Here is a 41,233-nt window from a genome sequence, read left to right on the forward strand (position 1 = left end):
CTCATCCATGCCCCAACGTAGTTTTTCCGTCGACAGGATGGTCCGGGAGAAAGACGAATGCTGGTAGGCACGTACAACCCGTGGCTGATAGCCGTTTCGCTGCTGGTCGCCGTAATGGCGTCGTACACCGCGCTGGCCATGGCCGGCCGCACGGTCACCGCGCCCGGCAAAGGCGCTACCTGGTGGTGGCGGCTGGGCGGCGGTTTTGCCATGGGCCTGGGCATCTGGTCCATGCACTTCATCGGCATGCTCGCCTTCAACCTGCCCATTCCGCTGGGCTACGACCTGCCGATCACCCTGCTCTCGCTCGGCATGGCCATCGCCGCCTCGGTGTTCGCGCTGTGGCTGGTTTCGCTGCGCACCCTGCCGCACCCGCGCCTGGCCGGTGGCGCGGTGCTGATGGGCACGGGCATCGCCGGCATGCACTACGTCGGCATGGCCGCGATGCGCATGAACCCGGGCATCGATTACGACCCGGTCTGGCTGGCGCTGTCGCTGCTGGTCGCCGTGGCCGCTTCATGGGTGGCGCTGTACGTCGCCTTCCGGCTGCGCGCGCAGCACACCCGCAGCGTTGATCGACTGGCCGCTGCCGGCCTGCTCGGCCTGGCCATCGTCGGCATGCACTACACCGGCATGGCCGCCGCGCGTTTCCCGGAAGGCAGCGTCTGCGGTGCGGCGGTGGGCAATGGCCTGCAGAGCACCTGGCTGGCGATGCTGGTGGTGGTGCTCACCGTGGCGATCCTGGCGGTGGTGCTGGTGGTGTCCTGGATGGACCAGCGGGTGGAAGCGCAGCTGTTGCGGCTGCGCAACTCGATGCTGAGCACATCGCTGACCGATGCCCAGCAGGAACTCACCCAGGCGGCGCTGCACGATCCGCTCACCCGCCTGCCGAACCGGTTGCTGTTGCAGCGGGGCATCGTGCAGGCACTGGCCGAGGCCGAACAGGGCGGCAGCCGCTTCGCGGTGATGTTCATGGACCTGGATGGCTTCAAGCAGGTCAATGATGCCTATGGCCATCAGGCCGGTGATGCATTGCTGGTGGCGGTGGCCGAACGCACCCGCCAGCTGCTGCGGCCCAACGACCTGCTGGCCCGGCTGGGCGGCGATGAGTTCGTGCTGGTGGTGCGCATCGAGCACGACGAGGATCTGCCGACCCTGGCCCGGCGCATCCTGCAGGCGGTGGGCAGCGCCCCGCTGCTGCCCGACAGCGAACTGCAGGTGACCGCCAGCATCGGCGTGGCGATCTGCCCGGACCATGCTGCCAGCGAACGGCAGCTGATGGCCTTTGCCGATGCGGCGATGTACCAGGCCAAGGAATCCGGCCGCAATGCCTTCGTGATGTTCGCCGACTGGATGAACGACAGCGCCGAGCAGCAGTTCCGACTGCTGGCCGACCTGCGCAAAGCGATCAGCAGCGACCAGCTGTTCCTGCACTTCCAGCCGAAGATCCAGGTGGCCACGCAGAAGGTGGCCGGGGCCGAGGCGCTGATCCGCTGGCGTCATCCCGAGCAAGGCCTGATCCCGCCGGATCGCTTCATCCGCCTGGCCGAGCGCAGTGGCGCCATCAACGAGATCGGTCGCTGGGCGCTGGACCAGGCCTGCGCGCAGCTGCGCCGCTGGCACGACGCCGGCCACGAGGGCTGGTCCATGGCGGTCAACCTGTCGCCGGTGCAGTTCGGCTCGCCGCACCTGCTGCAGGATGTGACCGAGGTGATCGAGCGCCATCGCATCAGCCCGCGCCAGCTGGTGCTGGAGATCACCGAAAGCACGGTGATGCGCGATACCGACACCAGCCTGCGCCTGCTGCAGGCGCTGTCGGCGCTGGGCGTGGGTATTTCCATCGATGATTTCGGCACCGGCTATTCAAGCCTGCTGTACCTGAAGCGTCTGCCGGCCACCGAGATCAAGATCGACCATGCCTTCGTGCGCGACCTGGAACACAGTGCCGAGGACGTGGTGATCGTCTCGGCCATCGTGGCGCTCGGCCACGCGCTGGACATGGACATCGTGGCCGAGGGCGTGGAGACCGCTGCCCAGCGGGCATACCTGGAACGCCTGGGCTGTGACTACCTGCAGGGCTTCCTGCTCGGCCGGCCGGTGGATGCCGCCCGCTTCATGCAGCTGCACGACCTGCCGCGGCCACGGGTGGAACTGGCGCAAAGCCCGCCGCCACCGGACTCGACCTGACGCCGGGGCCAGCCCGGCGCTACGGCCCATCACTTGTCCGTATGATGGGCCGCGCGCCCGTCACCCAAGGAAGAGTCCGTGGCCCGACGCATCTCCCTCGCCGGCCTGCTGCTGGCGCTGGTCTGGTGTACCCACGCCGGCGCCAACGAGCTTCGGTGGACCCTGCAGGTAGACGCGCCCCAGGGACAGGTTGACGCCGCACTGCAGCGGCTGGGCAGCGAACTTCTGCAATCTTCCACGCTGACCGATGCACAGCGCAGCCACGCGCTGCTGGCCAGTGGCCGCTTTGCCAAGGCGCAGGCATCCATCCAGCAGGTGCGCGCAGGGCTGATCACTGCTGGCGACCCCGCGGCGGCGCAGCGCTGGACCTCGATGCTACTGATGGCCACGGCCGCGGGTACCGACGACCCGGCTTACGCGGGCGCGTTCCATGCACTGTTCAGCGGACTGGATGATGCTGAAGATGCTGCTTGCCGCCGCCCATGGCTACGCTGGGATCAGCGTGGACGCACGCGGCAAGGGCTAGGGCACCGGCACCATCGCTCCCTACGAACATGACGGTGAGGACGCCAACGCCGCCATCGACTGGATCAGCCGCCAGCCCTGGAACGATGGCCGGGTGGCGATGTACGGCGGCAGCTACGAGGGCTTCACCGCCTGGGCGGCGGCGCGCCACCACGACCCTGCCCTGAAGACCATCGTGCCCTACGTCGCCGCCATCCCCGGCCAGGGTCTGCCGATGGACAACAACGTCTTCCTCAGTGCCAACTACGGCTGGGCGTTCTACGCAGCAAACGGGCCGATGCTGGACGACGCCACCTATGACCAGAACGCACGCTGGCAGCAGCTGGGCCCGCGCTGGTATGCCTCGGGCCGCCCATACCGGCAGATCGACCAGGTGGACGGCACACCCAACCCGAGGCTGCAGCGCTGGCTCGACCGTCCCGGGTATGACGCGTATTGGCAGGCGATGGTCCCCTATGGCGACCAGTTCGATGACATCCGCATCCCGGTACTGACCATCACCGGCTATTACGACGATGGCCAGATCTCGGCGCTGCAGTACGTCAAGGAGCATCTGCGGCACCGCCCCGATGCCGACCACGCCCTGTTGATCGGGCCCTACGACCATGGCGGCGCGCAGTCGGCACTCAAGCCCACGCAGCTGCGCGGCTATGCGCTGGACCCGGACGCGCAGTTCGATACGCCGGCCGTGACCTTCGAGTGGCTGGACCATGTCCTGCGCGGTGCACCGCGCCCGGCGCTAGTGCCCGACCGGGTCGACTACCAGCTGATGGGCGCCAACCGTTGGGGCCATGCGCCCACCCTGCAGGCCGCGGCGGGCGGCCAGCGCCGCTATCACCTGTCCACCGCGCCCGCCTCGGCCGAGGGGTACCACCGCCTGCAGGAACAGACGCCGACACCCAGCCAGCTGCGGCAGACCGTCGACATGGCCGACCGCAACGAAATGCGCCACGGCTACTACCCGTTCCCGATCATCGAAGCGCAGGACACGGCAGACACCGCGTCGTCCTTCGTCTCCGCGCCGTTCAGTGAACCGATGGACCTGGTGGGCAGCTTCTCCGGCGACCTGAAGGTGCGTATCAACAAGCGCGACCTGGATTTCACGGTCACCCTCTACGAGCTGCTTGCCGATGGGTGCCGCATGCAGTTGTCCTACTACATGGGCCGGGCCAGCCATGTGCGGGATGCGACCACGCGCCATCTGCTGCAGCCTGGGCAATGGACCCACCAGCCCTTCGACCGCACCCGCATGGTTGCGCGCCGCCTGGCCCCCGGCAGCCGCCTGCTGGTGAAGGTGGACGTATTGAAGGACGCGATGCACCAGGTAAACCGCGGCACCGGCGGCGATGTCAGCGATGAGTCGGCCGCAGATGCGGGCGCCCCGCTGCAGGTGGACTGGCACAGCGACAGCGTGCTGACGATACCGCTGCAGGCGGCATACAGAACCCTGTAGCGCCGAGCCTGCGCTCGACTGAGGGTGGGCGCCTGCACCAGCCCTGGCAACTCCAGACATCACGCCAGGCCGGCATTGCCCTACCGGGCAATTTCCGGGCTGCCCCGGCTGGCAATTGCCTGACGTGCGCAATACGCTTCACGGGGTACAAAGGCGAGCCGGGAAACGAGATGTCAGGGAAGAATCAGTTCGAGAAACCTCGATGGGAGCGTGACGTGGTCCGCTTCCTGCCGCTCAAGAGCCAGTTCGTGCTCTCCGGCAACGTGCGCGACCTGCAGGCAGGCGAGCTGCAGCCGGGCCTGGTAACGGCACAGAGCTTCAACCAGCACCTGTGCACGACCCTGCTTGACGAGGGCTTCAGCCAGGTCCTCAGCTGGGATCCGCTGGCCGGCTTTCGCGTGCTGGGCCGCCCCGGCAGCGAGCCGGGCGAGGACGATGCGCTGCTGCGGGAGCTGGGCCTGACCCCTGCCAACGGCGCCGCCGCGGCGGGCGTCGACCTGCTCTCGGCGACCCTGCAGCGCCTGGTCAACCGCGGCGGCGAACCAATCGCGCTGATCGTGGACTTTGCGTCGCGCCTGAGCGTTCGCAGCGACAGTCTGAGTGCAGCCGAGCATCAGTTGTTTACCCACGCCCTCGTACTCGCCCACCAGGCGCGCAGCCGCCCCGCCACTGCGGCACGCAGGCCGTTCTTCAACAGCGTGCTGTGGGTGGTCGAAAAGGAAGGCGACCTCCCCGACTGGCTGGTGGTGGGCAACCCGCGGCTGCACCCGGTCGCGGTCGGCAAGCCCGATCAGCAGATTCGCCGCGCATTGGCACCTGCCCTGTTGAAAGGCCTGCCCGGCGCCGCAACGGCGCTGGCAGATGTCCTGGAGAAATCCGTCGATTCATTCGTCACCGAAACCGAAGGCCTGCTGCTGCTGGACCTGACCGCGATCGCGCAGCTGGCACGTGTGGAAGGCGTGGGCATGGAGCAGATCAGCGATGCAGTGCGCCGTTACAAGATCGGCGTCACCGAGGACCCCTGGCTTCGCATCGACCGACCGCGCATCCGCGCGGCACAGGGCTATGTGCAGCAGCGGGTGAAGGGCCAGGACCACGCGGTGACCCATATGCTGGACATCGTCAAGCGCGCGATGACCGGCGTTGGCGTCCGCCGCAAGGGCAACCGACCGCGCGGCGTGGCCTTCCTCGCAGGCCCGACCGGTGTCGGCAAGACCGAACTGGCCAAAACCGTGACCAGCCTGCTGTTCGGCGATGAAGGGGCGTACATCCGCTTCGACATGTCCGAATTCAGTGCCGAACATGCCGACCAGCGTCTGACCGGTGCCCCGCCCGGCTACGTCGGCTATGACGTCGGCGGCGAGCTGACCAATGCGATCCGAGAGAAGCCCTTCAGCGTCGTGCTGTTTGACGAGATCGAAAAGGCGCATCCACGCATCCTCGACAAGTTCCTGCAGATCCTCGACGACGGCGTGCTGACCTCCGGCCGCGGCGACAGGGTCTACTTCTCCGAGGCGCTGATCGTGTTCACCTCCAACCTGGGCATCTATCGCCAAGGTGAACACGGCGAGCGCGTCGCCAACGTGCTCCCCGGCGAAGCATTTGAACAGGTGCAGGAAAAGGTCCACTGCGAAATCGACCGCCACTTCAAGCTGGTACTGAACCGGCCGGAGATCCTCAACCGCATCGGTGAAAACATCATTGTTTTCGATTTCATCCGTGATGACGTGGCCATGCAGATCTTCGAGCAGATGGTCGACGCCACCCTGCAGGATCTGCATGCACAACAGTTGACCGTGACCCTGGCCGCTGACGCCCGCGATACGCTGCAGGCACAGTGCCTGCAGGACCTTTCAAACGGCGGCCGTGGCATCCGCAACCAGATCGAGGCGCGCCTGCTCAACCCGCTCGCACGTGTCCTGTTCGACCAGGACGCGCAACCCGGCGAGCACTTCGTCATCACCGCCGTGCAACCGGGCGGACTGGCCGTAGAACGGGCCTGAGCATGCAGGTCAGTCTTTCGCGTGTGCACTTTCCCGTCACCACGCTGGGGCCGGGCCAGCGGCTCGGCATCTGGTTCCAGGGCTGCAGCATCCGCTGCCCCGGCTGCATCTCGGCCGATACATGGGGACCGGGCCATCGCCGCATCGAGGTGGACGTGCTGCTTGAGCAGCTCGCGCCGTGGTGGCAGCAGGCCGACGGGGTGACGATCTCCGGCGGCGAGCCGTTCGACCAGTTCGAAGCACTGTGCGCCCTGCTGCGCGGCCTGCGCTCGCGTGGACCCGGCGACATCCTGGTCTACAGCGGCCATCCGCTGGAGGCGCTGCAGGCGCGCTTGCACCACGCGGAGGGTCTGATTGACGGCCTGATGAGCGACCCCTACCTCGCCGCTGCCGGGCAGACCCGGGCGCTGCGCGGCAGCGACAACCAGCGGCTGAGCCTGCTGACCGACCTTGGCCGCGAACGGCTGGCAGGACTTGATCGCCTGCATGCGACCGCAGACAAGGTGCTGGACATCATGTTTGACGACGATGGCAGCGTGTGGATGGCCGGCATCCCCCGACACAATGATCTGCTGCGCCTGCGCGGAATGCTGCGCGCGCAAGGTCATTACCTACAGACCAGCGCGCACGCCCCGAGCGGCGGCGACGTGGAGTAACCGCATGATCCGATTCTGCCCGAACTGCCATACCGAACGCGGTCTGCATGAACTGTTCTGCGAAGGCGAGGTCGGCACGCATCCCTGCGGGTGGGACCTGGCTGGCGAGCCCATCCATGCTGATGGCTGGCGGCCGCGCATCTTGCGCACCCAGGAAGAGGTTTCCGAGGTGCCGCACGATGCGCGCGTCGAAGCCCTCTGCAGCAACGGCCACGCACTGGACGCCGGCGACCTCATGTGCCTGGAGTGCGGCGCAGAACCCGCAACCGGGGATGCACCGGCAATGCCGCGTGCTGCCGATGCCGCCCCCGACGCAGCGTCCGATGCCGATGCAGCGACTGCAGAAACGGTCATCGACCAGTGGCGGCTGCTGCGCCAGATCAGCAGCACCGATGGCATCCGCGAGCGCTACCAGGCCGAGCATGCGCAGACTGGGCAGGTGGCGGTGCTCACCCTGTACCGCGCCGGCGCCGAGCCGGACCCCGCGGTCTACGATGTCATCCGGCGGCTGCCGCGTGAGCACGTGCCGGACATCATCGCGACCGGGCGCTGGGATGACCGTGCCTATGAGGTGGTGGAGATGCTTGCCGGCGGCAGCCTGGCCGATCTCGGCAGCGTCATTGCCGATGGTGAGGCCGTGCGCCATGTGGTGCGTGAGCTGGGCCAGGCCCTGCACGCCTTCAACGAAGCCGGACTGCGCCACCGTGACCTGCGCCCAGCCAGCCTGCTGATCCGTTCGCGCGACCCTCTGGACATGGTCATCAGCGGCTTCGGCTCAGCGCGCCTGTCCGAGTTCGACCTGGACATCGTCTCGCCGCTGGAAACCAGCCGCTACATGGCGCCCGAAGCCATTGCCGGCGGCGTCGCCGCTGCCTCGGACTGGTGGAGCCTGGGCATGATCCTGCTGGAACAGTTGACCCAGGGTCGCTGCTTCGAGGGGACCCACGCCAACGCCTACCTGATCCACGTGCTGGCCAATGGCGTACCGATTCCGCCGGACATCGATCCGGACCTGAACCTGCTGCTGCGCGGCCTGCTGGTGCGTGACCGCCACCAGCGCTGGCAGTGGCCGCAGGTGTCGGACTGGCTGGCCGGTATCGCGGTGGCCGCGCCGCCCTCGCCCGCGCAGGAACGCGATGAAGGTGACGGCGCAAGCCTGCGCCTCGGCGAACGACGCTTCCAGCGCCCTGCGATCTTTGCCCTGGAGGCGGCACAGGCCGAGCACTGGGACGAAGCACGTGACAGCCTGTTGCGCGGGGTCATCGTCACCTGGGCAGACCAGGCCGGGCTTGCGCCTTCCATCGTGTCCGCGCTCCGCCAGGTGGTCCAGCATGAGGGCGTGGAAGAGGATTTCAGGCTGATGCTGGCGTTGAAGATCCTCAACCCGGAAATGCCGCTCATCCACCGTGGCAGCATCGTCACCCCTGGCTGGCTGCTTGAGAACCCACTGGAAGGCTACCGCCTGATCAGCGGCTCGGTACCGGACCTGCTTGAACAACTGCAGACCGATGCGTGGCTGTCGCGGCTGAAGCTGCGTGCGCAGAACGTGCGACAGCGCGCGCTTCACCAGCAGATCGACCTCATCGAAGAAGTGCTCCGGGTCTACCTGTTGTCCACCTCGCGGGCACGCCTGGCCAGCCAGTGGCAGGAACGGCAGCGGCTGCTGCCGGATACGGACCACCCCGGCCTGGCAACCCTGGCCGAACGCATGATGGTCACCGAGGAGGACCTGATCGTCCTGCTCAGTGCCGCCATCGGGCAGTTCCGCTCGGTCGATGCCATCGTCGCCGAGGCGACCGAACTGGCGGCCAAGGCCGGGCTTGCCGAGTGGGATGCCGCAGCGGCCACCCTGCTGCTGCAGCACCCACGCACCGAGCTGTACCGGGCGATGGACGAACGTATCCTGGGCTTCGCGCGCTGCGGCATGCCCGTCATCGACAGCTGGGCCGAACAGTTCCGCCTGGAACGGCGCATGCCGCTGGCGCGCGCGCTGGTGGTGCTGGCCGTCCCCGGCAGCCGCTGGCAGCAGCCGCAGCGCCAGCAGTACGTGGCCCAGATCCTGGACTTCTTCGAAAAGAAGGTTGTGACCGCCGTCATGCGTGGCCCCCTGGTGCGGATGAGCATCGGCAAGACCACCGGGCGGGTGGATATCCGCGAACTGGACTGCCCGCGGCGCCCTGCCCCCGCCCTGCTCGACCACCTGCTGCAGCGCAACGCACGCGCCGTGGCGGTCGATCCGGAAGCGCTCCAGCGCACCCCTGCGGCTGAACAGCGGCTGCGCTCGCTGCTGCGGCAGAGCACCCTTTACAAGCGCGATACCGGTATCGATGGCCTGTACCTCGGCTTCCCGTTCCTGCTCAGCCGCGATCCGCGCAGCAACGCGCGCACCCGCATCATTCCGCTGCTGTTGTGGCCGGTAAAGCTGGACATGGCGCTGGCCCAACGCTACCAGGCCAACCTTGCCTTCGATGGCGAGCGCGAAGAAGTGCGGATCAATCCGGCACTGGAAAGCATCGTGGGTTCGGAGATGTTCCGCCGCTGGCAGACATCGGCCGATGAACTGCTGGGCCGATCGTCGCTGCGCGCTTCCGAGGTGATGGATGCCTTCGGCATGCTGGCCCGTGTCCGCTCACGCACCCTGACGGCCCTGCCCTGCCCCGATGTGGCGGTCGATCCACTCGGCGACGAACTGGAATGTGCCGCTGTCTTCTTCCATGTCACCTTCATGGGCCAGGCAATTGGCGAGGACCTCCGGCAGCTGAAGGTGCTCCCGCCCAACGGCACCGGCCTGGAGACGGCGCTGCGCCTGGCACCGCCTGCGGCCGGCGAGGCCGATGCGGCCGCGGCGGCTACCGCTGCGCCGCCCGAGCTGGAACGCTACTTCACCGTCGCCAGCGATCCTTCTCAGGAGGCCGCGGTGCTGCGGGCCCGCCAGGGTCCAGGCCTGTTGATCGAAGGGCCGCCCGGCACCGGCAAGAGCCAGACCATCGTCAACATGGTGGCCGATGCGATCGGCCGCGGGCGCAGCCTGCTGATCGTCTGCCAGAAGCACGCCGCGCTTGAGGTCGTGCACAAACGCCTGGTTGCCGAAGGCCTGGGCCAGCGCATCGTCATGCTCAACGACGTCAACCAGGATCGCGAGCCGGTCATCCGCTCGATCCGCGAACAGTTGGAACGCCTGTTCGCCGAGGGCAGCGGTGATCCGGACCGGCGCGCCGCGCGCGAGCGTACCGCCGCCCGAATCGAGGCCCTTGAAGGCGATCTGGACCGCTTCCAGCACAGCCTGCATCGCATCGATCCGCTCAGCCACCTCAGCTATCGGCAGCTGCTGGGCGAGCTGATCGAGCTGGAGACCGGCGCACCGCCCCTGGAATTTCCCGCGCTGCGGCAGCGCCTGGGCACACTGGACATGGCCCAGCTCACCGCGCTTGAAGAGCAGTGTGCCCCGCTGGTGCGCTGGTGGCTGCCGGCCCGCTACGAAGGCAGTGCGTTGGCGGGCCTTCAGCCGTTTGCCGCAGATGCCGCCACGGTGGAAGCCTTCGCCGAAAGCCTGCAGGCCTTCATGCAGGCCGAACAGCAACGCCAGCAGACCTTGGCCGACCATCCGGCCAGCTTCGAGATCGAGGATGCGGCGCCCTACCGGGCCTGGATCAGTGCGCATGTGACCACGCTGCTGGCCCTGCGTGACGAACAGCGCCAGCGTCTTGCCCGCTGGCTGCCGATCTTTCGCAGCGCAAGCGGCGGTGATCCGGTCAAGGGCGACGGCCTGGTCGTCCAGCTGCGGCGGGTCGAGCAGCAGCTTGGCCAGGCCAATCATGGCAGCGCGGTGCCGGGCCTGTCCGCCGCACTGGCCCGGCTGGATGAAGCAACACTGCGCCGGCATGCGCAGGACTGCACGGACGTGATCGCGCGTACGACCTGGTGGGCCCGCCTGAATCCACGCCACCTCGTACAGCACGGCCGCCTCAAGCGGCTGCTGCGCGACCACGGTGGCGTCGCATCTCCTGCAGCCTTGCCAGCGCTGCTGGGCGCAGTGCGCCTGGAGCTGCAGCTGGCCCCGTTGCGCAGCCAGTACAACAGCGCGCGGGCGGTGCTGGGGCTTCCGGCCGTCGCCGCCGATGGCGGTGCCGATCTGCTGCCACAGCTGCATCAGGATCTCGCCGGGCTGCTGGAGGTGCAGGCCCTGGCGCGCGCGCTTGCGCAATCCCCGCGTGCGCAGCAGACCGACACCGCCATGCTGACCGCCGACAAGGCCCAGCTGCAGATCCTGCTGGATGACTTTGAGGCCTCGCTGCTGAGGCATACCGCGCGCCAGGCCAGCCTGCACCAGCTTGCCCCCCTCCAGGAATGGCTCGATGACCCGCTGGCCGAACAGCTGCGCCACAACGTCCTGCACGACCTGGACAACCAGCTTGCGCTGGAACGGCTGCACGCCGCGCTGCCCACCCTGGCGGCCTATCAACGGTTCCGTGGCCGCGCCGGTCAGCTCGATGATGCCGCCCGCCAGCTGCTGGGACAGCTGCGCCAGCGTGAGGCACAGCTGGATGCGGTGCCCGCCGACCAGCTGGAGGGCGCCGTACGCCGGCTGCTGAACCGCGAGGCCCGGCTGGGCTGGAAGCACCGTATCGAGCACGAACTGCCCGAACTTCAGTTCAGCCAGGACGAAGCGCAGGCGAAGATCACCGCCCTGGCCGAGGCCGACCGGCAGATGCGCCGCCTGAACCGTGATCTGCTTGGCGGCCAGCTGGACATGGCCGCTCTGGGCAACCGCAAACAATGGGAAGACGTCACCCGGCTGACCGGGCGCCGGTCGCGGCGCCTGCGCGAGTTCATCGAGCTGGGCAGCGAACTGGGCCTCATGCACCTTCGCCCGGTCTGGCTGATGAACCCGGATGTGGCCAGCCGCGTACTGCCGCTGCAGGCCGGCCTGTTCGATACCGTGATCTACGACGAGGCCTCGCAGATGCCGGTGGAGTACGCCCTGCCCACCCTGTTCCGTGGCAAGGTCACGATCATCAGTGGTGACGAAAAGCAGATGCCGCCCACCGCCTTCTTCTCCAGCCGCGTGGAAAGCGATGAAGCCGAGATGTTCGATGGCGATGAGCCGGACGCCGAGGCCGACGAGGCGCAGCGCGAGGCATTTGAGGACGACTGGAACCGGCGCGAGATCAAGGATTGCCCGGACCTGCTGCAGCTGGCGCGCACCGTGCTGCCTACGACCACCCTGCAGATCCATTACCGCTCGGCGTACCGCGAACTCATCGGCTTCTCCAATGCGTCCTTCTACGGCAACCGTCTGAACGTGCCGGTGCGCCACCCGCAGGCACGCATCCAGCAGATCAAGCCGCTGCAGCTGATCCAGGTCGATGGCCTGTACCAGAACCAGACCAACGCGCGGGAGGCAGAACGCGTGGTGGCCTACCTTGAGGCCCTGTGGCAGGCGCCCCGTGCGCAGCGCCCTTCGGTGGGCGTGGTGACCTTCAACCGCAAGCAGGCCGAGCTGATCGAGGACCAGCTGGAACTGCGCGCCAGCGAGGACGAACCGTTCCGGCTGGCCCTGCAGCAGGAACGCGAGCGGGTCGTGGAAGGTGAAGACATGTCGGTGTTCATCAAGAACGTGGAGAACGTGCAGGGCGACGAGCGCGACGTGATTGTGTTCTCCACCACCTTCGGCCGCAATGGCCAGGGTACGTTCCGGCGCAACTTCGGTGTGCTCGGCCAGACCGGCGGCGAGCGGCGGCTGAACGTGGCCGTCACCCGTGCGCGGCAGAAAGTGGTGATGATCACCTCGATGCCGATCAACGATGTGTCGGATATGTTCAATACCCAGCGCGCCCCCGCTACCCCGCGCGACTATCTGCAGGGCTACCTGGAATACGCGCGTGCCCTGTGTGCAGGTGAGTTCGAGGCCAGCACGAACCTGCTCAACCGCCTGCAGACCGACCGCAGCGCGGCTCCAAGCACGGCACGAGGTACCCAGGACGGTTTCGTCGCCATCGTCGGGGAGTACCTGCGCTTGCTGGGCTGGGCTGCCAACCCGGCCAACGAAGGTGATGCCTTTGGCCTGGATTTCGCCATCGAAGACCCGCGCACGGGTCTGTACGCCATTGGCATCGAGTGCGATGCGCCCAGCCATGGCTTGCTGCAGCGGGCCCGCGCCCGCGAGATCTGGCGCCCGACGGTGCTGGGGCGCGCCATTCCCCGGCTACATCGTGTGTCGTCGCAGGGCTGGTACCACGACGGAGATGGCGAGCGCGCACGATTGCGCCAGGCAGTGGAGCAGGCGTTGGAACCTTCCGCCCCATTCCAAGGCCTTGAGCATATTCCCGCCCCGGAGGCCTCCGCATGAGTGGTCCGAAAGTAGTCCGTATCCAATCCGAAGCGGAACTGCGCTCTCTGCGCGAGGACATGTTGCGCCTGCTGGAGCGCGAGGTGCAGCGCTGGCAACAACGCGCCCTGCAGCTGCAGACCCTGGAACAGGCGCAGCTCGCCGCCGTGCTGGCACGCCGTGACACGCTGCGCGCGGCAATCGCCAACACTGGCAATGCGCAATACGCCCTCCTGATCAACGCAGAGAGGGCCTGGCTGCGCGCCGACATCGCCGAGCGTGAGGAACGCGCAATAGAACAACGCATCGCGCAGCGCCAACGCGGCCGGCGCCAGCAACAGAATGCCGGCACCCTCCTCAAGGCACTGCATGCCGGCGGCGTGACGGTGGATGCCGACCTGTCCGCGGCACTGACCCGGTTGGCGAATGGCGGCACCGAACCGCATGCCGAGGGCCTGCTGGCACGGGCGACGCTGGCGCTTGCCCAGCTCGAACAGGGCGAGACACTCAGTCAGGCACAGCGCGGGATTGCCGCAGCGCTGCGCGAGGAGGATGCCACTGAACCTGCCACCGCCGGGCGCGCGGCAGCCACCGAACGTGACCCACGGCTGCTGCGCATTGATCGGCACATCGCCGAGCTGCAGCTGCTGCAGGGAGAAAGCGCCGCGTTGCCATTCCAGCAAGCGCTGGGTGCAGCCGAGGCGGAGGCCGACGCGCAGCGGCGCAACCTGCTGCTGGACAGTCTGGTCTTGGATCTTGCCTGCGCTGCCAATACCTACCGTCAGCAGCGTGAGCACCTGACGCATCTGCAGGACCTGGCCCACATCCTCGGTACGCTGGATGCGGACAACCACGTCGAGCTGCTGCGCGAGGCCGCCGCCGCCGATACCCAGGTGCCGGCTGCCCGCCTGCTCGCGTTGGCCGACGCCTGCCAGCAGGCCATCGATCACCACCACCAGGTGCAGGCGGCCGCCTCGCGCCGCGCCGCCCTGCTGGCCGGGCTCGCCGAGCTGGGCTACGAAGTGCGCGAAGGCATGGAAACGGCCTGGACCGACCAGGGGCGCGTCGTTCTGCGTCGACCCGCGAGCCCCGGCTATGGCGTGGAACTCGGCGGAAATGCCGGAAATGGTCGGCTGCAGGTGCGCGCGGTGGCGATGGACGCCCAGCGTGACCGCAGCCGCGACCGCGACGTGGAGACACTCTGGTGCGGTGACTTCTCACGCCTGCAGGCGCAACTGAGCGCGCAAGGCAGCGACCTGCAGATCGAGCGCGCCTTGGGCGTGGGGGAAGTGCCGCTGAAGGAAGTGGAGGCCGCCACCGAGGCAGCCCGGTCAATCTCTGCCGCCGTCGAGCGCTCCCAGGGCACCTGAATCTGCTTTGGTAGGTGCCAACCTTGGTTGGCACGGGCCTTCCACGCCAACGGCCCGCCGGGCAAGGCCCGGCGCTACCAATCCCCTGCATGTGCAACGGCCCGGCGCTGCCCGGCACCGGCAATGGCCCGCCGTCCCGCCGTCACGGAACGGATCTTGCACGCACCCCGGCAACCCCAGCCGCAGTGCCCGTGATGTCCGAGAACGAAGACGCAGGCGAAAAAACCGAACAACCAACCGAAAAACGCCTGCGTGAAGCCCGTGAGCAGGGCAACATCCCGCGTTCGAAGGAACTGGCGACCGTGGCCGTGTTCGGTGCCGGCATCATCGCCATCATGGCCAGCGCCGCCTCGCTGGGGGCCGGCGGCCGTGCCTGGATGCGTGCCGCGCTCAGCCCCGAACCCGCCCTATGGCAGAACCCGCAGCTGCTGTTCGGCCACTTCGGCATGCTGTTCCTGCGCCTGATGATGGCCTGCTGGCCGCTGCTGCTGGTCTGCCTGCTGGCCAGCTTCCTGGCGCCGGTGGCGATGGGCGGCCTGCGCTGGTCGAACAAGTCGCTGGTCCCCGACGCGAACCGGCTCAACCCGCTGTCCGGGCTGAAGCGCATGTGGGGTACCGAAGCCCTGGCCGAACTCACCAAGTCACTGCTGCGCATGGGTTTCGTCGGCGCCTCGGCCATGCTGGTCTTCGCCGCCAGCTTCGACAGCCTGCGCGGCCTGCTGAACCAGCCGCTGGAATCGGCCATCGGCCACGGCCTGGGCTTCACCCTGAAGCTGCTGCTGGCCGCGGCCGGGGCCATGCTGGTGCTGGCCGCCATCGATGCCCCGTACCAGCGCTGGAACTGGATGCGCAAGCTGAAGATGACCCGTGAAGAGCTGCGCCGGGAAATGAAGGAAAGCGAGGGCAGCCCCGAGGTGAAGGGCCGCATCCGCCACATGCAGCAGCAGCTGGCCAACCGCCGGATGATGGAAGCGGTGCCCACCGCCGACGTGGTGGTGGTCAACCCCACCCACTACGCGGTGGCCCTGAAATACGAAGGCGGCAGCATGGGCGCCCCCACCGTGGTCGCCCTGGGCGTGGATGAAACCGCCCTGCGCATCCGTGAAGTGGCCGACGGCAACAAGGTCGCCATTGTCTCTGCCCCGCCTTTGGCACGCGCCTTGTATCGGGAGGGGCAACTCGGAAAGGAAATTCCCGTGAGACTGTACTCCGCCGTCGCCCAGGTGCTGTCCTACGTCTACCAGCTGCGCAGCTGGCGGACCGGCCCGATGCCGTCCGTCCCGCATGTGGACGTGGATGAATTCGGCAAGGGAGGCCGCCCGTGAACGCCCAGGCTTCCGGCTTCAATACCCGCCGCGCCCTGGAGATGATCCGCCAGGGCCTCGGCGCACCGCTGATCGTGCTGGCCCTGCTGGCCATGGTCGTGGTGCCGCTGGCCGCGCCGGTGCTCGATGCACTGTTCACCTTCAACATCGCCATCTCGCTGATGGTGCTGTTGGCCGTCGTCTACGTGAAGCGCCCGCTGGATTTCACGATCTTCCCGATCGTGCTGCTGGTCACCACCATGCTGCGGCTGGCGCTGAATGTGGCCTCGACCCGCGTCATCCTGCTCAACGGCCAGAACGGCCACGATGCGGCCGGCAAGGTCATCGCCGCTTTCGGTGAATTCGTCATCGGCGGCAACTACGCCGTGGGCATCGTGGTCTTCGCGATCCTGACCATCATCAACTTCGTGGTCATCACCAAGGGCGCCGGGCGCGTCTCGGAAGTGACCGCGCGCTTCATCCTCGACGCCATGCCTGGCAAGCAGATGGCCATCGACGCCGATCTGAACGCCGGTTTGCTGACGCGTGAAGAAGCCAAGGCCCGCCGTGAAGAGGTCCGCGAGGAAGCCGACTTCTACGGTGCGATGGACGGCGCCAGCAAATTCATCCGCGGCGACGCCATCGCCGGCATCCTGATCCTGTTCATCAACATGCTCGGCGGCCTGGCGGTGGGCGTGCTGCAGCATGGCATGCCGTTCGGCGATGCCGCCGCCACCTACACCCTGCTGTCCATCGGTGACGGCCTGGTGGCGCAGCTGCCGGCCCTGCTGATCTCCAGCGCCGTGGCGATGCTGGTTACCCGCGCCTCGCGCTCGCAGGACATGGCCCAGGCCATGACCGGCCAGGTGTTCGGCCAGTACCGCGCACTGGCGATCACCGCCGGCATCCTCGGCCTGGTCGGCGTGGTCCCCGGCATGCCCAACGTCGCTTTCCTGACGCTGGCCGCGATCCTCGGCTTCATCGCCTGGAAGCTGTACCGCAAGAGCCAGGCACCGGCGGCCGATCCGGCTGCTGCCGCCGCTGAAGCCGGCCCGTTGAATGCCCTCGGCCGCCCGGCCGCCGCACCCACCGCCGAACTGAGCTGGGACGAGCTGCGCCCGGTCGATCCGCTGGGCCTGGAAGTGGGCTACCGGCTGATCCCGCTGGTGGATGCCAACCAGGGCGGCGAGCTGATGGCGCGCATCAAGGGCGTGCGCCGCAAGCTGACCCAGGACGTGGGCTTCCTGATCCCGTCCGTGCACATCCGCGACAACCTGGAACTGCCGGCCAACGGCTACCGCGTCCTGGTGCACGGCGTGCCGGTGGCCACCGCCGACATCCACCCCGACCGCGAACTGGCGCTGGACCCGGGCAGCGCGCTGGGGCCGCTGGAAGGCATCGCCGGCAAGGACCCCGCGTTCGGCCTGGATGCCACCTGGATCCAGCCGCACCAGCGTGCCCAGGCCGAAACCATGGGCTACACCGTGGTCGACCCGGCCACCGTGGTCGCCACGCACCTGTCGCACCTGATCCGCGAGCATGCGCCGGAACTGCTGGGCCACGAAGAAGTGCAGCACCTGCTGGCCAACCTGGGCAAGAGCGCGCCCAAGCTCGTCGAAGATCTGACACCGAAGGCGCTGCCGCTGTCGGCGGTGGTGCGCGTGCTGCAGAACCTGCTGGTCGAGCGCATTCCGATCCGCCAGCTGCGCAAGATCGCCGAAGCGCTGGTCGAGCACGCCCCCATGAGCCAGGACCCGGCCACGCTGACCGCTGCCGTGCGCACCGCTCTTGGCCGCTTCATCGTGCAGGAGATCGCCGGAATGTCGGCGGAGCTGCCGGTGTTCACGCTCAACCCGCAATTGGAACGTGTCTTGCAGGAGTCTACCCAGGGCAACGGCGCCGCGCTGGAACCCGGACTCGCAGAGCGACTGCACCAGAGCCTGTCCGAATGTGTCAGCAAGCAGGAAGCGCGAAACGAGCCGGCGGTGGTGCTGGTACCGGGTCCGGTGCGCGCCGCGCTGGCCCGCCTGGTCCGCCACAGCGTTCCGTCGCTGTCGGTCCTGGCCTACAGCGAGGTGCCGGAAGACAAGCGCCTGAAACTGGTCGGAACGATCAGCTGACGCCCGCCTTCCACGCGCCAGAAAACAGACACCACGTTCAAACCGCAATACACGACAGATTCCAAGGGGAACCCGAACCGTGCAGACCACCGACCACCCGCGTTCCTCGACTGCCACTCCGCCGACTTCGTCCCGTGACCACAGCATGAAAATCAAACGATTCGTCGCCGCCGACATGCGCTCGGCCATGAACCTGGTGCGCAAGGAACATGGCCCCGACGCCGTGATCCTGTCCAACCGCCGGATCGAGGAAGGCGTGGAGATCGTCGCCGCCGCCCATTACGACGAGAGCGCCGTGCAGCGAGCACTGGAAGCCTCGCGCCGCGAGATCGCCCCGCCGCCGCCGCCGAAGCCGCGCACCGCCGCCGACGCCGTGATCGCTGCGGTGACCCGCCGCCGCACCGCGACCCCGGCCGCCGAGCCGGTGGCCGCCACCACCTCGGCCGTCGCCGCCCTCGCCCGCGCCGCCGTCGGCGCCACCGGCCGCACCCTGGACAGCGCCGACGAGATCGTGCCCACCCGCGGCAGCACCGGCTTCGCCGCCACCCTGGCCCGCGCCAGCGTCAGCGAATCGGCACTGCCGGAGGCGATCTTCGCCCCGTACGCCGACGCCATCGTGGCACCGCCGGCCAGCGCTGCCGTGGTCGCCGCCGCGCCGATCAACCGCGCCCGCTTCCTGATCGACCCGCCGCTGGAGGAAGAAGCCGCCGCCCTGCCGCCGCCGCTGCCGGCCCCGGTCGCCGACGCTCACCCGGTCGAAGCCGCAGTCGCACCGGCAGCCGTGGTCGCCCCCATCGAAGCGCCGGCGGCGGAAATGCCCGCCAACGATATGGCGCCGCTGGCCGACACCCTGCCGACCCCGGCGCCGGCGCCCCAGCTGGCCCCGGCCCCGGCACTGACCATGGTCGCTGCCGATGACGGCGAGATCCGCCAGCTGCGCCACGAAGTGGCCGGCATGCGCCAAGTCATCGAGCGCGAGATGAACCGCTTCACTGATGAGCGCCTGCGCGGCAGCGCGGTGCGTGCCACCGCTCTGGACCTGATGGACGAGTACGGCTTCGATGCCGGCCTGTCGCGCGACGTGGCCATGCAGATCCCGCTGGAGACCGAGGCCCACCGCGGCCGCGGCCTGATGCTGGGGCTGATCTCGCGCAAGCTGCCGATCGCACCGGTCGACCCGCTGGAAGAAGGCGGCGTGATCGCCCTGGTGGGCCCGACCGGTGCCGGCAAGACCACCACCATCGCCAAGCTGGCCTCGCGCTTCGCTGAAAAGCATGCTCCGCGTGACGTCGCCCTTGTGACCACCGACACGATGCGCATCGGCGCCCGTGAGCAGCTGTACGGCTACGGCCGCCAGCTCGGCATCGCCGTCCACGAGGCCAACAGCGGCACCGACCTCGACCAGCTGCTGGAGCGCCTGCAGGACTACAAGCTGGTACTGATCGACACCGCCGGCCTCGGCCCGCGCGACCGTGCCCTGGCCGCCCAGCTGCAGTGGCTGAGGGCCGCGCGCCAGGTGCGCACCCTGCTGGTGCTGCCGGCCAATACCAGCTTCGGCGACATGGACGAGGTCGTCCGCCGCTTCGGCGCGGCCAACCTGCAGGGCCTGGTGCTGAGCAAGCTGGACGAGACCGGCCGCTTCGGCAACGCCCTTTCGGTGGCCGTCGACCACTCGCTGCCGATCACCTGGGTGACCGATGGCCAGGACGTCCCGGAGGACCTGCACCGGGCCAGTGCAGCCAATCTCGTACTTCGCCTTGAAGATTTGCGCCGAGCGGCCGATATGCCCTGCAACCCGGAGTTGAACCATGCCGTCGCGTGAGTACGCCAAGCTGACCAATACCTTCCCGCTGTCGGCGACCCGCAGCGAGCCGCTCGGCCCTGTCCGCACCATCGCGGTGAGCGGCGGCAAGGGCGGCGTGGGCAAGACCAACGTGTCGGCCAACCTGGCCGTGGCTCTGGCGGGCATGGGCAAGCGCACCCTGCTGCTGGACGCCGACCTGGGCCTGGCCAACATCGACGTCATCCTCGGACTGAACCCTAAGTTCACCCTGGCTGACCTGGTGGCCGGCCGCTGCAGCCTGGACGACGTGATCATCGAGGGCCCCAACGGAGTACTGGTGGTCCCGGCCGCCTCGGGCCGCCGGCACATGGCCGAACTGGCCCCGGCCGAGCACGTCGGCCTGGTCAACGTGTTCTCCGAACTTGAACGCGAGCTGGACATCATGGTGGTGGACACCGCTGCCGGCATCACCGATGGCGTACTGACCTTCTGCCAGGCCGCGCAGGACACCGTGGTGGTGGTCTGCGATGAGCCGGCCTCGATCACCGACGCCTACGCGTTGATCAAGGTGCTCTCGCGCGAACGTGGCGTGGACCGCATCCAGGTGGTGGCCAACATGGTGCGTGACCCCAACGAGGGCCGCGTGCTGTACGAAAAGCTGACCCGCGTCTGCGAGAAGTTCCTCGCCGATGTCTCGCTGAACTACCTGGGCTGCGTGCCGCAGGATGACTGGCTGCGGCTGTCGGTGCAGCGCCAGCAGCCGGTGGTCAAGGCCTACCCGTCGAGCCCGGCCGCGCTGGCGATCACCGAGATCGCCCGCCGCACCGCCCGCTGGCAGGCGCCGACCGAACCGCGTGGCGGCGTCGAGTTCTTCCTCGAACGCATCCTCAAGCAGCGTGGGGTGACCGTATGAAAGGTGCAGCCCAGTACAAGGAAGTCCAGCGCGCCAGCGCGACCGATGTCATCGCCCAGCACTCCGATCTGGTGCGCCGCATCGCCCACCACCTGGCGGCACGCCTGCCAGCCAGCGTCGAGGTGGACGACCTGATCCAGGCCGGCATGATGGGCCTGATCGAAGCCTCGCGCAGCTATGACGCCGACCAGGGCGCGTCGTTCGAGACCTATGCCTCGATCCGCATCCGTGGCTCGATGATCGACGAGATCCGCCGTGGTGACTGGGTGCCGCGCTCGGTGCACCGCCGTGCCCGCGACGCCGCCGCTACCATCCGCCGCCTGGAACAGAGCAGCGGCCGCGCCGCCAGCGCCACCGAGGTGGCCGCGGCGATGGACATGCCCCTGCCCGAGTACCTGCGCCTGATGGAAGACGCCTCGCGTGGCCAGGTGCTGAGCCTGGAATCGCGCATCGAGGACCAGGGCGAGCTGGACACCGTCGCCCAGGGCGGACCAACCCCGCAGCAGGTGCTGGAACGCGGTGAATTCGGCCGCGAACTGGGCAAGGCCATCGGCCACCTGCCCGAGCGCGAACAGCTGGTGCTGTCGCTGTACTACGAGCAGGAGCTGAACCTGAAGGAGATCGGCGCGGTGCTCGGCGTGAGCGAATCGCGGGTCTGCCAGATCCACGGCCAGGCCGTGCTGCGCCTGCGCGGCCGGTTGAAGGTCTTCGAGGCGGCCGACGCCGGCCTCGAGCAATGAACATGCGCGAGGCGGCTGCCCCCGGCCGCCCGCAATGAACAACAAAGGAACTCTGCTTTGAACAAGAACATGCGCATCCTGATCGTTGACGATTTCTCGACCATGCGTCGTATCGTCAAGAACCTGCTGGGCGATCTGGGCTTCACCAACACCGCCGAAGCCGAGGACGGGCATGCCGCGCTGTCGTTGCTGCAGAGCCAGCCGTTCGATTTCGTGGTCACCGACTGGAACATGCCGGTGATGACCGGCATCGAGCTTCTCAAGGCGATCCGCGCCGATGCAAAGCTGAAGACGTTGCCGGTGCTGATGGTGACCGCCGAAGCCAAGCGCGAGCAGATCATCGAAGCGGCCCAGAGCGGCGTCAACGGCTACATCATCAAGCCGTTCACCGCGCAGACCCTGGAAGAGAAGCTCGGCAAGATCTTCGAACGCCTGGCAGCGAGCGCCTGATGGACGCCCAGGTCGACAGAAGCGCCCTCGCCCTGCGCCTGCAGGAGGCCCTGGATGCATTGGAGTCGGGTGACGAGACCGCCTGGCGCCAGCGCATCGACAGCCTGGTGGCCGCGCGCACCCAGCCGATGATGAGCGGCCTTTCCCGGCTGGCCCGCGAGCTGGGCCAGGCCCTGGGCGAACTGCCGACCGTGCCCGACGAGGCCGGCGAGCTGGACGATGCCTGCGCACGCCTGGACCACGTCGTGGCGATGACCGAACAGGCCACCCACCGCACCCTGGACCTGGCCGAGGAATGCCGCGCCCTGACCGAACAGCTGCGCGCCGATGGCCTGCAGCCGGGCCAGGACGAACAGCTTGAGCGCATCCGCCACAACCTGACCGAGATCGCCCTGACCCAGAGCTACCAGGACCTGACCGGGCAGATCATCCGTCGCGTGGTCGGCATCGTCCGCCGCGTGCACGAAGGCTTCGGCGCGCTCGGCCTGCCGCCGGAACAGCATCGCACCGACCCGGAACTTGCCGGGCCGGCACTGAAGGGACTGGACCGCCACGCGGTCTCGCAGAACGACGCCGACGACCTCCTGTCGGACCTGGGGCTGTAAGCATGAGCGCGGTTGCCGACGACATCACTGCCGATTTCATCATCGAGGCGCAGGAAATCCTGGATCGCCTGGGCGAACAGCTGGTGTCGCTGGAACAGGCACCGCAGGACAACGACCAGCTCAACGCGGTCTTCCGTGGTTACCACACGCTGAAGGGTGGCGCCGGCTTTCTCGGCATCACCGCCATGGTCGAGCTGTGCCATGCGGCGGAAGAAGCGCTGGGCGCCGCGCGTGCCGGCCAGGCCGTGCTGCAGGCCCATCACTTCGATGCCGCCCAGCAGTCACTGGACTATCTGCAGTCGATGCTCGACGCGGTGTCGTCCGGCACTGAACCCGGCTACGCGCCGCCGGAACTGATCGCCCAGTTCGACGTGCACGGTGGCGCGAGCCCCGCCGCTAGCGCCGCCACGGCGGCCGCGCCTGCTGCAGGTGGCGACCTGATCACCGACGACGAGTTCGAGGCACTGCTCGACCAGCTGCACGGCGGCAACGCCCCGACCGCGGTCGCACCGCCGAAGAAAGCTGACGACGGCCTGATCAGCGAGGAGGAGTTCGAAGCCCTGCTCGACCAGCTGCATGGCGGTGCCGTGCCCGGCGCCAAGCCGGTGGCCGCGGTGCCGGTCGCGGCCCCGCCGGCAACGGCACCTGCTCCGCGTGCGCCGGCCAAGCCGGCGGCGAACAAGCCGGTGGCCGAAGCCGAACACACCGTGCGCGTGGATACCAAGCGCCTGGACGCCATCGTCAACCTGATCGGCGAACTGGTGCTGTCACGGAACCGGCTCAAGACCCTGCGCACCCGCCTGCGCGACGAAGAGCTGGACCGCGCCGTTTCGACGCTGGACATCGCCACCGCGCGCCTGCAGTCGGCGGTCATGCGCACCCGCATGCAGCCGGTCGGCAAGGTGTTCTCGCGCTTCCCGAAGGTGGCGCGCGACGTCGCCCGTTCGCTGCAGAAGGAAGTGGACCTGGAGCTGATCGGCGCCGAGACCGAACTGGACCGCAACCTGGTCGAAGCGCTGGCCGACCCGCTGGTGCACCTGGTGCGCAACGCCATCGACCACGGCGTGGAAATGCCCGACCTGCGTGAAGCCCAGGGCAAGCCGCGGATGGGCCATGTGCGCCTGTCGGCACAGCAGGAAGGCGACTACGTCAGCATCGAAGTGCAGGACGACGGCGCCGGCATCGATCCGGAAAAGCTGCGCGCCAAGGCGCGCGAGAAGGGCCTGATCGATCCGGAAGCCGCCGCACGCCTGAGCAGTGAGGAATGCCTGCACCTGGTGTTCCTGCCCGGCTTCTCGACCAAGCAGCAGGTCACCGATATTTCGGGCCGCGGCGTCGGCATGGACGTGGTGCAGTCGCGCATCCGCGAACTGAGCGGCCAGATCCAGATCCAGTCCGAACTGGGCCGCGGCAGCCGCTTCCTGATCCGCGTACCACTCACCCTGGCCATCCTGCCGACCCTGCTGGTGCAGGCCGGCGAGGATGTCTACGCCCTGCCGCTGGCCCGCGTGATGGAAGTGCTGCACGCACCGCGCACCTCGCTGGGCTGGTTCGATGGCCGTGCGGTGCTGGACCGCCGCTCGCACACCCTGCCGCTGGTCGACCTGCGCCAGTGGCTGGATGTGACGCCGGCCGCCTCCACCCTGCTGACCATCGTGGTGCTGCAGGCCGGCGAAGCCCGCTTCGGCCTGGTCGTGGACCAGGTGCGCGGCCGCGAGGAAGTGGTGATCAAGCCGCTGCCCAAGGCCCTGCGCGGCCTGCGCGGTTACGCCGGTGCAACGTTGATCGGCGATGGTCGCATGGCCCTGATCCTGGACGTGGACGGCCTGCGCTGAAGCCCCGCCGGTCATGGCCCGGCAACCCGAAAACTGTGACTACCGTCTGTACACGATCTACCGGTGTCTCAAGTCCCATTCACACAAGCCGATACCGGACCCATGGATAGACTCAGCCTTATTGGACTCTTTCTCGCCCTGGCCTCATTGGTCGGCGGCAGCATCCTGAAAGGCGCCGGCCTGGCTTCGCTGTGGTCGCCTGCCGCCTTCGTGATCGTGATCGTCGGCACCGTGGCGTCAATCCTGCTGCACACCGCCCCGGCGGTGTTCAAGCACGCCTTCAAGATCGTGCGCTGGGTCGTGCGCCCGCCGCACAGCGATCGCCACGAACTGATCAAGCAGATCGTCGAGTGGAGCAACATCGCCCGCCGCCAGGGCCTGCTGGGCCTGGAATCGCAGGTGGAAGCACAGCGCGACCCGTTCCTGCGCAAGGGCCTGCAGCTGCTGGTCGATGGCGTGGAGCCGGAATCGATCCGGCACATGCTGGAAATCGAACTGAGCGGCCAGGAACACCAGGACCAGGCCGCGGCCAAGGTCTTCGAGGCAATGGGCATCTATGCACCGACCCTGGGCATCATCGGCGCCGTGCTGGGCCTGATCGCAGTGATGAAGAACCTGGCCGACCCCAGCAAGCTGGGCCACGGCATCGCCGCCGCGTTCACCGCAACCATTTACGGCATCGCCTCGGCCAACCTGCTGTTCCTGCCCATCGCCGCCAAGCTGAAGGGCGTGATCGCGCACACCACCCGCGATCGCGAAATGGTCATCGAAGGCCTGATCTCGATCGCCCAGGGCGAGAACCCGCGCAACATCGAAACCAACCTCACCGGCTTCCTGCACTGACATGGCCCGCCGCAAGCACCACGAAGAGCACGCCAATCACGAGGCATGGGCCATCCCCTATGCCGACCTGATGACGTTGCTGCTCGCCTTCTTCGTGGTCATGTATGCCATTTCCTCGGTCAACGAGGGCAAGTACCGGATCATGGCCGATGCCCTGACCGATGCCTTCGGCGGTGCGCCGCGCACCATCAACCCGGTGCAGGTGGGCAACAAGCAGGTGCAGGGCGGCGGCTGGGACAGCCCCTCTGTAATCAAGTCGGGCACGAAGATCGGTCCGTCCGCACCCGCGCCCACCCACGACCCCACCCTGCTGCCGGCGATGGCCTCGCAGATGCGCATGCCGGTCTCTGTGCACAACCAGGAACAGATCGCGCGCGCCGAGCGCCAGCTCAACAGCATCGCCGATCGACTGACCGCCGCGCTGTCGCCGCTGATCGATCGCGGCATGATCAGCGTGCGCCGCACCGAGCTGTGGATCGAAGTCGAGATCAACAGCGACATCCTGTTCCCGACCGGCTCGGCCGCGCTGGACGTGCACGCACGGCAGACCCTGGCCAGCCTGGCCGACGTACTGCGGGACGTGCCCAACAGCGTGCGCGTGGAAGGGCACACCGACGACGTGCCGATCGCCACCGCCACGTTCCCGTCCAACTGGGAGCTCTCGGCCGGTCGCGCCGCCAGCGTGGTGCACCTGTTCGCCGACCAGGGCGTGCAGCCCTCGCGGCTGGCCATGGTGGGCTACGGCCAGTTCCGCCCGCGCGACGCCAATGACAGCGCGCAGGGCCGCAACCGCAACCGGCGGGTGATGGTCATCATTCTGGCCGACACCAGCCATGCGGTCGATCCGCTGGGCGATCGCCTGAATGCCGCTGCAGGTGGCGGCAGTGCCGCCGCCGGCGCGACCACCGAAGCTGCTGCCGCACCGCGCAGCGCCCCCGTTCCCCCCATCGCACCGGTGCAGTTGCCGCCGGTGCCGGCTGGCAGCCGCGTCGGCGCCGCCGTTCCCCCGGCAATGAAGGAGTAACCCGATGCGCATCTGGGCAGTCGCCAACCAGAAGGGTGGAGTCGGCAAGACCACCACCACCCTCGCCCTCGGTCGCGGCCTGGCCGCACAGGGCCACCGCGTGCTGTTGATCGACCTGGACCCGCACGCCTCACTCACGCGCGCCTTCGGCGTGCCGGTCGAGCCGGCGCCGGCCGGCGTGCTGGAGCTGTTCGGCGCCCCGCCGGCCGAGCTGTCCACGCTGAGCCACCCCAGCAGCATCGGCGGCCTGGACTACGTCTGCGCGCAGGCCTCGCTGGCGACCCTGGAACGGCGCAGCGCCAACCAGCCGGGCCTGGGCCTGGCGCTGCAGAATGCGCTGGCCCGCCACCACGGCCAGCACGACTACATCCTGCTGGACTGCGCGCCCACCCTCGGCCTGTTGATGATCAACGCGCTGGCCGCAGCCGACCGTCTCATCATTCCGACCCAGGCCGAGCCGCTGGCCCTGCACGGCCTGGACGGCATGGTACGCACCGGCGAGATGGTCGAGCGCTCGCGCCGCCGTCCGCTGCCGATCTCGATCCTGCCGACCTTGTTCGACCGTCGCACCCGCGCCGGCAACGAATCGCTGCGCACCATGCAGGACCGCCACGGCACCCGTGTGTGGGAAGACGCGATCCCGATCGACACCCGCATCAGCAACGCCGCCGGCCTGACCCTGCCCAGCGTGGGCGAGGACTATCCGGGCCGCGGCCTGGCGGCCTATCGCCGTGCGCTGAACTGGATCCTCGGCGAAGACGCGCGAGCCCTGGAGCAGGCAGCATGAACACCCCCGGCGTGCTGGACGACTATCTGGACGAGCTGCTGGGCGAGGCCATCGCCGTCGCCGCACCGCCGGCGCCGGTCGCCGCCGCGCCCGCGCCCGAGCGCGAACCGACCTGGGACGACCTGCCGGCCGAGGTCATCTACGAAACCGGTGATATCGCCGTGACCGCTGCCGCGGACGATGCCGCGCTGGAAGCCGCCTTCGAAGCCGCCGGTAGCGCCGGGCCATGCCCGGCGAGCGCAGCGGCGCTGGAGCGTGAACCGACCTGGGACGATCTGCCGGACGAAGTGATCTACGAGACCGGCGACAGCTCCAATAGCGCCGATAGCGCCGGGCCACACCCGACGAGCGCAGCGGCGCCCGAACCCACCACCGAACCGGACGCCCCCAAGCCCACCTGGGACGATCTGCCGGACGAAGTGATCTACGAAACCGACAGCGCCGACAGCCATCGCCTGGCGCACACCGACAGCCCTGCCCTGCAGGCCGCCTTCGAGGCCGCCGCCGTAGGCGAGACCGCGCCGCCGCCGGCGCCGGTCGTGCCCGCAGCACCGACCCCGGTTACGCCCCGCCCTGCCCCAGCGCCGGCCGCACGCGCCGCCGTCGCACCGCCGCCGCGCGTTGCCCTCGATGCGCCGCCCGGCATCCGCCCCGGCAGCTGGCAGGAACTGCAGGCGCAGGCCCACCAGCCGCCGCATGGCGCCAACCCGCACAACCGCCGCGCCGCCGAACGCACCTCGCGCTGGCTGCGCCTGCGCTGTGGCACCCAGGCCTATGCACTGGAACTGCTGAAGGTGCAGGAAGTGGTGCTGCCCGTACCGCTGCTGCCGCTGCGCGGCACGGCCCCGGCCATGCTCGGCATCATGAACCTGCGTGGCCAGGTGGTGCCGGTGATGGACCTGGGCATCCACCTGGGCGCGGCCACCGCCGAAGACGATGCGCAGACCCGCATCGTGGTGCTGGAAGAGAATGGTGAAACCCTCGGCCTGCGGGTTTCCGCGGTCGAGGACGTGGCCAGCCTCACCGATTCGCAGATCGAGCCGCCCGATACCGCCCGCATCTGCCAGATCTCCAACGAGCTGTTCCGCGGCGTGGCCCGCATCAGCCAGCGGCCGATGATCCTGCTTGATGCGACGCGGTTGTTGGGGTAATCGCCATCCACGCATGGCGTGGCTCTACTGAACGCGCCCGCGTGGGTACGCCGCCACTCGATTCAACCCTAAAGAACCCCTGCCGGGTGCCGTTATGGATCTCGGAACCGTTTGTCCGGAGCAACGATGAGCACTGTCGAACTGGGTGACGATCTCGGCATCGAGAACAGCACCGAGCTCAAGAACCGCCTTTCGCCCCTCGTGGCGGAAGCAGGCGAACTGACCCTGGACGCAAGCCAGGTCGGTCGCATCCACACGGCCAGCGTGCAGGTGCTGTGTGCGTTCGTGCAGGCGCGCCGCGAGGCGGGCCTGGGCACCGGCTTCCACGGTTGCACTGCAACCTTCCGTGACGCCGCCCGCCTGTTGGGCGTCACCCAGGCCCTGGGCCTGGACGTACCCCATGACAACCTGAAATCTGTGGAGAACGCTGCATGAGCGCACGTATCTTGGTGGTGGACGATTCGGCGTCGATGCGCCAGATGGTTTCCTTCGCCCTCACCTCGGCCGGTTTTGCCGTCGAAGAAGCCGAAGACGGCGCGGTCGCGCTCGGTCGCGCCAAGGGCCAGCGCTTCAACGCGGTGGTCACCGACGTCAACATGCCAAACATGGATGGCATCAGCCTGATCCGCGAGCTGCGCCAGCTGCCGGACTACAAGTTCACCCCGATGCTGATGCTGACCACCGAGTCGGCTGCGGACAAGAAGTCCGAAGGCAAGGCCGCCGGTGCCACCGGCTGGCTGGTCAAGCCGTTCAACCCCGAACAGCTGGTCGCCACCGTGCAGAAGGTGCTGGGTTGATCGCCCGGCACCCCTGAACCGCCCCCTTCCCCACGTTTCCGGATTGCCTCTGCCATGAGCATGGACCTGCAACGCTTCCACGCCACCTTCTTCGAGGAGAGCCGCGAAGGCCTCGACGCGATGGAGGCCGGCCTGCTGGCCCTGGAATCGGGGCAACAGGACCCGGAGATCATCAATTCGGTGTTCCGCGCCGCCCACTCCATCAAGGGTGGCGCCGGCACCTTCGGATTCGATGCGATCGCCGGCCTGACCCATGTGCTGGAAACGCTGCTGGATGAGCTGCGTGCCGGCAAGCGCGCGCTGGAACCGGCCGCAGTGGACGCGATGCTGTCCTCGGTAGACGTGCTGCGCGCCCTGCTGCGCGAAGCCGAGCACGGCCAGGCCGCTGATCCGGCCGCCGTCGCCGCGGTGAAGGCGCGCCTGGAAGCCGTGCTGTCCGGCCAGGTGGCCGCGAGCGCTCCGGCCGCTGCCGAAGCCAAGGTCGACGACACGCCCGAAGCCTGGCAGATCGGCTTCACCCCGGCACCGTCGCTGTTCATGAGCGGCAACGACCCGCTGCGCATCATCCGCGAACTGGAACATCTGGGTTCGCTGCAGGTGGCCGCGCGCATGGAGCGCCTGCCCGGCTTCGCCCAGCTCGATCCGCTCGAGGCCCACCTGGCATGGGACCTGGGCCTGGTCGGCAAGGTACCGCGCAGCAAGATCGAAGACACCTTCGCCTGGGTGCTGGACGACTGCGAACTGGACATCCGTCCGGCTGCGCCGCCGAGCTTGGCCACCCAGGCCCCCGCTGCACCCGTTGTTGCCCCTTCCACCCCCGCTGCACCGGTGGCTGCAGCCGCCCCCGCCGCGCCGGCCGCCAGCGGTGGCGGTGCACAGGAAGCGGAAACCTCGATTCGCGTCAGCGTGGACAAGGTCGACGCACTGATCAACCTGGTCGGTGAACTGGTCATCACCCAGGCCATGCTCAAGCAGGTCTCGCACGCACTGGACCCGGTGCATGCCGAAAGCCTGTTCGCCGGCCTGGACCAGCTTGAACGCAACACCCGCGACTTGCAGGAAGCAGTGATCGGCGTGCGCATGCTGCCGGTCGATGCGGTGTTCCGCCGCTTCCCGCGCCTGGTCCGCGACCTCTCGACCCGCCTCGGCAAGCAGGTGCGCCTGCGCACCGTCGGCGAAGGCACCGAACTGGACAAGGGCCTGATCGAAAAGATCGCTGATCCGCTGGTCCACCTGGTCCGCAACTCGATCGACCACGGCCTGGAAATGCCGGACGTGCGTCGTGACGCAGGCAAGGACGAGACCGGTACGATCACCCTGGCCGCTTCGCACCAGGGCGGCCACATCGTCATCGAAGTCAGCGACGACGGACGCGGCCTGAACCGCGACAAGATCCTGGCCAAGGCGCACGAACGCGGCCTGGCCGTGCCGGACAACCCGACCGATTCGCAGGTCTGGGACCTGATCTTCCAGCCCGGCTTCTCCACTGCCGATGCGGTGACCGATCTGTCCGGGCGCGGCGTGGGCATGGACGTGGTCCGCCGCAACATCCAGGCACTGGGTGGTGAAGTGCAGATCGAAAGCAGCCTGGGCAGCGGGACGCGCACGCTGATCCGCCTGCCGCTCACCCTCGCCATCCTCGACGGCATGACCGTGGCGGTGGCCGGCGAAACCCTGATCCTGCCGCTGGCCTACGTGCTGGAAGCGCTGCAGCCGCAGCCCGAGGACATCCGCAGCATGGCCGGCGAAGGCCGCGTGCTGCGCGTGCGTGGCGAGTACCTGCCGATCCTCTCGCTGAGCGAGTACTACGGCTATGGCACCCGCAGCGCCAACAGCGAATCGCTGGTGGTGGTGGTTGAAGGCGATGGGCAGAAGATCGCGCTGGAAGTGGACGAACTGGTCGGCCAGCAGCAGGTGGTGGTGAAGAACATCGAGAACAACTACCGCCGCATCGGCGGGGTGTCTGGTGCCACCATCCTCGGCGACGGCCGTGTCGCCCTGATCGTCGACATCGGTGGCCTGGTGCGCTCGCTGCGCGTGCCGCAGGCCGCCTGACCCACCGCACTGCGCTGTCCCCGAACCGCCGCCCGCAGGGGCGGCGTTTTTGTTTGCGCGCGCTTCAATCACGCTCACCGCGTTGTGTGACATTGGTCGTGCCGGCGGTTGCACCTGAAACCAGCTACGCGAGCCAAGGCAATGGTGCTGCAGCGGTTTCCACGTCATCTCGTCCGGTCAGCGAATGTGACATCGATCTTAAAGTCCTCACCGCTGACGCCGCTATCTGTCTGTGACGGCGGTCACTATCAGAACGCCCAGCCACCCCGTTACGCATTGCCCCTTCCAAGGCCGCCCGCGCGCGGCTCCACTGCCACCTGGAGCATTTCATGAAGTGGTTCCACGATCTGCCCATCGCCCGCAAGCTGGCGCTGGGTTTCACCTTGACCACCCTGATGACGGTGGTCCTGGGCGTCTTTGCGCTGCTGCGCCTCTCCGAAGCCAATGCACAGCTGGGCTCGATGGCGACCAACGACATGCCGTCGCTGCAGCACCTGGGCGAGGCGCGCTCGCTGCTGGGCGAGTTCCGCACTTACGAGATGGCCCTGCTGACCATGCTGGACCAGCCTGACCGGGTTGCCGACTACAACAAGCGCATGGATGACACCGCGCAGACGGTACGCGCTGAGTTGGCGGCCTACGCCGTCATTCCTGCCAGTGACGCCGAGCGCGCGCTGTTCACGCCGGTGAAAGCCGACGTAGATGCCTATCTCGCTGCAAACGCCAGGCTGCGTGAAGCAGTGAACAGCGGCGACGCCGCGCTGGCACAGCAGATTTCCGACGAGCAATCGCGGCCGGCACGGCGCAAGGCGTTCGATGACCTGAAAGCTCTGAGCGGATTCCTCAGCAAGCAGATGCAGGGCAAGATCGAAGGCGCCAACGCCACCCACCGCAACAGCATCATCGCCGTGGTCAGCTGCGTGGTACTGCTGTCCCTGCTCGCAGCCGCACTGGCCATCGTCATCTCCCGCGCGGTCACCGGCCCACTTGGCAAGGCACTTACCGCCATCCAGGCCGTCGCTCGCGGCGATCTCAGCGTCAATACCCAGGCCACCAGCCAGGATGAGGCCGGTCGCATGCTCGCCGCGACCAGCGAGATGACCGCCATGCTGCGCCGCTTCTCAGAGCAGACCCAGCTGATGGCGCAGATGCATGCAGGGCCGGACATCAGCCATCGCATCCCTGAAGATTTCCCCGGCGTCTACGGCCAGCTGGCCAGCGGCATCAATACCGTCATCTTCGAACACCTCGATGCAATCGTTGATGCCATCGAGGTACTCAACCAATACGCCATCGGCAATCTGGCACCGGACGCGCGCCGCCTGCCCGGCAGCCGGGCCATCCTGCACGAATCGATGGATGGGGCCAAGGCCAGCCTGCTGGCCATCAACACGCAGATCCAGCAGCTGGCCAACGCCGCGGCCGCAGGCGACTTCAGCCAGCGCGGCGACGCCGATCGCTTCGACCATGACTTCAAGGTGATGATCGAGCAGCTGAACTCCATGATGCAGGTGGCCGACGGCAACCTGGGCCAGCTCTCGCAGCTGCTGCAGGCCATCGCCGAAGGCGACCTGACCGCGCGCATGGACGGCCAGTTCCACGGCGTGTTCGCCCGCATGCGTGACGACGCCAACACCACCGTTGCCCAGCTGACCCAGATCGTCGGCCAGATCCAGGCCAGCGCTTCCAGCATTACCCTGGCCGCCGGCGAGATCGCCTCGGGCAACAGCGACCTGTCGCGCCGTACCGAACAGCAGGCCGCCAACCTGGAAGAGACCGCAGCATCGATGGAGGAACTCACCTCCACCGTGAAGCAGAACGCCGAACACGCCCGTCAGGCCAACCAGCTGGCCATCGGTGCACACGGGGTCGCCTCGCAGGGTGGGGAGGTGGTCGGCCAGGTGGTCACCACCATGTCCGCCATCGAAGCGTCGTCGAAGAAGATCGCCGAAATCATCACCGTCATTGACGGCATCGCCTTCCAGACCAACATCCTGGCCCTGAACGCCGCGGTGGAAGCGGCGCGTGCCGGTGAACAGGGTCGCGGCTTTGCCGTGGTCGCCAGCGAAGTGCGTACCCTCGCCCAGCGCTCGGCCGCAGCGGCCAAGGAGATCAAGGGCCTGATCGATGACTCGGTCGGCAAGGTCGCCGAAGGCTCGACGCTGGTCCACCAGGCCGGCAGCACCATGGGCGAGATCGTCGCCTCGGTGCAGCGCGTGACCGACATCATGGCCGAGATCTCCGCTGCCTCGCAGGAGCAGTCGGCCGGCATCGAACAGGTCAACCAGACCGTGGTGCAGATGGACGAAACCACCCAGCAGAACGCCGCACTGGTGGAAGAAGCCACGGCCGCCGCACGGGCGATGGAAGACCAGGCCGCGCAGCTGGGCGAAGCCGTGGCCCGCTTCCGCCTGGCCACTCCCGGCCTGTCGCCGGCCGCACCGCGCGTTGCCGCGGCCGCCCCGGCCGCACGCAAGGCCGCAACGCCGGCCAGCCCGGCACGCACCCCTGCACGCAAGCCGGTCGCGCAGCCTGCGCTGGCCGGTGACGGCGACTGGCAGGAGTTCTGACCCACAGCGGGTCCGGTCGCGGCATGACCGGACCCGCATCAGGGCGGCGGCACTGCCCATGGAAAGTGATGCATTTCACACTTCATAATTGCCGACCCCGGCCGATACCTCTTTCGAGCCCCGCGCCAGTGCGTGACGGTCCCCGCCCCAGAACCAAGATTCCATGTCCGACGGCCACGACAACGACCAGCACGATGCCCACGCGGCCGACGCCGCCGACGAACGCTTTCTGGTGCGCAATCCCCGTCAGCTGCGCCAGCTGCTGCGTTCGCTGATCGACCAGCGCTCGTTGATCAACGCACACATCGACGGTCGTGATCGCTCCTTCCCGACCGCCCTGCTTGACCTGGACGAGGACAATGATTTCCTGCTGCTCGATGGCAGTCTGCAGGAAGCCTCCAACCGCGCCGCTGAACAAGCCGATCACCTGCTCTGCTTCGCCCAGCTGGAACGGGTGCTGGTGCGCTTTCGCCTGCACGAACTGCAGCGGGTGGACAACGAGGGCCACGTCGCCTTCCGCGCGCCTTTGCCCGAAGAACTGGTGCACCTGCAGCGGCGCGAGCTGTACCGCCTGGCGACACCCATCACCGACTCGCCGCAACTGGCCCTGCCCGCCGGCGAAGTGGGCAGCGACGCGCTGTCGATGCGCGTGGTGGACATCAGCGGCGGCGGCCTGGCCGTTACCGTGCCCAGCGATTGCGCAGTGTTCAGCCTGCAGAAGCGCTACAACGCCGTGCTGTCGATGCCTGATGGCCCGGACCTGCAGATCACGCTGGTGGTCTGCAACATGCTGCCGCAGCGGCAACCCAACGGCATCGAGGTCAAGCGCATCGGCATGCGCTTCGACGACCTGCCGCGTGGTGGCGACAGCGCCATCCAGCGTTACATCTTCCGCATCGACCGCCAGCGCAAGGCGCGCCAGAACGGCGAGATGTGAGGGGTGGCGCCGAGCCATGCCCGGCGGCCTGCCCACGCACCGCCGGGCATGGCCCGGCGCTACCGAATTGTGCACGGCATGCGTGGATGACGCCCCTCCCGGTAGATCCACGCCATGCGTGGATGACGTACCTACCCACCTAAAGTCCCCACCGACGGGGCCGATATCGAGCCTGACACCGGGACTTCCGGCAGACCAGGACCCTCGATGAACGACAAGACCAGCTCCACCGCCAGCGCCGGTGGCGAATTCCTCAGCTTCACCCTCGGCGCCGAGCACTACGGCGTAGACATCCTCAAGGTGCAGGAAATCCGTGGCTACGACGCGGTCACCCGCGTGCCGGACGCGCCGGACTACATCAAGGGCGTCATCAACCTGCGCGGCACCATCGTTCCGGTCATCGACCTGCGCCTGAAGCTGCGCCTGGAGAACGCGACCTACGACGCCTTCACCGTGATGATCGTGCTGAACGTGGATGACCGCGTGGTCGGCATCGTCGTCGACAGCGTGTCCGACGTGATCCCGCTGTCGGGCGATCAGATCCGCCCCACTCCGGAATTCGGCGCCGCCGTCGATACCCGCTTCATTTCCGGCATCGGCACGCAGGACGACCGCATGCTGATCCTGCTGGACATCGAAACCCTGCTGGACAGCGCCGACATGGGCCAGGCCAGCCTGGTCGAAGACGCCGCTGCGTGAGCCAACGGACTTCCCTCACGTTTCTGTAACCGAGCCCTTCAGTTCCCCGCGGCGATGCCGATAGGGGGACAGGAACCCGGTCGCGCAGGAGCGCGCAGGACCGGATCGACCACCACAATCCCCGGAGAATCACCCCGATGAAGTCCCTGCTTGCGTTCGTTACGGCCGCCGTCCTGGCCACCACTGCCTCTTCCGCCATCGCACAGTCGGCCGACATGATCCCGCCGGAAATGGCACCGCGCTCGGTCGGCAAGGACGGCATGGTCTGCGGCAAGGTCGAGAAGGCACGCTTCGCGGAAGGTTCCGAAGGCCAGCCGACCTTCCTGTACATGGGCGGCGCCTTCCCGCGCCACACTTTCTCGGCCCGCATCGCCGGCGAGAACCGCGGCAAGTTCAACTTCCCGCTGGAAAGCCTGGAAGGCAAGACCGTCTGCGTGCTGGGCAAGATCCAGCGCGATGCCTCGCGCGCTGAAATCGAAGTCAGCTCGCCGGCAAGCCTGAAGCTGGCCAACATCAAGTAATCCGCTGTCCGTCACCACGCCGGCTGCTGCCGGCGTGGTCTGCTGCAACCGGGCCGGACGCCCGGCCGCGTCTGCCTTAGGAGATCACAACGCCCATGCCGTGGATCAACAACCTCAAACTGATGCCGAAGCTGCTGCTGACGTTCGGCGTCATCCTGCTGGTGATGCTGCTGCAGGGCATCGTCGCCTATCGTGGCCTGCATTCGCTGAACAACGTCACCACCGAGCTGGCGGGCTCGCGGATGGAGAGCATCCGCATGGCCGGCGAAATGCGCGGCATGGTGGGTGAATACCGTAACGCCGCCTACCAGCAGCTGATCCGCGCCAGCGACGACGTCAAGACCGACGCGCGCAACCGCGCCAAGGACGTGCGTGCGCGCATGGACAAGGCCGTGGTCGATTACCCCAAGATGATCGACAACGCGCAGCAGAAAAAGCTTTTTGATGCCTTCGCCGCGGACTGGAAGGCAGCCCTGGCTTCATATGACAGCGTCAGCGAAATGCTGGAGCTGGACCTGCCGGATGATGCCATCGACACCTTCGTCGGCGAGACGCGCACAAAGCACAACAAGGCAACGGCGGCGCTGGAGTCACTGATTGCCGAAGACAACCGCCTGGCTCGCGCGTCGCGCGACGAGGCGTCCTCCACTTACGCCGCATCGGCCACGCTGATGGTGATCGCCCTGTTTGGCGGCGCCGCGCTGGGCCTGGTGCTGGTGTGGCTGTTTGCCCGCGCCCTGGTCGGCAGCGTGCGTGGCGCCGTATCGGTCGCCAACGACGTCGCCGGGGGCAAGCTCGACGGCCATATCGACGTCAGCCGCCAGGATGAAGTGGGCGAACTGATGCAGGCCATGCAGCGCATGCAGCGCGACCTGCGCGAGCGCATCGAGACCGATGCCGCCGTCGCCCGCGAGAACCTGCGCATCCGTACCGCCCTGGACTACAGCTCCACCGGCGTTTACCTGACCGACCCGAACAACACCATCGTCTACAGCAACCGCGCCCTGCAGCAGACCCTGGCCCAGTACCAGGATGACGTGCGTCGTGACCTGCCGGACTTCGACGCCCAGGCGTCGCTGGTCGGCAAGCCGGTGACCGTGCTGGAACATCGTGGCGAGATGGACACCACCCTGGTGGCCAACCTTAAGGCCCACGGCGTCGCCCGCCGCCCGATGCAGTACGGCGATGCGCAGTTCGCCCAGGTGGCCTCGACCATCCGCAACGAAGCCGGTGACACCGTCGGCTACGTGGTGGAATGGCGCGACCGCACCCAGGAAGCGCAGGTCGAAGCCGAAGTGGCCCGCGTCATCGCCCAGGCCGCCGCCGGCGACCTGTCCGGCCGCATCGATGCCAACGGCAAGGAAGGCTTCTTCCTGCAGCTGGCCCAGCAGATCAACGGCCTGCTGGACGCCAACGCCGGCAGCATCGAGCAGATCTCCGGCCTGCTGGCGGCCCTGTCGCAGGGTGACCTGACCGTGCGCATGCACGGCGATTACCAGGGCGTGTTCGCCCGCATGCGTGACGATGCCAATGCCACCGCCGCGCAGCTGAGCGAGATCGTCACCCGCATCAAGCAGTCCAGCCGCGCGATCAACTCGGCCGCCGGCGAGATCGCCTCGGGCAACAGCGACCTGTCGCGCCGCACCGAGCAGCAGGCCGCCAACCTGGAAGAAACCGCTGCTTCGATGGAAGAGCTGACCTCGACCGTTCGCCAGAACGCCGAGCACGCCCGCCAGGCCAACCAGCTGGCCATCGGCGCACACGGTGTCGCCTCGCAGGGCGGCGACGTGGTGGGCCAGGTGGTCACCACCATGTCGGCCATCCAGGCGTCCTCGAAGAAGATCGCCGAGATCATCTCGGTCATCGACGGCATCGCCTTCCAGACCAATATCCTGGCACTGAACGCCGCGGTGGAAGCTGCGCGTGCCGGTGAACAGGGCCGTGGGTTCGCCGTGGTCGCCAGCGAAGTGCGCACCCTGGCACAGCGCTCGGCCGCGGCCGCCAAGGAGATCAAAGGCCTGATCGACGATTCGGTCGGCAAGGTCAACGATGGCTCGGCACTGGTGCACAAGGCCGGCGCGACCATGGGCGAGATCGTCGCCTCGGTGCAGCGCGTGACCGACATCATGGCGGAGATTTCCGCCGCCTCGCAGGAACAGTCGGCCGGCATCGAGCAGGTCAACCAGACCGTGGTGCAGATGGACGAGACCACCCAGCAGAATGCTGCGCTGGTGGAAGAAGCCACCGCCGCCGCCCGTGCAATGGAAGAGCAGGCGGGCCACCTGAGCGAGGCCGTGTCGATCTTCGTGGTGGACGAAGCCGAGACCGTGGTCGCCCCGCGCGCCCCGGCCCTGGCCCCGCGCGTGGCAGCCCCGGCACCGGCACCGGCCGCACCGCCGGCACGCCGCAGCACCGGCGGTCGCCCGATGGCTGCCGAGCTGGCGGACGGAGACTGGCAGGAGTTCTGATTCCTGCTGCCGCAGGCTTCGAAGACGCCCTGGCCCCGTGCCGGGGCGTTTTCGTTTCCGGGGTTCCCGGGGAAACAGCCAACGGCGAAGCCCCTCGGGGTGGGCGCTGTTGTGCTGGGATTCTGTGGGTTGGCCGGGCGGGTGGGCTGCGCAGGGGACGCGGTGAACCCGTCCATGGGGGCTTGGCCGCGGTATCCATGCCGCGAACACCCCTGCGTAACCCACCCGCCCGGCCACGGACAGTTTTCCGCGCGTCCACCCAGGATTGAAGAAAGAAGAGCAAAAGCAACAGCTGCAGCTCGTCCGGGCTCAGAGCCGTTTTCCTTTGGAAAACGGATCCGACCCCTCTATCCGCCCCCGATGAAAACACCGCTCTCGCCGTCCGCCGAGGCGATGCACGAAGAGGCGGGCCGGGGTGGGCAGGCGGGACCGTAGGCGCCAAGGACGGCGCCTACGAGCTACATGGACGTATTCACCGCGTATCGCGCCTGCCCACCCCGGCCCGCGTCCCTCGACACAACGAAACGCCGACAGACCGCTGTTGCTGTTGCCTTTGCTGTTGCCCTGGCTCAAACGCCTGCCGCAGGCAGCGCCGCAGCCGCCGCTGCAAGGAACTCTGAATACGCCCTCAAATCTCCCCGCCCCCGGCCGATAACCGTTCTGTCACGGCCTGTCGCGCCCTGACCGGTACTGGCGCCGCCCGCCCGTCTCGAACTGGCCTGCTTCATGAACCTCCTGCATCGCTGGCAACACTACTTCAGCAACCTCTCCGTCCGGCGCAAGCTCAACCTGCTGACGCTGCTCATCGCGATCGGCGTGATCGCGCTGTCGGTGATCGCCGCCCGCATGCAGTACCTGGATCTGAACGAAACCCGCAAGGCTTCCCTCAAGACCCAGGTCGAACTGACCTACGGCATCCTCGACCACTACCACGGCCTGGCCGCCAGTGGCGAACTGACCGACGAAGCCGCACGACAGGCCGCGCTGGATGCATTGGCGCGCATGCGCGCCGACCATGACACCTACTATTACAGCGTGTACGACACCCAGTACCGCGTCCTCATGCATCCCTTCCGCAAAGATCTCATCGGCAAGGACATGCGGGAGTTCCGCTCTGAAGACGGAGTGCAGCTTTTCCATGACCTGGTCCAGGTCGCACGCGCCGGCGGCGGCGTGGTGTCCTACAAATGGGCCAAGGCCAACGAGGAAGGCCTGTACGACAAGGCCTCCTACGCCGGTCTGTACAAGCCCTGGCAGTGGGTGATCAGCAGCGGTGTGTACATGGAAGACGTGCAGCGCCAGGCCATGGTCTTCACCGCCATCATGGGCGCCACCGGGGGTGTCCTGGTGCTGATCGTGCTTGCCCTGAGCTGGATCATCGGCAACCGCATCGCCGGCCCGCTCAAGCAGGCCACCGCCGTTGCCGAAGGCATCGCCCGGGGCAAGCTCGACAGCCACATCGGCCCGCAGCCGCACGACGAAACCGGTCGCCTGCTGGAGGCCATGTCCCGCATGCAGCAGCAGCTGCACGCGGTCATCAGCGGCCAACGCGAGATGGCGCGCCGCCACGACGCCGGTGAACTGAGCTACCGCATGGACGCCAGCGCCTTCCCCGGCGAGTACGGCCTGATGGTGCAGGAAACCAACACCCTGGTTGGCAGCCACGTGCAGACCCTGCACGACGTACTGGACGTGGTGAAGCAGTACGCCGTCGGCGACCTCAGCCGCGACGTCGCCCGCTACCCGGGCGAGAAAGCCGCCATGACCACCACCGTGGACACGGTCAAGGCCAACCTCGGCCGCATCAACGCAGAAATCAAGCAGCTGGCCGCCGCGGCCGCCGCCGGTGACTTCAGCCGCCGTGGCGATGCACAGCGCTTCGATCACGATTTCCGCCTGATGCTGGAAAACCTCAACGCGATGATGGCGGTCAGCGATGACAACCTCGGCAAGCTCTCGCAGCTGCTGTCGGCCATCGCCGAAGGCGACCTGACCACGCGCATGCAGGGCGACTACCAGGGCGTGTTCGCCCGCATGCGTGACGATGCAAACAGCACCGTCAGCCAGCTGACCCAGATCGTCGGCCAGATCCAGGCCAGCGCTTCCAGCATCACCCTCGCCGCCGGCGAGATCGCCTCGGGCAACAGCGACCTGTCGCGCCGTACCGAGCAGCAGGCCGCCAACCTGGAAGAAACCGCCGCATCGATGGAGGAACTGACCTCCACCGTTCGCCAGAACGCCGAGCATGCCCGCCAGGCCAACCAGCTCGCCATCGGCGCGCAGGGCGTGGCGTCGCAGGGCGGCAGCGTGGTCAGCCGGGTGGTCACCACCATGTCGGCCATCGAAGCCTCCTCGAAGAAGATCGCTGAAATCATCAGCGTCATCGACGGCATTGCGTTCCAGACCAACATCCTGGCCCTGAACGCCGCAGTGGAAGCCGCGCGTGCCGGTGAACAGGGCCGTGGCTTCGCCGTGGTCGCCAGCGAGGTGCGTACCCTCGCCCAGCGTTCGGCCGCCGCCGCCAAGGAGATCAAGGGCCTGATCGATGACTCGGTCGGCAAGGTCGCCGAAGGCTCCAGCCTGGTGCACCAGGCCGGCAGCACCATGGGCGAGATCGTCGCCTCGGTGCAGCGCGTCACCGACATCATGGCCGAGATCTCCGCTGCCTCGCAGGAGCAGTCGGCCGGCATAGAGCAGGTCAACCAGACCGTGGTGCAGATGGACGAAACCACCCAGCAGAACGCCGCACTGGTCGAAGAGGCCACCGCCGCCGCACGGGCGATGGAAGACCAGGCCGCGCAGCTGGCCGACGCCGTGGCGATCTTCCGCCTCGACAACCAGGTGGCGGCTGCCGTGAAGGCGGTCACCGCCCGCGTCGCGCCCACACCGGCCGCGGCGGCACGTCGCCCGCAGCCTGCCGGCGCACCGGCGTCGGCCCGACGTTCCAGTGCCAGCCCGTCCTCCAGCTCCAGCTTCGTCGCTCCCAGCGACGGCGACTGGCAGGAATTCTGATCCCGGCGGCGGCTTCGGCCCCCGCCCCCGCCGATTGCCACGGGCCCCGTGAACAGTGCCACTGCCATCGTCACCGGCCCCCGCCCATTAGAGTTGG

The 41,233-nt window shown here is 67.9% G+C and carries 28 protein-coding genes; all 28 read left to right on the forward strand.

Annotated features, from left to right (window positions below; all coding sequences use genetic code 11):
• The first annotated feature begins 57 nt into the window (after positions 1 to 57).
• The 28 genes from AC1VXD_RS06895 to AC1VXD_RS07030 all read left to right on the forward strand — a co-directional run bounded on the left by AC1VXD_RS06895 (position 58) and on the right by AC1VXD_RS07030 (position 41,136).
• Positions 58 to 2,187, forward strand: a complete 2,130-nt coding sequence (locus tag AC1VXD_RS06895; RefSeq protein ID WP_482991438.1) for a putative bifunctional diguanylate cyclase/phosphodiesterase — start codon at positions 58 to 60, stop codon at positions 2,185 to 2,187.
• Positions 2,188 to 2,265: 78 nt separating this feature from the next.
• A complete protein-coding gene (locus AC1VXD_RS06900; protein WP_482991439.1) occupies positions 2,266 to 2,745 on the forward strand; it encodes a hypothetical protein in 480 nt (159 codons plus the stop codon).
• 31 nt (positions 2,746 to 2,776) lie between these two features.
• Positions 2,777 to 4,165, forward strand: coding sequence for a CocE/NonD family hydrolase (locus AC1VXD_RS06905; protein WP_482991459.1), 1,389 nt, complete (start codon positions 2,777 to 2,779; stop codon positions 4,163 to 4,165).
• 170 nt (positions 4,166 to 4,335) lie between these two features.
• Entirely contained in the window at positions 4,336 to 6,168 is a 1,833-nt protein-coding gene (locus tag AC1VXD_RS06910) for an AAA family ATPase (protein ID WP_482991440.1), read from the forward strand.
• A gap of 2 nt (positions 6,169 to 6,170) precedes the next feature.
• On the forward strand, positions 6,171 to 6,824 hold the full coding sequence (locus AC1VXD_RS06915) for a 4Fe-4S single cluster domain-containing protein (RefSeq protein WP_482991441.1): 654 nt from the start codon (positions 6,171 to 6,173) through the stop codon (positions 6,822 to 6,824).
• A gap of 4 nt (positions 6,825 to 6,828) precedes the next feature.
• Positions 6,829 to 13,173, forward strand: a complete 6,345-nt coding sequence (locus tag AC1VXD_RS06920) for an AAA domain-containing protein (RefSeq protein WP_482991442.1) — start codon at positions 6,829 to 6,831, stop codon at positions 13,171 to 13,173.
• Positions 13,170 to 14,522, forward strand: a complete 1,353-nt coding sequence (locus AC1VXD_RS06925) for a coiled-coil domain-containing protein (RefSeq protein WP_482991443.1) — start codon at positions 13,170 to 13,172, stop codon at positions 14,520 to 14,522. Before AC1VXD_RS06920 ends, AC1VXD_RS06925 begins: the two co-directional genes overlap by 4 nt.
• A 194-nt stretch (positions 14,523 to 14,716) precedes the next feature.
• Positions 14,717 to 15,847 (forward strand): flagellar biosynthesis protein FlhB, encoded by a 1,131-nt coding sequence (gene flhB, locus AC1VXD_RS06930; protein ID WP_482991444.1) that lies wholly within the window; start codon positions 14,717 to 14,719, stop codon positions 15,845 to 15,847.
• Between the two features lie 41 nt (positions 15,848 to 15,888).
• Positions 15,889 to 17,946, forward strand: coding sequence for a flagellar biosynthesis protein FlhA (gene flhA / locus AC1VXD_RS06935; RefSeq protein WP_482991460.1), 2,058 nt, complete (start codon positions 15,889 to 15,891; stop codon positions 17,944 to 17,946).
• Between the two features lie 145 nt (positions 17,947 to 18,091).
• Positions 18,092 to 19,768, forward strand: coding sequence for a flagellar biosynthesis GTPase FlhF (gene flhF, locus AC1VXD_RS06940; protein ID WP_482991445.1), 1,677 nt, complete (start codon positions 18,092 to 18,094; stop codon positions 19,766 to 19,768).
• The gene (locus tag AC1VXD_RS06945; protein ID WP_482991446.1) at positions 19,755 to 20,642 is read left to right on the forward strand and encodes a MinD/ParA family ATP-binding protein; all 888 of its coding nucleotides are present in this window, start codon (positions 19,755 to 19,757) and stop codon (positions 20,640 to 20,642) included. Before flhF ends, AC1VXD_RS06945 begins: the two co-directional genes overlap by 14 nt.
• The gene (locus AC1VXD_RS06950; RefSeq protein WP_108768785.1) at positions 20,639 to 21,382 is read left to right on the forward strand and encodes an RNA polymerase sigma factor FliA; all 744 of its coding nucleotides are present in this window, start codon (positions 20,639 to 20,641) and stop codon (positions 21,380 to 21,382) included. The genes AC1VXD_RS06945 and AC1VXD_RS06950 overlap by 4 nt, the downstream gene beginning before the upstream one ends.
• A gap of 57 nt (positions 21,383 to 21,439) precedes the next feature.
• Positions 21,440 to 21,832: a chemotaxis response regulator CheY gene (gene cheY, locus AC1VXD_RS06955; protein ID WP_006365466.1), complete on the forward strand. Its 393-nt coding sequence runs from the start codon at positions 21,440 to 21,442 to the stop codon at positions 21,830 to 21,832.
• Positions 21,832 to 22,437, forward strand: coding sequence for a protein phosphatase CheZ (locus AC1VXD_RS06960; RefSeq protein WP_200751849.1), 606 nt, complete (start codon positions 21,832 to 21,834; stop codon positions 22,435 to 22,437). The genes cheY and AC1VXD_RS06960 overlap by 1 nt, the downstream gene beginning before the upstream one ends.
• 2 nt (positions 22,438 to 22,439) lie before the next feature.
• Positions 22,440 to 24,272, forward strand: a complete 1,833-nt coding sequence (locus AC1VXD_RS06965; RefSeq protein ID WP_482991447.1) for a chemotaxis protein CheA — start codon at positions 22,440 to 22,442, stop codon at positions 24,270 to 24,272.
• A 102-nt stretch (positions 24,273 to 24,374) separates the two neighbouring features.
• On the forward strand, positions 24,375 to 25,115 hold the full coding sequence (locus AC1VXD_RS06970) for a flagellar motor protein (RefSeq protein WP_482991448.1): 741 nt from the start codon (positions 24,375 to 24,377) through the stop codon (positions 25,113 to 25,115).
• Between the two features lies 1 nt (position 25,116).
• On the forward strand, positions 25,117 to 26,139 hold the full coding sequence (gene motD / locus AC1VXD_RS06975; RefSeq protein ID WP_482991449.1) for a flagellar motor protein MotD: 1,023 nt from the start codon (positions 25,117 to 25,119) through the stop codon (positions 26,137 to 26,139).
• A 4-nt stretch (positions 26,140 to 26,143) separates the two neighbouring features.
• The gene (locus AC1VXD_RS06980; protein WP_200751847.1) at positions 26,144 to 26,926 is read left to right on the forward strand and encodes a ParA family protein; all 783 of its coding nucleotides are present in this window, start codon (positions 26,144 to 26,146) and stop codon (positions 26,924 to 26,926) included.
• A complete protein-coding gene (locus AC1VXD_RS06985; protein ID WP_482991450.1) occupies positions 26,923 to 28,077 on the forward strand; it encodes a chemotaxis protein CheW in 1,155 nt (384 codons plus the stop codon). The genes AC1VXD_RS06980 and AC1VXD_RS06985 overlap by 4 nt, the downstream gene beginning before the upstream one ends.
• Positions 28,078 to 28,203: 126 nt before the next feature.
• A complete protein-coding gene (locus tag AC1VXD_RS06990; protein WP_079221799.1) occupies positions 28,204 to 28,512 on the forward strand; it encodes an STAS domain-containing protein in 309 nt (102 codons plus the stop codon).
• The gene (locus AC1VXD_RS06995) at positions 28,509 to 28,874 is read left to right on the forward strand and encodes a response regulator (RefSeq protein ID WP_070207889.1); all 366 of its coding nucleotides are present in this window, start codon (positions 28,509 to 28,511) and stop codon (positions 28,872 to 28,874) included. Before AC1VXD_RS06990 ends, AC1VXD_RS06995 begins: the two co-directional genes overlap by 4 nt.
• Positions 28,875 to 28,928: 54 nt before the next feature.
• A complete protein-coding gene (locus tag AC1VXD_RS07000) occupies positions 28,929 to 30,929 on the forward strand; it encodes a chemotaxis protein CheA (protein ID WP_482991451.1) in 2,001 nt (666 codons plus the stop codon).
• Positions 30,930 to 31,258: 329 nt separating this feature from the next.
• Complete coding sequence (locus AC1VXD_RS07005) at positions 31,259 to 33,499, forward strand: methyl-accepting chemotaxis protein (RefSeq protein ID WP_482991452.1); 2,241 nt, start codon at positions 31,259 to 31,261, stop codon at positions 33,497 to 33,499.
• Between the two features lie 163 nt (positions 33,500 to 33,662).
• The gene (locus AC1VXD_RS07010; protein ID WP_482991453.1) at positions 33,663 to 34,436 is read left to right on the forward strand and encodes a flagellar brake protein; all 774 of its coding nucleotides are present in this window, start codon (positions 33,663 to 33,665) and stop codon (positions 34,434 to 34,436) included.
• Between the two features lie 207 nt (positions 34,437 to 34,643).
• A complete protein-coding gene (locus tag AC1VXD_RS07015; RefSeq protein ID WP_108768775.1) occupies positions 34,644 to 35,135 on the forward strand; it encodes a chemotaxis protein CheW in 492 nt (163 codons plus the stop codon).
• Between the two features lie 137 nt (positions 35,136 to 35,272).
• On the forward strand, positions 35,273 to 35,656 hold the full coding sequence (locus AC1VXD_RS07020; RefSeq protein WP_482991454.1) for a hypothetical protein: 384 nt from the start codon (positions 35,273 to 35,275) through the stop codon (positions 35,654 to 35,656).
• A gap of 95 nt (positions 35,657 to 35,751) precedes the next feature.
• Positions 35,752 to 38,124 carry a methyl-accepting chemotaxis protein gene (locus tag AC1VXD_RS07025; protein WP_482991455.1) on the forward strand — a complete coding sequence of 791 codons (2,373 nt, stop codon included), beginning with the start codon at positions 35,752 to 35,754 and terminating at the stop codon, positions 38,122 to 38,124.
• A 726-nt stretch (positions 38,125 to 38,850) separates the two neighbouring features.
• Positions 38,851 to 41,136 (forward strand): methyl-accepting chemotaxis protein, encoded by a 2,286-nt coding sequence (locus AC1VXD_RS07030; protein WP_482991456.1) that lies wholly within the window; start codon positions 38,851 to 38,853, stop codon positions 41,134 to 41,136.
• Positions 41,137 to 41,233 lie beyond the last annotated feature (97 nt).

Source organism: Stenotrophomonas sp. STEN054 (genome assembly GCF_056854535.1).

What these genes read in the sequence shown, in the direction of transcription:
- AC1VXD_RS06895 (WP_482991438.1), top strand. Translation starts at nt 58, where the DNA reads ATGCTGGTAGGCACGTACAACCCGTGGCTGATAGCCGTTTCGCTGCTG.
- AC1VXD_RS06910 (WP_482991440.1), top strand. Translation starts at nt 4,336, where the DNA reads ATGTCAGGGAAGAATCAGTTCGAGAAACCTCGATGGGAGCGTGACGTG.
- AC1VXD_RS06915 (WP_482991441.1), top strand. Translation starts at nt 6,171, where the DNA reads ATGCAGGTCAGTCTTTCGCGTGTGCACTTTCCCGTCACCACGCTGGGG.
- AC1VXD_RS06920 (WP_482991442.1), top strand. Translation starts at nt 6,829, where the DNA reads ATGATCCGATTCTGCCCGAACTGCCATACCGAACGCGGTCTGCATGAA.
- AC1VXD_RS06925 (WP_482991443.1), top strand. Translation starts at nt 13,170, where the DNA reads ATGAGTGGTCCGAAAGTAGTCCGTATCCAATCCGAAGCGGAACTGCGC.
- flhB (WP_482991444.1), top strand. Translation starts at nt 14,717, where the DNA reads ATGTCCGAGAACGAAGACGCAGGCGAAAAAACCGAACAACCAACCGAA.
- flhA (WP_482991460.1), top strand. Translation starts at nt 15,889, where the DNA reads ATGATCCGCCAGGGCCTCGGCGCACCGCTGATCGTGCTGGCCCTGCTG.
- flhF (WP_482991445.1), top strand. Translation starts at nt 18,092, where the DNA reads ATGAAAATCAAACGATTCGTCGCCGCCGACATGCGCTCGGCCATGAAC.
- AC1VXD_RS06945 (WP_482991446.1), top strand. Translation starts at nt 19,755, where the DNA reads ATGCCGTCGCGTGAGTACGCCAAGCTGACCAATACCTTCCCGCTGTCG.
- AC1VXD_RS06950 (WP_108768785.1), top strand. Translation starts at nt 20,639, where the DNA reads ATGAAAGGTGCAGCCCAGTACAAGGAAGTCCAGCGCGCCAGCGCGACC.
- AC1VXD_RS06960 (WP_200751849.1), top strand. Translation starts at nt 21,832, where the DNA reads ATGGACGCCCAGGTCGACAGAAGCGCCCTCGCCCTGCGCCTGCAGGAG.
- AC1VXD_RS06965 (WP_482991447.1), top strand. Translation starts at nt 22,440, where the DNA reads ATGAGCGCGGTTGCCGACGACATCACTGCCGATTTCATCATCGAGGCG.
- AC1VXD_RS06970 (WP_482991448.1), top strand. Translation starts at nt 24,375, where the DNA reads ATGGATAGACTCAGCCTTATTGGACTCTTTCTCGCCCTGGCCTCATTG.
- motD (WP_482991449.1), top strand. Translation starts at nt 25,117, where the DNA reads ATGGCCCGCCGCAAGCACCACGAAGAGCACGCCAATCACGAGGCATGG.
- AC1VXD_RS06980 (WP_200751847.1), top strand. Translation starts at nt 26,144, where the DNA reads ATGCGCATCTGGGCAGTCGCCAACCAGAAGGGTGGAGTCGGCAAGACC.
- AC1VXD_RS06985 (WP_482991450.1), top strand. Translation starts at nt 26,923, where the DNA reads ATGAACACCCCCGGCGTGCTGGACGACTATCTGGACGAGCTGCTGGGC.
- AC1VXD_RS06990 (WP_079221799.1), top strand. Translation starts at nt 28,204, where the DNA reads ATGAGCACTGTCGAACTGGGTGACGATCTCGGCATCGAGAACAGCACC.
- AC1VXD_RS06995 (WP_070207889.1), top strand. Translation starts at nt 28,509, where the DNA reads ATGAGCGCACGTATCTTGGTGGTGGACGATTCGGCGTCGATGCGCCAG.
- AC1VXD_RS07000 (WP_482991451.1), top strand. Translation starts at nt 28,929, where the DNA reads ATGAGCATGGACCTGCAACGCTTCCACGCCACCTTCTTCGAGGAGAGC.
- AC1VXD_RS07005 (WP_482991452.1), top strand. Translation starts at nt 31,259, where the DNA reads ATGAAGTGGTTCCACGATCTGCCCATCGCCCGCAAGCTGGCGCTGGGT.
- AC1VXD_RS07010 (WP_482991453.1), top strand. Translation starts at nt 33,663, where the DNA reads ATGTCCGACGGCCACGACAACGACCAGCACGATGCCCACGCGGCCGAC.
- AC1VXD_RS07015 (WP_108768775.1), top strand. Translation starts at nt 34,644, where the DNA reads ATGAACGACAAGACCAGCTCCACCGCCAGCGCCGGTGGCGAATTCCTC.
- AC1VXD_RS07020 (WP_482991454.1), top strand. Translation starts at nt 35,273, where the DNA reads ATGAAGTCCCTGCTTGCGTTCGTTACGGCCGCCGTCCTGGCCACCACT.
- AC1VXD_RS07025 (WP_482991455.1), top strand. Translation starts at nt 35,752, where the DNA reads ATGCCGTGGATCAACAACCTCAAACTGATGCCGAAGCTGCTGCTGACG.
- AC1VXD_RS07030 (WP_482991456.1), top strand. Translation starts at nt 38,851, where the DNA reads ATGAACCTCCTGCATCGCTGGCAACACTACTTCAGCAACCTCTCCGTC.